At 71.7% G+C, this 55,368-nt stretch carries 58 protein-coding genes (1 of these 58 only partly in view); 20 read left to right on the top strand and 38 right to left on the bottom strand.

The window, feature by feature from the left end:
* The 3 genes from AB0F81_RS16890 to AB0F81_RS16900 form a co-directional block, all read left to right on the top strand.
* Positions 1–2,001: NB-ARC domain-containing protein (locus AB0F81_RS16890; RefSeq protein WP_360197756.1), on the top strand; the 2,001-nt coding region annotated here is incomplete at its 5' end.
* Positions 2,002–2,056: 55 nt separating this feature from the next.
* A complete protein-coding gene (locus tag AB0F81_RS16895; RefSeq protein WP_360197759.1) occupies positions 2,057–2,890 on the top strand; it encodes an alpha/beta hydrolase in 834 nt (277 codons plus the stop codon).
* Between the two features lie 187 nt (positions 2,891–3,077).
* The gene (locus AB0F81_RS16900) at positions 3,078–4,304 is read left to right on the top strand and encodes an MFS transporter (protein WP_360197762.1); all 1,227 of its coding nucleotides are present in this window, start codon (positions 3,078–3,080) and stop codon (positions 4,302–4,304) included.
* Between the two features lie 366 nt (positions 4,305–4,670).
* Here the strand turns inward: AB0F81_RS16900 and AB0F81_RS16905 are convergent, their stop codons facing one another.
* The gene (locus AB0F81_RS16905; RefSeq protein ID WP_360197765.1) at positions 4,671–5,462 is read right to left on the bottom strand and encodes an inositol monophosphatase; all 792 of its coding nucleotides are present in this window, start codon (positions 5,460–5,462) and stop codon (positions 4,671–4,673) included.
* A 102-nt stretch (positions 5,463–5,564) separates the two neighbouring features.
* Between AB0F81_RS16905 and AB0F81_RS16910 the strand changes: the two genes are divergently transcribed.
* Entirely contained in the window at positions 5,565–5,945 is a 381-nt protein-coding gene (locus tag AB0F81_RS16910; RefSeq protein WP_360197768.1) for a VOC family protein, read from the top strand.
* A gap of 61 nt (positions 5,946–6,006) precedes the next feature.
* Here AB0F81_RS16910 and AB0F81_RS16915 read toward each other — a convergent pair whose 3' ends face one another.
* The 3 genes from AB0F81_RS16915 to AB0F81_RS16925 all read right to left on the bottom strand — a co-directional run bounded on the left by AB0F81_RS16915 (position 6,007) and on the right by AB0F81_RS16925 (position 10,139).
* Positions 6,007–6,360, bottom strand: coding sequence for an STAS domain-containing protein (locus tag AB0F81_RS16915; protein WP_360197771.1), 354 nt, complete (start codon positions 6,358–6,360; stop codon positions 6,007–6,009).
* Entirely contained in the window at positions 6,357–7,187 is an 831-nt protein-coding gene (locus AB0F81_RS16920; protein ID WP_360197774.1) for an ATP-binding protein, read from the bottom strand. The genes AB0F81_RS16915 and AB0F81_RS16920 overlap by 4 nt, the downstream gene beginning before the upstream one ends.
* A gap of 195 nt (positions 7,188–7,382) precedes the next feature.
* Entirely contained in the window at positions 7,383–10,139 is a 2,757-nt protein-coding gene (locus tag AB0F81_RS16925) for a DEAD/DEAH box helicase (RefSeq protein ID WP_360197777.1), read from the bottom strand.
* A gap of 75 nt (positions 10,140–10,214) precedes the next feature.
* Here AB0F81_RS16925 and AB0F81_RS16930 point away from each other — a divergent pair, with 75 nt between their 5' ends.
* Positions 10,215–10,958, top strand: a complete 744-nt coding sequence (locus AB0F81_RS16930) for an HAD-IA family hydrolase (RefSeq protein ID WP_360197780.1) — start codon at positions 10,215–10,217, stop codon at positions 10,956–10,958.
* A gap of 65 nt (positions 10,959–11,023) precedes the next feature.
* On the opposite strand, the gene AB0F81_RS16935 is transcribed toward AB0F81_RS16930, so the two are convergent.
* The 7 genes from AB0F81_RS16935 to AB0F81_RS16965 all read right to left on the bottom strand — a co-directional run bounded on the left by AB0F81_RS16935 (position 11,024) and on the right by AB0F81_RS16965 (position 15,931).
* On the bottom strand, positions 11,024–11,212 hold the full coding sequence (locus AB0F81_RS16935) for a hypothetical protein (RefSeq protein ID WP_360197782.1): 189 nt from the start codon (positions 11,210–11,212) through the stop codon (positions 11,024–11,026).
* Between the two features lie 41 nt (positions 11,213–11,253).
* Positions 11,254–12,153: a diacylglycerol kinase family protein gene (locus AB0F81_RS16940; protein ID WP_360197784.1), complete on the bottom strand. Its 900-nt coding sequence runs from the start codon at positions 12,151–12,153 to the stop codon at positions 11,254–11,256.
* Positions 12,154–12,230: 77 nt separating this feature from the next.
* Positions 12,231–13,187: a twin-arginine translocase subunit TatC gene (tatC, locus tag AB0F81_RS16945; RefSeq protein ID WP_360197787.1), complete on the bottom strand. Its 957-nt coding sequence runs from the start codon at positions 13,185–13,187 to the stop codon at positions 12,231–12,233.
* Between the two features lie 9 nt (positions 13,188–13,196).
* Positions 13,197–13,562 (bottom strand): Sec-independent protein translocase subunit TatA, encoded by a 366-nt coding sequence (gene tatA / locus AB0F81_RS16950; protein ID WP_360197790.1) that lies wholly within the window; start codon positions 13,560–13,562, stop codon positions 13,197–13,199.
* Between the two features lie 132 nt (positions 13,563–13,694).
* Positions 13,695–13,937, bottom strand: coding sequence for a hypothetical protein (locus tag AB0F81_RS16955; protein WP_360197930.1), 243 nt, complete (start codon positions 13,935–13,937; stop codon positions 13,695–13,697).
* Between the two features lie 15 nt (positions 13,938–13,952).
* Positions 13,953–14,939, bottom strand: a complete 987-nt coding sequence (locus AB0F81_RS16960; RefSeq protein WP_360197793.1) for a YafY family protein — start codon at positions 14,937–14,939, stop codon at positions 13,953–13,955.
* Complete coding sequence (locus AB0F81_RS16965; RefSeq protein WP_360197796.1) at positions 14,936–15,931, bottom strand: WYL domain-containing protein; 996 nt, start codon at positions 15,929–15,931, stop codon at positions 14,936–14,938. The genes AB0F81_RS16960 and AB0F81_RS16965 overlap by 4 nt, the downstream gene beginning before the upstream one ends.
* A 61-nt stretch (positions 15,932–15,992) precedes the next feature.
* Here AB0F81_RS16965 and AB0F81_RS16970 point away from each other — a divergent pair, with 61 nt between their 5' ends.
* Positions 15,993–16,937 (top strand): cation diffusion facilitator family transporter, encoded by a 945-nt coding sequence (locus AB0F81_RS16970; RefSeq protein WP_360197799.1) that lies wholly within the window; start codon positions 15,993–15,995, stop codon positions 16,935–16,937.
* 9 nt (positions 16,938–16,946) lie between these two features.
* Complete coding sequence (locus tag AB0F81_RS16975; protein ID WP_360197802.1) at positions 16,947–18,029, top strand: DUF3866 family protein; 1,083 nt, start codon at positions 16,947–16,949, stop codon at positions 18,027–18,029.
* Here the strand turns inward: AB0F81_RS16975 and AB0F81_RS16980 are convergent.
* From AB0F81_RS16980 to prcB, 5 genes are all read right to left on the bottom strand, one after another.
* A complete protein-coding gene (locus tag AB0F81_RS16980) occupies positions 18,026–18,667 on the bottom strand; it encodes an O-methyltransferase (RefSeq protein WP_360197805.1) in 642 nt (213 codons plus the stop codon). The genes AB0F81_RS16975 and AB0F81_RS16980 overlap by 4 nt on opposite strands.
* 1 nt (position 18,668) lies before the next feature.
* A complete protein-coding gene (locus tag AB0F81_RS16985) occupies positions 18,669–18,866 on the bottom strand; it encodes a hypothetical protein (RefSeq protein WP_360197808.1) in 198 nt (65 codons plus the stop codon).
* Between the two features lie 72 nt (positions 18,867–18,938).
* The gene (gene pafA / locus AB0F81_RS16990; protein WP_328476776.1) at positions 18,939–20,297 is read right to left on the bottom strand and encodes a Pup--protein ligase; all 1,359 of its coding nucleotides are present in this window, start codon (positions 20,295–20,297) and stop codon (positions 18,939–18,941) included.
* 207 nt (positions 20,298–20,504) lie between these two features.
* Positions 20,505–21,329: a proteasome subunit alpha gene (gene prcA / locus AB0F81_RS16995; protein WP_360197812.1), complete on the bottom strand. Its 825-nt coding sequence runs from the start codon at positions 21,327–21,329 to the stop codon at positions 20,505–20,507.
* A gap of 38 nt (positions 21,330–21,367) precedes the next feature.
* Entirely contained in the window at positions 21,368–22,207 is an 840-nt protein-coding gene (gene prcB, locus AB0F81_RS17000; protein ID WP_360197815.1) for a proteasome subunit beta, read from the bottom strand.
* A 48-nt stretch (positions 22,208–22,255) separates the two neighbouring features.
* Here prcB and AB0F81_RS17005 point away from each other — a divergent pair, with 48 nt between their 5' ends.
* Complete coding sequence (locus AB0F81_RS17005) at positions 22,256–22,432, top strand: hypothetical protein (RefSeq protein ID WP_360197818.1); 177 nt, start codon at positions 22,256–22,258, stop codon at positions 22,430–22,432.
* Positions 22,433–22,436: 4 nt separating this feature from the next.
* Here the strand turns inward: AB0F81_RS17005 and AB0F81_RS17010 are convergent, their stop codons facing one another.
* The 4 genes from AB0F81_RS17010 to arc all read right to left on the bottom strand — a co-directional run bounded on the left by AB0F81_RS17010 (position 22,437) and on the right by arc (position 27,405).
* On the bottom strand, positions 22,437–22,652 hold the full coding sequence (locus tag AB0F81_RS17010) for a ubiquitin-like protein Pup (RefSeq protein ID WP_106320381.1): 216 nt from the start codon (positions 22,650–22,652) through the stop codon (positions 22,437–22,439).
* Positions 22,653–22,752: 100 nt separating this feature from the next.
* Positions 22,753–24,270 carry a depupylase/deamidase Dop gene (dop, locus tag AB0F81_RS17015; RefSeq protein ID WP_360197822.1) on the bottom strand — a complete coding sequence of 506 codons (1,518 nt, stop codon included), beginning with the start codon at positions 24,268–24,270 and terminating at the stop codon, positions 22,753–22,755.
* Positions 24,271–24,317: 47 nt separating this feature from the next.
* Positions 24,318–25,565, bottom strand: coding sequence for an acyltransferase (locus tag AB0F81_RS17020; RefSeq protein ID WP_360197825.1), 1,248 nt, complete (start codon positions 25,563–25,565; stop codon positions 24,318–24,320).
* 58 nt (positions 25,566–25,623) lie between these two features.
* Positions 25,624–27,405 carry a proteasome ATPase gene (arc, locus tag AB0F81_RS17025; RefSeq protein WP_360197828.1) on the bottom strand — a complete coding sequence of 594 codons (1,782 nt, stop codon included), beginning with the start codon at positions 27,403–27,405 and terminating at the stop codon, positions 25,624–25,626.
* Between the two features lie 175 nt (positions 27,406–27,580).
* Between arc and AB0F81_RS17030 the strand changes: the two genes are divergently transcribed.
* Entirely contained in the window at positions 27,581–27,859 is a 279-nt protein-coding gene (locus tag AB0F81_RS17030) for a ferredoxin (protein WP_360197831.1), read from the top strand.
* A gap of 19 nt (positions 27,860–27,878) precedes the next feature.
* Here the strand turns inward: AB0F81_RS17030 and AB0F81_RS17035 are convergent, their stop codons facing one another.
* The 3 genes from AB0F81_RS17035 to AB0F81_RS17045 form a co-directional block, all read right to left on the bottom strand.
* Entirely contained in the window at positions 27,879–28,469 is a 591-nt protein-coding gene (locus AB0F81_RS17035) for a hypothetical protein (protein WP_328476791.1), read from the bottom strand.
* A 71-nt stretch (positions 28,470–28,540) separates the two neighbouring features.
* Positions 28,541–29,479: a tRNA (adenine-N1)-methyltransferase gene (locus AB0F81_RS17040; RefSeq protein ID WP_360197834.1), complete on the bottom strand. Its 939-nt coding sequence runs from the start codon at positions 29,477–29,479 to the stop codon at positions 28,541–28,543.
* A 46-nt stretch (positions 29,480–29,525) separates the two neighbouring features.
* Positions 29,526–30,599, bottom strand: a complete 1,074-nt coding sequence (locus tag AB0F81_RS17045) for a site-2 protease family protein (RefSeq protein ID WP_360197933.1) — start codon at positions 30,597–30,599, stop codon at positions 29,526–29,528.
* 684 nt (positions 30,600–31,283) lie between these two features.
* On the opposite strand from AB0F81_RS17045, the gene AB0F81_RS17050 reads away from it, so the two are divergent.
* Together AB0F81_RS17050 and AB0F81_RS17055 are read left to right on the top strand one after the other, a co-directional pair.
* Positions 31,284–32,507, top strand: a complete 1,224-nt coding sequence (locus AB0F81_RS17050; protein ID WP_360197935.1) for a PD-(D/E)XK nuclease family protein — start codon at positions 31,284–31,286, stop codon at positions 32,505–32,507.
* Between the two features lie 561 nt (positions 32,508–33,068).
* Positions 33,069–33,788: a response regulator transcription factor gene (locus tag AB0F81_RS17055; RefSeq protein ID WP_360197837.1), complete on the top strand. Its 720-nt coding sequence runs from the start codon at positions 33,069–33,071 to the stop codon at positions 33,786–33,788.
* Between the two features lie 378 nt (positions 33,789–34,166).
* On the opposite strand, the gene AB0F81_RS17060 is transcribed toward AB0F81_RS17055, so the two are convergent.
* Complete coding sequence (locus tag AB0F81_RS17060; protein ID WP_360197938.1) at positions 34,167–34,823, bottom strand: HAD family phosphatase; 657 nt, start codon at positions 34,821–34,823, stop codon at positions 34,167–34,169.
* A gap of 52 nt (positions 34,824–34,875) precedes the next feature.
* The gene (locus AB0F81_RS17065; protein ID WP_360197840.1) at positions 34,876–35,571 is read right to left on the bottom strand and encodes a neutral zinc metallopeptidase; all 696 of its coding nucleotides are present in this window, start codon (positions 35,569–35,571) and stop codon (positions 34,876–34,878) included.
* A 228-nt stretch (positions 35,572–35,799) separates the two neighbouring features.
* Between AB0F81_RS17065 and AB0F81_RS17070 the strand changes: the two genes are divergently transcribed.
* Both AB0F81_RS17070 and AB0F81_RS17075 read left to right on the top strand, forming a co-directional pair.
* Positions 35,800–36,567 (top strand): ABC transporter ATP-binding protein, encoded by a 768-nt coding sequence (locus AB0F81_RS17070; RefSeq protein ID WP_360197842.1) that lies wholly within the window; start codon positions 35,800–35,802, stop codon positions 36,565–36,567.
* A complete protein-coding gene (locus AB0F81_RS17075; protein WP_360197845.1) occupies positions 36,567–39,101 on the top strand; it encodes an ABC transporter permease in 2,535 nt (844 codons plus the stop codon). The genes AB0F81_RS17070 and AB0F81_RS17075 overlap by 1 nt, the downstream gene beginning before the upstream one ends.
* 64 nt (positions 39,102–39,165) lie before the next feature.
* On the opposite strand, the gene AB0F81_RS17080 is transcribed toward AB0F81_RS17075, so the two are convergent.
* From AB0F81_RS17080 to AB0F81_RS17090, 3 genes are all read right to left on the bottom strand, one after another.
* A complete protein-coding gene (locus tag AB0F81_RS17080) occupies positions 39,166–39,606 on the bottom strand; it encodes an SRPBCC domain-containing protein (protein ID WP_360197848.1) in 441 nt (146 codons plus the stop codon).
* Positions 39,607–39,691: 85 nt separating this feature from the next.
* Positions 39,692–40,021 carry a metalloregulator ArsR/SmtB family transcription factor gene (locus AB0F81_RS17085; protein WP_360197851.1) on the bottom strand — a complete coding sequence of 110 codons (330 nt, stop codon included), beginning with the start codon at positions 40,019–40,021 and terminating at the stop codon, positions 39,692–39,694.
* A 57-nt stretch (positions 40,022–40,078) separates the two neighbouring features.
* Positions 40,079–40,633 (bottom strand): hypothetical protein, encoded by a 555-nt coding sequence (locus tag AB0F81_RS17090; protein ID WP_360197854.1) that lies wholly within the window; start codon positions 40,631–40,633, stop codon positions 40,079–40,081.
* Between the two features lie 116 nt (positions 40,634–40,749).
* On the opposite strand from AB0F81_RS17090, the gene AB0F81_RS17095 reads away from it, so the two are divergent.
* On the top strand, positions 40,750–41,619 hold the full coding sequence (locus AB0F81_RS17095) for a PAC2 family protein (RefSeq protein WP_360197857.1): 870 nt from the start codon (positions 40,750–40,752) through the stop codon (positions 41,617–41,619).
* Between the two features lie 43 nt (positions 41,620–41,662).
* Here AB0F81_RS17095 and AB0F81_RS17100 read toward each other — a convergent pair whose 3' ends face one another.
* From AB0F81_RS17100 to AB0F81_RS17110, 3 genes are all read right to left on the bottom strand, one after another.
* Positions 41,663–41,860, bottom strand: a complete 198-nt coding sequence (locus tag AB0F81_RS17100) for a DUF397 domain-containing protein (protein WP_360197860.1) — start codon at positions 41,858–41,860, stop codon at positions 41,663–41,665.
* Between the two features lie 27 nt (positions 41,861–41,887).
* Positions 41,888–42,787 (bottom strand): helix-turn-helix transcriptional regulator, encoded by a 900-nt coding sequence (locus AB0F81_RS17105; RefSeq protein ID WP_360197863.1) that lies wholly within the window; start codon positions 42,785–42,787, stop codon positions 41,888–41,890.
* 150 nt (positions 42,788–42,937) lie between these two features.
* Positions 42,938–43,405, bottom strand: a complete 468-nt coding sequence (locus tag AB0F81_RS17110; RefSeq protein ID WP_360197865.1) for a DUF6232 family protein — start codon at positions 43,403–43,405, stop codon at positions 42,938–42,940.
* A gap of 261 nt (positions 43,406–43,666) precedes the next feature.
* On the opposite strand from AB0F81_RS17110, the gene AB0F81_RS17115 reads away from it, so the two are divergent.
* The 3 genes from AB0F81_RS17115 (at position 43,667) to AB0F81_RS17125 (ending at position 46,392) form a co-directional block, all read left to right on the top strand.
* Positions 43,667–44,458: a GntR family transcriptional regulator gene (locus tag AB0F81_RS17115; RefSeq protein WP_360197868.1), complete on the top strand. Its 792-nt coding sequence runs from the start codon at positions 43,667–43,669 to the stop codon at positions 44,456–44,458.
* A gap of 96 nt (positions 44,459–44,554) precedes the next feature.
* Positions 44,555–45,712, top strand: coding sequence for a histidine kinase (locus tag AB0F81_RS17120; protein ID WP_360197871.1), 1,158 nt, complete (start codon positions 44,555–44,557; stop codon positions 45,710–45,712).
* On the top strand, positions 45,700–46,392 hold the full coding sequence (locus tag AB0F81_RS17125; RefSeq protein ID WP_360197874.1) for a response regulator transcription factor: 693 nt from the start codon (positions 45,700–45,702) through the stop codon (positions 46,390–46,392). The genes AB0F81_RS17120 and AB0F81_RS17125 overlap by 13 nt, the downstream gene beginning before the upstream one ends.
* A 127-nt stretch (positions 46,393–46,519) precedes the next feature.
* Here the strand turns inward: AB0F81_RS17125 and AB0F81_RS17130 are convergent, their stop codons facing one another.
* Positions 46,520–47,779: a hypothetical protein gene (locus AB0F81_RS17130; protein WP_360197876.1), complete on the bottom strand. Its 1,260-nt coding sequence runs from the start codon at positions 47,777–47,779 to the stop codon at positions 46,520–46,522.
* Positions 47,780–47,940: 161 nt separating this feature from the next.
* Here AB0F81_RS17130 and AB0F81_RS17135 point away from each other — a divergent pair, with 161 nt between their 5' ends.
* Entirely contained in the window at positions 47,941–49,113 is a 1,173-nt protein-coding gene (locus tag AB0F81_RS17135) for a histidine kinase (protein ID WP_360197878.1), read from the top strand.
* Positions 49,110–49,766, top strand: a complete 657-nt coding sequence (locus AB0F81_RS17140; protein WP_360197881.1) for a response regulator transcription factor — start codon at positions 49,110–49,112, stop codon at positions 49,764–49,766. The genes AB0F81_RS17135 and AB0F81_RS17140 overlap by 4 nt, the downstream gene beginning before the upstream one ends.
* A gap of 200 nt (positions 49,767–49,966) precedes the next feature.
* On the opposite strand, the gene AB0F81_RS17145 is transcribed toward AB0F81_RS17140, so the two are convergent.
* From AB0F81_RS17145 to AB0F81_RS17170, 6 genes are all read right to left on the bottom strand, one after another.
* Entirely contained in the window at positions 49,967–50,311 is a 345-nt protein-coding gene (locus AB0F81_RS17145) for a hypothetical protein (protein ID WP_360197884.1), read from the bottom strand.
* A gap of 226 nt (positions 50,312–50,537) precedes the next feature.
* Positions 50,538–51,782: a cysteine--1-D-myo-inosityl 2-amino-2-deoxy-alpha-D-glucopyranoside ligase gene (mshC, locus tag AB0F81_RS17150; RefSeq protein ID WP_360197887.1), complete on the bottom strand. Its 1,245-nt coding sequence runs from the start codon at positions 51,780–51,782 to the stop codon at positions 50,538–50,540.
* 72 nt (positions 51,783–51,854) lie between these two features.
* Complete coding sequence (locus AB0F81_RS17155) at positions 51,855–52,649, bottom strand: SCO1664 family protein (RefSeq protein WP_360197941.1); 795 nt, start codon at positions 52,647–52,649, stop codon at positions 51,855–51,857.
* A gap of 17 nt (positions 52,650–52,666) precedes the next feature.
* Positions 52,667–53,263 carry a DUF3090 domain-containing protein gene (locus AB0F81_RS17160; RefSeq protein ID WP_360197890.1) on the bottom strand — a complete coding sequence of 199 codons (597 nt, stop codon included), beginning with the start codon at positions 53,261–53,263 and terminating at the stop codon, positions 52,667–52,669.
* A 110-nt stretch (positions 53,264–53,373) separates the two neighbouring features.
* Entirely contained in the window at positions 53,374–54,066 is a 693-nt protein-coding gene (locus tag AB0F81_RS17165) for a histidine phosphatase family protein (protein WP_360197893.1), read from the bottom strand.
* On the bottom strand, positions 54,066–55,118 hold the full coding sequence (locus AB0F81_RS17170) for an LLM class F420-dependent oxidoreductase (protein WP_360197896.1): 1,053 nt from the start codon (positions 55,116–55,118) through the stop codon (positions 54,066–54,068). Before AB0F81_RS17170 ends, AB0F81_RS17165 begins: the two co-directional genes overlap by 1 nt.
* A gap of 117 nt (positions 55,119–55,235) precedes the next feature.
* On the opposite strand from AB0F81_RS17170, the gene AB0F81_RS17175 reads away from it, so the two are divergent.
* Positions 55,236–55,368 carry the 5' portion of an aldo/keto reductase gene (locus tag AB0F81_RS17175; protein WP_360197899.1) on the top strand. Its footprint extends 863 nt past the window's final position, so only the first 133 of its 996 coding nucleotides appear in the window; the start codon lies at positions 55,236–55,238; the stop codon falls past the right edge of the window.

The raw sequence follows: 55,368 nt of genomic DNA on the forward strand, positions 1-55,368 counted from the left end.
GCCGCCGGCCGGCCCCGGCTGTGCGAGCTGCCGCGCGCCGTCACCGACTTCGTCGGCCGCTCGGCCGAGCTCGACCTGGCCCGGCGGCACGCCGTCGGGAGCGGCCCCGGGCCGGCGCCGGTGCTGGTGGTGCACGGCCAGGCCGGGCTGGGCAAGACCGCGTTCGCGGTGCGGCTCGCCGACCGGTTGCGCACCGACTTCCCGGACGGGCAGTTCTACCTCGACCTGCGCGGCACCGACGCCGAGCCGGTGGACACCGGCGAGGCCCTGGTCCGCCTGCTGCGGGCGCTCGAGGTGAGCCCGCGGCGCATCGCCGAGTCGAACGAGGAACGCGCCAGCCAGCTGCGGGCCGTGCTGCGGTCCCGGCGCTGCCTGCTGGTGCTCGACAACGCCGGCAGCGAGGCCCAGCTGCGCCCGCTGCTGCCCGCGGACGGTCCCGGCGTCGCCGTGGTGACCAGCCGGCGTGTCCTCGGCGGGCTGGAAGGGGTGCTGCGCATCGGGCTGGAGCCGCTCAGCCCGGACGAGTCGGCCACCCTGCTGCGCTCGATCGCGGTCCAGGCCGCCGGGGTGCCGGCCGGCGAGGTCGGTGCGGTCTCCCGGCTCTGCGGGCACCTGCCGCTGGCGCTGCGGATCGCCGGGACCCGGCTCGCCACCCGGCCCGGCTGGACGGTGGCCCACCTGGTAGCCCGGCTCGCCGACGCCGACCGCCGGCTGGCCGCCCTGACCGTCGGCGACACCGGGGTGGCGGCGGCCTTCGCGCTCTCCCACGCCCAGCTCCCCGACGCGGCCCGCGCGCTGTTCCGGCGGCTGGCGCACGTACCGGACGTCTCGTTCTCGCCGGAGATCGCGGCGGTGCTCGCCGAGATCAGCCCCCTGGAGGCCATCGACGGGCTGGACGAGCTGGTCGAGCTGGGGCTGCTCGAGCACCACGGCACCGACCGCTACCGCTTCCACGACCTGATCCGCCTGTACGCCGCGGAACGCCTGCGCATCGAGGAGCCACCGGGCACCCGCGCCGCCACCGCCGAGCGGCTGACCGACTGGCTGCTGGAGACCGCGATCGTCGCCGGCCGCTGGTTCGAGCCCGGTTACGGCGCGCCGCCGCCGAGCTGGACCGGCCTGGTGCCGCTGACCAGCGCGGACGAGGCGGAGGCCTGGCTACGGGCGGAGCGGTACAACTGGCTCGCCGCCCTGCGGTCGGCCACGAACGACCAGCTCGTCGTCGACGTGGCCGAAGCCATGCACTGGTTCTCCGACAAACTGGTCTTCTGGGCCGGCTGGTACGAGGTCTACGGCCTGTCCAGCGCCGCCGCAGCCCGGCTGCCCGACCGCGGCCCGGAGGTCACCCACCTCAACTATCTCGCCTGGGCCGCCACGCACGGCGCCCGCCGCCCCGCCGAGGGCGCCGAGATCGCGATGACGGCGTACCGGCTGGCCGTGCAGATCGGCGACCGGCCGGAACAGGCCTGGGCCCTCACCTACGCCGGGACCGCCTGGCGGTTCGCCGGGCGCAACGAGGAGGCCCTCGACGCCTACCTGGGGGCGCAACGGCTCTCCGCCGAGGTCGGTGACCACAACCACTACGTGCAGCACTTCCAGGGCATCGGCCTGTTGCTGGCGAGCCTGGGGCGCCGGGAGGAGGCCCTGGCGATGTTCCGGCGGACGCTGGTGGAACTGGACCGGCGGCCGGTCGACCGGATGCCCGCGATGTCCGCCCGGGCCGGCGCGCACACCTTCGCCGCGGAGGTCCTGGCCGATCTCGAACGCTGGCCGGAGGCGTACCGGGAGGCCCAGCTGGCGCTGCCGCTCGCCCGGGAGTTCACCGACACCAGCATGCTGGGCCAGGTGCACCTGACCCTCGGCCGGGCGCGGGCCGCGCTCGGCGCGGCCGCCGAGGCCCGCTCCGACCTCACCCGGGCGCTGGAACTCCTCGAGGACAGCCTGTTCGCCAAGGGCGTCGAGCTGGCCCGGTCCGGGCTGGCCGCGCTCGACGCCCGGTAGTTCTGCGTAATTTCCTGCGTGGTCCGGGCCCGCCCGCGCTGGTTGCATGATCACCATGAGCTTCCTCAAGACCCCTGACGGCACCGACATCTACTACAAGGACTGGGGCACCGGCCGCCCGGTCGTGCTCAGCCACGGCTGGCCGCTGAACTCGGACAGCTGGGAGTCGCAGCAGCTCTTCCTCGCCGAGAACGGCTACCGGGTCATCGCGCACGACCGGCGCGGGCACGGCCGGTCCACCCAGACCTGGCACGGCAACGAGATGGACACGTACGCCGCCGACCTCGCCTTCCTGATGGACAGCCTGGACCTGCGCGACGTCACGCTGATCGGCTTCTCCACCGGTGGCGGCGAGATCACCCGCTACATCGGCACGTACGGCACCGCCCGCGTCGCCCAGGCCGTCCTGGTCTCGGCCGTGCCGCCGCTGATGCTGCAGACCGAGGACAACCCGGGCGGGCTGCCCCTGGCGGTCTTCGACGGCATCCGCGCCGGTTCGCTGAAGGACCGCTCGCAGCTGTACCGCGACTTCGCCGACGGCCCGTTCTTCGGCAACAACCGGCCCGGCGCGAACGTCTCGCAGGGCATGCGCGACGCCTTCTGGCTGCAGGGCATGGCCGCCGGGCACCGCAACACCTACGAGTGCGTCGCCGCCTTCTCGGCCACCGACTTCCGCGACGACCTGGCGAAGTTCGACATCCCGACGCTGGTGGTGCACGGCGACGACGACCAGGTGGTGCCGATCGAGGTCGGCGGCAAGGCGTCCGCGGCGCTGGTGAAGGGCGCCGAGCTGATCGTCTACCCGGGCGCCCCGCACGGCATCACCGACACCCACAAGGACCAGCTCAACGGCGACCTGCTGGCGTTCCTGAACAGCTACGCCGCCTGAGGGAAAAGGGTAGGCGGAGACCGGGGGGCTCCGTCTACCCTGTCCCCAACCTCAGCCGACGTGAGGAGTGGGACATGCGCCTCGACATGGACACGGTCGCCATCTCGCCGCGAGGGCACGCCGCCAGCTGACCTCTGGTGGTCTCTGCTCCTCGCCGACCGTTTCCGTTCTGGCTCGAGGAGCTCTTTTGCGTACCCTTCTTCACCCGCGCCTCGGCGCGGGCTTCACCCGTCTGTGGACCGCGTCGGCGGTCTCCAACCTGGGCGACGGGGTCATCATGGTGGCCGGCCCGCTCCTGCTCGTCTCGGTCACCGGCAACCCCACCCTGATCGCCGGCGGCGCCATCGCCGGCCAGCTGCCGTGGCTGCTGTTCGGCCTGATCAGCGGCGCCTACGTGGACCGCCTGGACCGCCGCCGCCTGATCACCGCGGTCAACCTGGTCCGCGCCGGCGCGCTGATCGTGCTCGCTGCCGCCACGGCCACCGGCAACGCCACCGTCTGGCTGATCTACGCCGTCCTCTTCCTGCTCGGCTGCGCCGAGACCGCCGCCGACACCGCCGCCGGCGCGCTGCTGCCCGCCGTCGTCGCCCCGCAGCACCTGGACCGCGCCAACGCCCGCCTGGGCGCCACCTTCACCGTGATCAACCAGTTCGCCGCCAAGCCGTTCGGCGCCTGGCTCTTCGGCGTGGCCGCGGCCCTCTCGTTCGGTCTGCCCGCCCTCACCTACCTCATCTCGGCGGCCCTGGTAACGGCCCTGCCACCGATCCCGCCGCCGCCCCCGGCCCCACGCCGCCGCCTGCGTACCGAGATCAGCGAAGGTCTGCGCTGGCTGTGGCGCCATCCGGTGCTGCGCACCACCGCGGTCGCCATGGGCCTGAGCAACATCGTGTTCTGCGCTGCATTCGCCGTCTTCGTCCTCTACGCCCAGCAACGTCTGGGCCTCTCCGAGATCGGCTACGGTTTCCTGCTCATCGCCTTCGCGGTGGGCGGCCTGCTGGGCTCCCTGATCGCCGTCCCGCTCACCAGGCGGGTCGGCGCCACCGCGGTCCTGCGCGCCGACCTGATCGCCGAGGCCCTGGTCCACGCCACCCTGGCCTGGACCACCACTCCCCTGGTCGCCGCCGCGGCGCTGATCCTGTTCAGCACGCACGGCATGATCTGGGGCATCACGGTGGCCACGCTGCGCCAACGGCTGGTTCCCACGCACCTGCTGGGCCGCGTGGGCAGCGTCTACGCCCTGCTCGAATCCGGCGGCGCGGCCGCCGTCGGCTCCCTCATCGGCGGCCTGCTGGCCGGCGTCTGGGGCCTCACCACGCCTTTCTGGCTGGCCGCCGCCGCCATGGCGGCGATCGCCATCCTCGCCTGGCGCCCTTTGCGGCACGCGTCAGCCGCAACCCCTTCGTCGTACGCCTGACCACAGCCCCGTTGCTCCCCCGCGACCGGCTGCGACCACCAGCACTCCACCGCGCCCGCCGGGCGTAAGCATCACCGCACGCTCAACCCGCAACCCCGCAGGGGCGGGGCGCTCCGCGCCCTGCCCCTGCGCCCAGCTCTCCAGCTCCGGAGGCAGCCAGGCGCGATCGCTAGCGAACCGCCGTCCCCAACGGCGCCCCGCAGAGCCCGATCCGCGATCGTCGGCGCCGTCCTGGCCCGCCCGCTAACCGCGCCGGTCCCTGGCGGCTCAACCGCGAGCGGGAGCGGCATGGCCGGCCCACTCACCGCACTGGTCCACGGCGCGAGCGGCATGGCCGCCCCGCTCACCGCATTGGTCCATGGCGGGTCAGCTGCGGGCGGGGGCGGCGTTGACCGCGCTCAGCGCCTCATCGCGCAGTTCCGCGTTGGCGGCGAAGAGGGACGGCCCCGCGCCCGGCCCGACGCGGCCGTAGAGGCCACGGTAGTGCCCACCCGCCTCGGTGATGATCAGCGAGGTGGCGGCGAAGTCCCAGATCTGGCCGCAGGTCTGCACGGCCAGGTCCAGCTCGCCGCGGGCGATCATCAGCGGCGGGTGCAACGGCCAGTGCTGTTCGTCGGCGAGCGCGATGAGCGGTTCGGCGACTTCCCGGTCCCAGTCCGGCACGACGCCGAGGCGGCTGCCGGCGACCTCGCGGGAGGCGCACGCGGCGACGTGGATCCGGGTCTCGTCGACGATGCGGCCGCCGCTGAGGCGGCCCTCGTAGGCGCCGGTGCCGCGCCCGGCCCACCACACGCGGTCCATCGCCGGCACGACCGCCACGCCCGCGGTGATCTCGCCCTGTTCCTCCAGGGCGACGAGCACCAGCCAGCGCTGGTCGCCGGCGACGAACAGGGCGGTCCCGTCGATCGGGTCGATGATCCAGCGCCGGCCGCCGCTGCCGCTGGTCTCGCCCTCTTCCTCGCCGAGGATCGCGTCGGCGGGCCGGGCGGCCGTCAGCACGTCCCGGATGGTGGCTTCGACGGCACGGTCCGCCAGGGTCACCACGGAGCCGTCGGCTTTCATCTCACGGGGCAGGTCGGCCAGGGCGGCGAAGTGCCGCATCGCCTCGGCCGCGCCGGCGAGGGCGGCGGACTTCGCCAGGGAGAGATCGTCGTCCATGATCCCCATCCTGCCGGGCGCGGGTTGCAGGGAGGGCCGAGTGACGGAAGAACGTCTCGGCAAGATTGCGGTAACAGCGGACTCGCCCCGTAGAGTCCGATCATGCATCGCAGCCGCGTTTTCGGTCTGTTCATCGACACTCCACTCGCCGAGGCCGACGCCGCGGCGACGTTCTGGTCGGCGGCGCTGGGTGCGCCGGCCCGGCCGGTGCCCGGCGAGGAGGAGTTCATCCAGCTCCACGGCGCGGTGCCCGGTTTCAGCGTGGACGTACAGGCGATCGACGGGCCGGCCCGCCACCACCTGGACATCGAGACCGACGACGTGCCGGCCGAGCGGGCCCGCCTGATCGGCCTGGGCGCCGAGGTGGTCGCCGACAAGGACGGCTTCACGACGCTGCGCGCGCCGGGCGGCCACCTGGTCTGTGTGGTCCCGGTGCAGAGCGACCGGGCCCTGTTCGACGCCGATCACCGCACCTGGCCCTGACCCGGCACCCCGGAGCGTCAAGCCTCCAGGTGGAGCCGATCACCGCGCTTGGCGATGACCGTCAAGCTTCCAGGTGGAACAGGTCCGCTGCCCGGGTGGCCCGCAGCAGCCACCGCAGGTGCGGCTGCGGCCCGTGCAGATGGCAGGTCGCCTGCCGTGCCTCCGCCACCCGCCGCGCCGCCAGCAGCATGCGCAGCCCGGCGGCGTCGCAGAAGTCCACTCCGGCCAGGTCGATGTGGATCTGCCGGACCGGCACCCCGAGCCCGATCAGGTCGTGCACCTGGGTCAGGTCGTAGAGCTGCGACTGCAGCGCGCTGACCGACATCGCGTCGAGGCTGCCCTGCAGCGTGATCAGCAGCCGGTCGCCGTCGCGCGAGCCGGCGATCCGGGTGCTGGTGGGGCGGACACCGCTCATGCGGGAACCTCCGGACGGCTGCGAATGATCGCCCAGACCAGTTTGCCACTGCGAGCCGGAAGCGCGCCCCAGTCGGAGGCGGCGGCTCCCACGATGCGCAGCCCGAGCCCGCGGTCGGTGAGGGACGGGCCGAGCGGGCCGGCGATCGGGTCGCGCAGCCGGGGCAGGATCACATCGCCGTCGTAGACGGCCAGGTGCAGCGAGGCCCCGGCGCCGGAGCCGCGCAGCGACACGATCACTTCGATGTCGGTGCCGGCGTGCTCGGCCGCGTTGACCACCAGCTCGGAGACGACCAGCTGGGCACGCCGGCGCAGGTCGGGCAGGTGCCAGCAGCGGCAGGCGTCCTCGACGAGGGCGCGGGCCTGGATCGCGGCGGCCGGGTCGGGCGGCAGCGCGAGGTGCATCCGGTCGTGCACGACGCGGCGGCCGGTGAGAGCGGCCCGGGCCTGCGCGATGGTCGCGTAGAGGACGAGCCAGTCGCGGGCGCCGAGCCGGCTGAGCCGCCGGGCCAGCGGCGTGTTCGCCCGGGCGCAGAGCGCGATCGCCACCGGCGGCTGCATCGCGGCGGCCTGCGCGCAGGCGGTCAGCCACAGTGGGGCGCTGACCGCGTGCGGGTCCCCGAGCTCGTGCAGGTCGATGAGCAGACCGGTGGGATGCTCGGCCAGGCACTTGTCCAGCACGATGCGCGCCTGGGTGGACAGTGAGCGGTCCCACTGCCCCCAGACGGAGAACTCGATGACCGCAGTGTCGGCGTCGATGACGGCCAGGACGGAGTCGGCCACTGCGTCACCGGACCACCCGATCAGATGCGGCGAGCCCGCGCTCATGATCCCCTTCTCCCGGCAAGCGCATTCAGCGGTGCCGATGGGACACATTCGCGACTATGGAGATCATTTTGGTCTCTTACGTCGCGAACAACCCTCAATGGTGCCGCCGCAATTCTTGATTTATCCGGAAGATCTCGTCAACGGAGATTCACCATCCGCGATGCGGAAGCCCGCCATCACGGACAAAAAGGCCCCTTACAGACCACTCTGCAGAGCCAGCACTCCCCGGTTGACCGCCTTGACCGCCTTGCGCGCGGTCTCCTTCACGCTCGGCGAGGCGGCCGCCGCCTCCCGGATCTGCCCGAGCAGGTCGAGCACCTGCCGCGCCCACCGCACGAAGTCACCGGCCGGCATGTCCGCGTCGTACTGATGGCCGCTGGCCAGCACCCGGGCGAGCGGCTCGCCGCGGGCCCAGCGGTACATCGGCCAGACGAAGCCCGGGTCGGGCTCGCGGGTCAGCGTCAGCCCGTGCTCGCTCTCGTCGGCGGCGATCTCGCCCCACAGCTTGGCGCAGGCGTCCACCGCGGCGGTGATCGGTCCCTTCGGCACCGACGCCCGGTCCTCGCCCTCGCGACGCGACTCGTAGAGCACCATGGAGACCGCCGCGGCCAGCTCCTCGGGGGCCAGCCCGTCCCAGACGCCCTGGCGCAGGCACTCGGCGACCAGCAGATCGGCTTCCGACCAGATCCGGCCGAGCATCCGGCCGGCCTCGGTCACCTCGCCGTCGGCGGAGAGATAGCCCCGGGCCGAGAGCACCGCGCAGACCTCGTCGAAGGTGCGGGCCAGCGATCCGGTCCGCCCGGCCACCTTGTCGCGCAGCGCCTGGGTGTCGCGCTGCAGGCGGTGCCGGCGCTCGGCCCAGCGGGCGTGGTCCTCCCGCTCCGGGCAGGCGTGGCACGGGTGCTGGCGCAGCCGCACCTTGAGCAGGGCGACCTCGGCGTCCTCCCCCGGGTTGCCCTTGCTGCGGCCGGCGCGCCGCCGGTCGGGGTGCCGGTCCAGGCCGGTCGAGGCGATCTGGGCGGCCAGGTCACGGCGGGCGCCCGGCGAACGGTGGTTGAAGTTGCGCGGCACCCGCAACCGGGCGAGCACCTCGACCGCACCACCGAAGTCGCCGGGGCTGACCCGCCCGGCCCACCGGTCCTGGGTGAGCACCAGCGGCCGCGGCTCACCGAACCCGCTGGCCGACGGCTCGAGCACCACGGCCAGCCCGGCCCGGCGCCCCTGCGGCACCCGGATCACGTCACCGACGCGCAGTTTCTCCAGCGAGTCGACGGCGGCCGAGCGGCGCTGCGCCACACCCTGCCGGGCGAGGGCTTTCTCCCGGTCGGCGATCGCCACCCGGATCCCGAAGTACTCGTCGAAGTCGCCGTGGTGGCAGGCGGCGTCCTCACCGTACGTCTGCATGGTCTCGACGTTGCGCTGCACCTGCCGGGCCAGCCCGACCACCGACCGGTCGGCCTGGAACTGGGCGAACGACGACTCGAGCAGTTCGCGCGATTTCTCCGCCCCGACGCTGCCGACCAGGTTGACGGCCATGTTGTACGACGGCCGGAACGACGACCGCAGCGGATAGGTCCGGGTGGACGCGAGCCCCGCCACGTGCCGCGGGTCCACGTCGGGGCTCCACAGCACCACCGCGTGCCCCTCGACGTCGATGCCACGCCGCCCGGCCCGGCCGGTTAGCTGCGTGTACTCCCCCGGGGTGAGGTCGACGTGCGCCTCACCGTTGTATTTGACCAGGCGCTCCAGCACCACGCAGCGGGCCGGCATGTTGATGCCCAGCGCCAGCGTCTCGGTGGCGAAGACCGCCTTGACCAGCCCCTGGACGAAGCACTCCTCGACCGCCTCCTTGAAGGCGGGCAGCATGCCGGCGTGGTGCGCGGCGACCCCGCGCTCCAGCCCGTCGAGCCACTCCCAGTAACCCAGCACCGACAGGTCCTCGGCGGGGATGCTGGCCACCTTGGCCGACACGATGCGGCGGATCTCGGCGCGCTCGTCGGGGTCGGTGAGCCGCAGCCCGGCGGCGAGGCACTGCTGCACGGCGGCGTCGCAGCCGGCCCGGCTGAAGATGAACAGGATGGCCGGCAACAGCCCGGCCCGCTCCAGCCGGTCGACCACCTCGGCGCGCGGCGGCGGGGTCCAGCGCCGGCCGCGGCCACCGCCGCCACGCCCGACGGCCCGGTCGGTGAACTCGAGCCGGCGCTCCATCTCCCGCGTGTAACGCAGCAGCTCGGGGTGCACGTCGTGTTTCTTGGCCGCGTCGGCGTCGTGGAACAGGTCGAACATCCGCCGGCCGACGAGCATGTGCTGCCAGAGCGGCACCGGCCGGTGCTCGCTGACCACCACCTGGGTCTCGCCGCGGACGGTGACCAGCCAGTCGGCGAACTCCTCGTAGTTGCTGACCGTGGCCGACAGCGACACCAGGGTCACCGACGACGGGAGGTGGATGATCACCTCTTCCCAGACCGCGCCACGGAACCGGTCGGCGAGGTAGTGCACCTCGTCCATCACCACATAGGCCAGGCCGCGCAGCTGGTCGGAGCCGGAGTAGAGCATGTTGCGCAGCACCTCGGTGGTCATCACCACCACCGGGGCGTCGCCGTTGATCGCGTTGTCGCCGGTGAGCAGGCCGACCTTGTCGGCGCCGTGGCGCTGCACGAGATCGTGGTATTTCTGGTTGGAGAGCGCCTTGATCGGCGTGGTGTAGAAGCACTTGCGCTCCCCCGAGCGCAGCGCCAGGTGCACCGCGAACTCGCCGACCACGGTCTTGCCGGCGCCGGTCGGCGCGCAGACCAGCACCCCGCTGCCGCGCTCCACGACCTCGCACGCCTCGCGCTGGAAGTCATCGAGGTCGAAGCCGACGTCGAGCATGAAATCCTCGAGGGCCGGGAACTGCGCGGCCCGCGCCGCCCGCCGCTTGGATTCCGCATACCTTTCGGCGGGACTCGTCATGACCACCAGGCTAGTTCGTGGATGTGACACTTTGCGACACGGTGGTGGCCGTCGGGCGGGTCGGGCCGGATAGGTATGGTGCAACGCGTGCCGGATGCCTTCGAACACCCTCCCCACACCGTACGTCCGGTCGAGGCCGTGCTGTTCGACTTCCACGGCACACTGGCCCAGGTGGAAGACCCGCTGACCTGGGTCGTCGCGGCTGCGGCGGCCTGCGGCGCGGAGCTCGACCGGGGCCGGGCGACCATCCTGGCGGACCGGCTGCTGACCGCCGGCCGGGCCGGCGGGCCCCTGCCGCACCGGGTTCCCCCGCATCTGGCCGAGCACTGGGCCGACCGCGACCTGTACGCACACAGTCACCGCGCCGCCTACACCGGGCTGGCCTCGACCGTGCACACCGACGTGGAGGGCCTCGCCGACGCCCTGTACGACCGGCTGCTCAGCGCGGACGGCTGGCTGCCCTACCCGGACACCGAACCGACCCTGCGCAAGCTGCACGACGCCGGGATCAAGGTCGCCGTGGTCAGCAACATCGGCTTCGACATCCGCCCGCACTTCGCCGCGTGGGGCCTGGACGAGCTGATCGACGCGTACGCACTGAGTTTCGAGATCGGCCGCACCAAGCCGGACCCGGCCATCTTCCTGCGGGCCTGCGGCATGCTGGGCGTTGATCCGGAACGGACCCTGATGGTGGGCGACACCCCGGCCGACGCGGGGGCGGTCCGGGCGGGTTGCGCCGCCCTGGTCCTGCCGGCCGCCGAGCCGGGCCGGGCCAACGGCCTCGGCGCCACTCTCGCCCTGGCCGGCTGCGCGCCCTGAGAGCCGGCGCCGGCTGCGCGCCCTGAGAGGCGGCGCCGGCTGCGCGCCCTGAAGGCGCGGAAGGTTCAGGCGTAGCAGTCGAGCACGGTGCCGCGCCGGCCCCGCTTCGCGGCCGCCTCAGCGGCCACCTGCTTGTCACCGGCATCGGGGGCGGAGGCCGCGTCGGCCACCGCCTTGAACACCTGCCGGGCGCTGCCGAAGACCGAAGACGCCATCGAAGCCATCGAGGAGTTGCTACCGATCGTGTTGGTCATGCCAGTCAGTTCGGCCCGCCGGCGGAAATCTGACCCCCAACTCAGCGCAGCAACCGGACCGCACCCGGAACGCAGGTGACCTCCAGCGGCAGCGCTCCGAGGCGCTCACCGTCCGCGTACCCGATGATGCCCTCGGCCTCGATCCGCACCTGGCGCGCCCGCAGCACGGTGACCCGCGGGTCGGTGACGTGGGTGCCGTGCCGCAGCCGCGGCTTGAGCCGGGTCAGGTGCACCCGCCCCAGCGGCGCCGCGAAGATCACGTCGAGCAGCCCGTCCGCCGGGTCCGCGTCCGGCAGGATCCGCATCCCCCCGCCGTAACTGGGACAGTTGCCCACCGCGACGATCTCCGCCGGGAAGCTGTGCCGCACGCCGTCGGCGTGCACCACGTAACCGCGCGCCCGCAGCCGGGCCAGTTCCAGCATGATCGCCAGGTCGTAGCGGCGCGGGCCCTTCGGGCGCCGCATCCGGTTGGCGCGCTCGTTGACGAGCGCGTCGAAACCCGCCGCCAGCACGGCGCAGAACCAGCGCCGCTCACCCTGGTCGTTCTCGGTGCGGGCCAGATCGAAGCGGTGGTCGCGCCCGGCACGCAACGCCGCGCTGATCATCTCCGCGGCCTTGATCGGATCGAGGGGTACGCCGACCGCACTCGCGAAGTCGTTGCCCGTCCCCGCCGCCACCACGCCGAACCCCACCGGCCGCCCGGCAATCGCCTGCAACGCCCGGTGCACCGTCCCGTCCCCGCCGACCGCCACCACCGCCGCCGCGCCCTCATCGACCGCCCGGTGGCAGGCCACCTCGGCCTGCGCCCCGGTGTCCGCCTCCAGGATCCGCACGGTCCGCCCGCCGGCGCCCAGCGCCTGCACCACCCCGGGCAGCAGGCCACGATGCCGCCCGCGCCCCGCCGAGGGGTTGGCCAGCACCGCGATGAAGTCGCTCGTCACAGCCGCGAACGGTACAGCGTGCGACGACCGCCGTGCGCAGGCACACGGCGGTCGTCAGGGCGGTGCGGAGAAGCTTCTTATGTCATGTCGTCGAAGCGGCGTTCCAAGGGGGCGGGCCGCTCGACTGGGGTGGGCGCGCCGATCGCGGTGGGCGCCTCGACCGGGTCGGACGCCCCGACCGGCACCCGTTCCTCCGCGAGCGGCGAGATCTCGTCGTCGTTGAGGTCGGCGTAGATCTCCTTGCCCCGGCCCTTGCGCTTGTCGTTGATGAACGCCACGCCGACGGCCACGAAGTACAGCGCGGAGAGCGAGGCGGCCAGCAGCGTCATGCCGAACGGGCCCGGGTCGGGGGTGGCGATCGCGGCGAACGCGAACGACAGGAACACCACGATCCGCCACCAGCTGAGCAGCCGCTTGGCGGTCGCCACACCGGTGAAGTTCAGCATCAGCAGGATCAGCGGGAACTCGAACGCGACCCCGAACAGCAGGATCATGTTCGTCACGAAGTCGACGTAGGCCGAGGCCTCGAGCGTCGTGTCGGTCCCGGTCACACCGGCTTCGAGCAGGAAGTACAGGCCCTTGTCGACGACCGCGTAGGCCAGCACGGCGCCGCCGGCGAACAGCGGGGCGGCCAGGGCGACGAAAACATACGCCCACTTGCGCTCGTGCCGGTGCAGACCCGGGGCGATGAACGCCCACAGCTGGTACAGCCAGACCGGGGCGCTGACCACCAGTCCGACCCACAGCGCGATCTTCAGCTTGATGATGAAGCCGGTCGCCGGGGAGAGCTGCACGAACGACTTGCAGTTGCCGGCCGCGTCGATCGCGTTGGGCAGGCTGCAGTAGGGCTCTTTGAGCAGCTCGAACGTGGCGTCGGCCAGGATGAAGCCGACGATCAGGCCGCCGACCAGACCGAGCGACGCGAGGAAGAGGCGGTTACGCAACTCCCGGACGTGCTCGATCAGCGTCATCGAGCCGTCTGCCGCCTGCTGGAACTTGGTGGGTCCCTTCTTGAAGCGCAGGCTCAGTGCCATCGGCCCGGGTCAGCGGTCGTTGGTGCGCTGCACCGGGTCAACATACGGCTGGGCCGGCGGCTGCTGCTGCTGGTAACCGGGCGGCGGCGCCTGCTGGTAACCCTGCGGCTGCTGGTAGCCCTGCTGCTGCGGCTGCTGGTAGCCCGGCTGCGGCTGGTAGGGCTGCTGGACCTCGCCCTGCAACGGCGTGCGGCTGTGCTGCGGCTCGGCCTTCTCCGCCACGTCGTTGTCGTCGACCAGACCCTTGGTCTCCGCCTTGATGATCCGCAGCGAGCGACCCAGCGAGCGGGCGGCGTCAGGAAGCCGCTTCGCGCCGAAGAGCAGCACGAGGACCACGACGAGAACGATGATGTGCCATGGCTTGAGCATGCCCATGGGATGACTCCAGTCGGTCGGATCAGGTTGCGGGGTCCATCGTACGTGTGGTTTCCCGGTAAGTTGCCCGCCGGATGCCCTGGGATTCTTATGATCTTGAGAAGTCCAGGACAACGGGGCGCGAACAACGCCTCAGCGGCCGCGCCCTGCCTGGATCTGTGCGATCTTGCCCTGGGCCAGCTCAGCCTTCTGCTGGAGCGCCTGAACCGTCTCCTGGAGCGTCTCCGCTCCGGCCTGCAGCCGCATGGCCTCCTCCTGCCGGTGCTGCAGGCGCATCGCCGCACGGCGCAGCTCGGAGAGCCGCCCGAGCAGCCGCACGGCGATCGAGATCAGGACGAACAGCGCGATCGCCGCGACGGCGATCCAAACCCACATGACCACCCGGCCACCTTACTGGCTGGGGGCGGGCGGCGCGGCGTACTGGTCCAGCGCGTTGGTCGCCTGTGCCCGGATCCGCTCGACCAGCTCCGGCGGGCCGATCACGGTGACGTCGCGGCCCAGCCCGGCCAGGAACCGCTGGGCCCAGCCCAGGTCGGTGACCCGCAGCGTGACCAGCCACTCGGCGGCCTCCCGCCGGACCTCCTCGACCGGGTAGTACTCGGTGATCCACCGGCCGCCCCGGCCCACCCGCAGGGTGACCAGCGGCAGCTCCGGCCCGGGCCGGAAGACGCCCTCGCTGACGTCGTGCGGCACCGCGCCGACCGGCGGGGCGGACGGCTCGGGCAGCTCGGTGAAGGCGTCGATGCGGTCCACCCGGAACATCCGGGTGCCCTCGGCCCGGCGGCACCAGGCCTCCAGGTACGCCATCCCGCCGACCATCAGCATCCGCATCGGGTCGACGACCCGCTCGGTCGTCTCGTCGCGGGCCGCCGTGTAGTAGGTCAGCCGCAGCGCGTGCCCGGAGTCGACCGCCGCCCGCACGGCGGCGAGTTTCTCCTGGTTGGCCGGGAGCCGCACGGCCACCGGGGCGTCGGCCAGATCCCCGGCCGCGCTCTCGATCTTGGCGAGGGCCCGCTCGATCGCGTCGCGGGTGCCGATGCCGGGCGTCTCGGCGAGCATCCGCAGCGCCACCACCAGGGCCAGCGCCTCGTCCGGGTTCAGACGCAGCGGCTTGTCGATGCCGGCGTCGTGGCTGATCGTCACCCGGTCGCCGTCGAACGCCATGTCGATCAGGTCGCCCGGGCCGTACCCGGGCAGCCCGCACACCCAGAGCAGCTCCAGGTCCTCGCGCAGCTGCTTGCCGGTGACGCCCAGGTCGGCGGCCGCCTCGTCGATCAGGATCCCGGGCCGGGCCAGCAGGTACGGCACCAGGTTGAGCAGCCGGCCCAGCCGGTCGGCCGAGGCACGCGGGCCGCCGCCGCGCGGCTGGGGCGTCACGGCGCCACCGCCGGGTGCACCCGCTCGTGCCGGGACACCAGCTCCTTGAGGTGCTGGATCACCGCCTCGCGCAGCTCCGGTGGGCCGTCCGCGCGCACGTCCGGCCCGTACGCCGCGATCCGGGACGCCAGCCACTCCACGTCCCCGTACGCGATGGTGAGCCGGTCCCCCTCCGCGCCCGGAACCGTTTCGATCGCCATCCGCCGCAGCCCGGCGGCACGGCCGGGCCGGACCGTCACGATGGCCCGCCCGGTGCGCGCGATCGGCCCGGACGAGCGGGCCACGTGGCTGATCAGGTCGGCGTCCCCGGGCGGGGTGAAGGCGTCCTGCCGACCGGTCGCGCGCACGTCACCGACGATGCGGGAGAGCCGGAAGCAGCGGGTGGCGCCGCGGTCGCGGTCGTGGCCCACCACATACCACCGGCCGCGCCAGCAGACCACGCCCCACGGCTCCAGCCGGCGGGTGTTGGCCTCGTCGCCCTCCGGCACCCGGTACTTGAAGGTCACCGCGCGGCGCTGCCGGGCCGCCGCGGTGAGCGGGCCGAACGCCGGGTCGACGGTCACCACCGGCTCCACGCCGAGGGTGGCCTGCGGGTCCACCTCCAGCCCGGCGGCACGCAGCTTGGCCAGCCCGGACGAGGCGGCGGCGGCCAGCCCGGCGTGCTGCCAGAGGCGGGCCGCGATGCCCACCGCGGCGGCCTCGTCCGGCGCCAGGTGGATGTCGGGCAGCGCGTACTCCCGGGCGGCGATCCGGTAGCCGGGCTCGGAGTCGAAGATGCTGTCGGTGCCGGTCTCCAGGGGCACGCCGAGCTCGCGCAGCTCGGCCTTGTCCCGCTCGAACTTGCGCTGGAACGCCTCATGATCCCGGGGATCGGTGGCGTCGTGCTCGTAACCGGGCACGGTCGCGGCGATCTGGGCGGCGGTGAGGAACCGGCGCGTGGACAGGAGGCAGATCACCAGATTGACCAGGCGCTCGGTACGAGTGCGCGACACGAGAGGCAACGCTAGCAGCTCACACGTTCGACACGGTTATCCGTGCACACCGGCGGGGAAGATGGCAGCCGTGACAGCGCCCGCAGAGTCCGAGAGCCTCGGCACCGTCGTCGTGGCCGGCGTCGCCAACCTGGTGATCGCCGGCGCCAAACTGGTCGCCGGGCTGGTCTCCGGTTCCGCCGCGATGCTCTCCGAGGCGGCCCACTCGTTCGCCGACACGGTGACCGAGGTCTTCCTCTTCGTGGCGCTGCGGCGCGGCACCCGGCCGGCCGACGAAGAACACCCTTTCGGGTACGGCAAGGAGAGCTGGATCTGGGCGTTCATCGCGGCGCTGTTCACCTTCGTCGGCGGCGCCGGATTCTCGATCTACCACGGGGTCCAGACCATCGTCGAGGGCGAGGAGGCCGGCGAGTACCTGGTGTCGTACATCGTGCTGGCCGTCGCCTTCGTGGCCGAGAGCGTCTCGTTCCGCAAGGCGCGCCGCCAGGTCAGCGCCGAGTCGCGCCGGTGGCAGGTCACCCGGAGCCGGTTCCTGCGCAACACCCCGGACACCGCGGTGAAGGCGGTCTACTTCGAGGACGCGGCCGCGCTGATCGGCCTGGTCATCGCCGCCGCCGGCCTCGCCCTGACCGAGGTCACCGGCTCGGTGGTCTTCGACGGCGCCGGCTCGATCCTGATCGGCCTGCTGCTGGTGGTCGCCGCCGTCCTGGCCAGGAGCAACCTGTCGCTGCTGGTCGGCCGGGCGGTGCCGGCCCGCATCCGCGATCAGATCGCCGCCGACCTGCGCGCGATCCCGGTGGTCACCGCGGTGCCGACGCTGCTCACCATGCAGGTCGGCCCCGGCGACATCCTGGTCGCGGCGAAGGTCGACTTCGCCGACGACGTCACCGGCGCCCAGATCGAGGCGGCCTCCGACCTGGCCGAGCGGCGACTACGCGAGCGGTACCCGAACATCAGCTACGTCTTCCTCGACCCGACCCGGGGAGCACCGGAAACACCCTTGTAGGGTCCCGGCATGGTGCGATGGCGGGCCGGGACGGTCCTCTCGGTGCGGCGGGAATGGCGCGGCGCGATCGAACTGGACGTGGAGACCGCCGACGGGCCGCTGCGGGCGCTCGCCTACCCCGGCCTGGTCGGCTCGCCCGACCCCGGCGACCGGGTGCTGCTCAACGTGGGCGCGCTGGTCATGGGCCTGGGCACCGGCGGGTACGCGCTGGTGGTCGCCCTGCCCGACCGGCTGCCGGCCGACCCGCCCGCCGAGGGCACCACCCGCGACCACGGCCACCTGGTGAAAGCCCGCTACACCCCGCTGCAGCCGATCCTGCTCGGTGTCGACGAGGAGGCGTCCCCGCACCGTACGGTGATGGCCGAGGCCACGTCGATCGACGGCATGCCGGTGGTGACCGCCGACCTGCACTCGGCGCTGCCGGCGATCCTGGCCGGCGTGCACGCCGACCGCCCGGGCGCCCGGGTCGCCTACCTGATGACCGACGGCGGCGCGCTGCCCGCCTGGTTCTCCCGCACCCTCGACGGCCTGCGCGAGCACCTGGCCGGCACGATCACGACCGGCCAGGCGTTCGGCGGTGACCTGGAGGCGAGCACCGTGCACACCGGCCTGCTCGCCGCCCGGCACGTGCTCGGCGCCGACATTGCCGTCGTCGCCCAGGGCCCCGGCAACCTGGGCACCGGCACCACCTGGGGCTTCTCCGGGGTGGCGCTCGGCGAGGCGGTCAACGCGATCGCCGTGCTGGGCGGGCGCCCGATCGGCTCGCTGCGGATCTCCGACGGTGACGGGCGGGAGCGGCACCGCGGCGTGTCACATCACAGCCTCACCGCGTACGGAAAAGTCGCCCTGGCGCCCGCTGACCTGCCGGTGCCGGACGGCCTGGAGCCCGCCCTGGCCGCGGCCGTCGACGCCGCGCTCGCGCCGCTGAGCGCACGCCACCGCCTGGTCCGCGTGCCCACCGGCGGCCTGGACGCGGCGTTGCGGGCGTGCCCGGTGCCGCTCTCCACGATGGGCCGCAAGCTGGACCAGGACCACGGCTACTTCCTGGCCGCCGCGGCCGCCGGCCGGCACGCCGCGGCGCTGCTCGACTAGCGTTTGCGGACCAGCGTCACGCCGTCGCGCACCGGCAGCATCACCGAGTCGACGCTCTCGTCGGTGACGATCCGGTCGTTGAGCGCGGCCACCACGCGGTCCGACTCGTGGTCCGGGTTCAGGACGCGGCCGCCGCGCAGCACGTTGTCGAAGACAAGCAGGCCACCGGGCCGCAGCCGCGGCACCAGCTCGTCGTAGTAGTCCGGGTAGCCGGTCTTGTCGGCGTCCACGAACCCGAAGTCGATCACCGGGTCCGGGTCGAGCGCCCGCAGCGTCTCGATCGCCGGGGCCAGCCGCAGCTCGATCCGGTCGGTCAGCCCGGCCCGCTCCCAGTAACCGCGGGCGATGCCGGTCCAGTCGGGCGAGACGTCGCAGGCCAGCAGCCGGCCGCCGGGCTGCAGGCCACGGGCGATGCAGATCGACGAATAACCGGTGAAGGTGCCGACCTCCACCGCGAACCGCACGCCGGTGAGCCGGACCAGCATGGTGAGCAGCTCACCCTCGTCGTGCGAGATCTGCATCTCGGACTCCGCCGGGAACTTCGCGTGCGTCTCCTCGGCGAGGTCACGCAGCACCTCGTCGGCGGGCGTGCAGTGGCTGAGCAGGTAGTCGCTGACCGCGGGATCGATGATGTCCATGTCAGGACGTTATGAGCAGGTAGACCCATCCCGCCAGCAGCAGACCGAGCACGGTCGCCAGCAGCCAGGTGGGCACCAGGTGCCGGCCGTGCCGTGCCTGGTGCACCTGCTTACGGATCCGCTCGCGGCGGCGCTCGACCCGGTTGAAACGGCGGTCCGGGTCGTCATGTTCCGGCTGGCCGGGGTGTGGCAATGTCATAACCCGGCCAGCCTAGCTGAACCTATTGGCTCCGCTTCGCTCCGCGGCGCTCGCCTGGTGACCCGCTCGTCATCACATGCTGGCGATCAGCCGCTCCACCCGCTCGTCGTAGGCGCGGAACGGGTCCTTGCAGAGCACGGTCCGCTGCGCCTGGTCGTTGAGCTTCAGATGCACCCAGTCGACCGTGAAGTCGCGCCGCTTCTCCTGGGCGTGCTTGATGAACTCGCCGCGCAGCCGCGCCCGGGTGGTCTGCGGCGGCGTCTCCTTCGCCTCGAAGATCTGCAGGTCGTTGGCGATCCGGTCGACCTGGTTGCGCTTCTCCATCAGCGCGTAGAGCCCGCGGCCGCGGCGCACGTCGTGATAGGCCAGGTCGAGCTGCGCGATCCGCGGATGCGACATCGGGATCTCGTGCTTGGCCTGGTAACGCTCGATCAGCTTGTACTTCGACACCCAGTCGATCTCGCGCGACACCGGATCGAGGTCGCCGCTCTCGATCGCGGAGAGCACCCGGCCCCAGAGCTCGACCACCCGCTTGGCGACCGGGTCGCCACCGCGGCGCTCGACGAACTCGGTCGCCTTCGCCAGGTACTCCTGCTGGATCTCCAGCGCGGAGACCTCCTTGTTGTTCGCCAGCCGGATCTTGCGGCGGCCGGTGATGTCGTGGCTGACCTCGCGGATCGCCCGGATCGGGTTCTCCAGGGTCAGGTCACGCATCACCACACCGGCCTCGATCATGCGCAGCACGATGTCCGCGCTGCCGACCTTCAGCAGCGTGGTCACCTCGTTCATGTTCGAGTCGCCGACGATGACGTGCAGCCGCCGGTAACGCTCGGCGTCGGCGTGCGGCTCGTCGCGGGTGTTGATGATCGGGCGGGAGCGGGTCGTCGCGCTGGAGACGCCCTCCCAGATGTGCTCGGCGCGCTGCGACAGGCAGAACACCGCGCCGCGCGGCGTCTGCAGCACCTTGCCCGCGCCGCAGATCAGCTGGCGGGTCACCAGGAACGGGATGAGCACGTCAGCGAGCCGGCCGAACTCGCCGTGCCTGCTCACCAGGTAGTTCTCGTGGCAGCCGTAGGAGTTGCCGGCGGAGTCGGTGTTGTTCTTGAACAGGTAGATCTCGCCTGCGATCCCCTCGTCGTGCAGACGCTTCTCCGCGTCGACGAGCAGGCCTTCCAGGATCCGCTCGCCGGCCCGGTCGTGCGCGACCAGGTCGGTGACGGAATCGCACTCAGGGGTGGCGTACTCCGGGTGGGAACCGACATCGAGGTAGAGACGGGCGCCGTTACGAAGGAACACGTTGCTGCTGCGTCCCCACGACACCACTCGGCGGAACAGGTAGCGGGCCACCTCGTCCGGCGACAGCCGCCGCTGTCCCCGATAGGTGCACGTGACTCCGTACTCGGTCTCGAGGCCGAAAATTCGCCGTTCCATGACGAAACACTAGCCGTAAGAAACGGTTCAGCGGCAGTCACAACTCGCGCTTTCCGCGATACCAGCGGTGAGCATCATTTTTTGGTACGGGCTACCGAACGCCCCCGTGGCCAAGCGCGAGGCAGGCACAACGCCAGGCCGCCCGGCGACCGCCGGGCTTAAGCACGTGGTCACCGGGCGCGACCCGCAGGTCGCGCCCGGCGTCACTCAGGACTTGTCGCCCTCTTCGCCCTCTGGGCCCTCGGTGTCGGCCGAAGCCGCGGACACCGTCGGCTTCGCCTCGGCCGGCGCCGGCGGCGCCGAGTCGACGTCGCCGAGATCAGCCTCCGGCACCGACTCGTGCCCGAGCAGGGTCAGCAGCGCCGCACCGGCGATCCGGCGGAACGCCCGGCCCTGCCGGCGCCGGTCCAGGACCGCCACCTCGAGCTGCTTGGCCTCCAGGGTGCGGGTCTGCCCGTTCTCCCCGCCGACGCTGCCCAGCGCCTCGGCAGCCAGCGCCAGGGCCACCTCCAGGGCAGCCCCCGAGTCGTGCCGCTCACGCAGCACGTTGGCGATCGCCTCGGACTGCCCGCCCATCGCCATGAAGCCGGGCTCGTCCATCACCGAACCGTCGTAGGTGATCCGGTACAGCTCGTCCTGCTCCGGCGAGGCGCCGACCTGCGCGACGCAGATCTCCACCTCGTAGGGCTTCTGCGTCTCGGAGAAGATCGCACCGAGCGTCTGCGTGTAGGTGTTGGCCAGCGCCCGGGCGGTCACGTCCCGCCGGTCGTAGCTCAGGCCGATCATGTCCGCCATCCGGACACCACCGCGGCGCAGCGCCTCGAACTCGTTGTACCGCCCGACGGCGGCAAACGCGATCTTGTCGTAGATCTCGCTGATCTTGCGCAGGGTGGTGATGTTCTCGGCGACCAGCAGGATGCCGCCCTCGTACGTGAGCACCACGGCCGAGCGGCCGCGGGCGATGCCCTTGCGGGCGTACTCCGAGCGGTCCCGCTGGACCTGCTCGGGTGATGCGTAGAACTGCATGGCCACGGGTGGCTACTCCTTCTCTCCGGCGATGCGAGTGCGGATCAACCGCCCGGGTTCTCCATGCGGCCCTGGACGACCTGCTCGGCCACCGTGGTGATCTCTTCATCACTCAGCCGGTTGGTGCCGGATGCCGTCGCCGTCATCACCACCGGGTAGATCTTGCGGGTCACGTCCGGCCCGCCGGTCGCGGTGTCGTCGTCGGCGGCGTCGTAGAGCGCCTCCACCGCCAGCCGGATCGCGTCCTCGGTGCTCACGCCCGCCCGGTACCGCTTCTTCAGCGCCGCCTTGGCGAACAGCGAACCGGACCCGATCGCCTCGTAGCCGGTCTCCTCGTAGAGCCCGCCGGCCACGTCGAAGCTGAAGATCCGTCCCGCCCGGGACGGATCGGCCGGCGACAGGTCGTACCCCGCGAAGAGCGGGACCACCGCCAGACCCTGCATCGCGGCGCCCAGGTTGCCGCGCACCATGGCCGCGAGGCGGTTCGCCTTACCGTCGAGGGAGAGCATCGCTCCCTCGATCTTCTCGTAGTGCTCCAGCTCCACCTGGAACAGGCGGATCAGCTCGATGCCGATACCCGCCGTGCCGGCGATGCCGATCAGCGAGTACGCGTCCGCGGGGTGCACCTTCTTGATGTCACGGCTGGCGATCAGGTTGCCCATGGTCGCGCGCCGGTCACCCGCCATCACCACACCGTCGGCCGTCGCGATCGCGACGATCGTGGTGCCGTGCGGCGCGACGTCCGCGGACAGGCCCGGGGGCAGCGGCCGCCGGCCAGGCAGCAGCTCTGGCGCCGACTGACTCAGGAACTGCGTGAAGGAAGACGTCCCCGTGCTGGTGAAGAAATCCGGTAGCCGCCCGGATGGATCAAAGCCCGTCGCCACGTGGTTCCTTTCAGGTACGTGATCGCAGCGGCGCAATGGAGGCCGCCGATGCAGTTGAAGCACAATATCCCGCACTCGGCCGGTGCGACGAACATCATCTACGTGTTGCGGGTCGCCCTCGCCACAAACCGGCGCGATCCGGCCCCGGGACGCGGTCACCGGACGCTGCGCACGGCAACGCCCGGCGACATCGACAGCCGTCCATTAGACCAATTCGGGCACTAAGCCCTCATTGGCCGCCTTTCTGGACATAGCCCCTCACGAACTCTTCGGCGTTCTCCTCGAGGACGGAGTCGATCTCGTCCAGCAGGTCGTCCACGTCCTCGGTGATCTCCGCATGCCGCTCGGCGACCTCGGGATTGGCCTCGACGGTGACGTCCTCGATCTCCTGGTCGCTGCGGCCCTTGCCGCTCTGCGACTGACCACCTGTGTCTCGGGTTGCCATGGATGTCCCCCTTCTCAGCCACCCGAAGTCCTGCAACATCGGGTTGGGAAAAACCTACCTCGCGCCTGTGACAAAACAGTCCGCCGGTCCGGCTGTTTTCTCACCGGCTCGTGATGACCTCCAGCAGGTCCTTCGCACTCTCGCAGGTGTCGAAGAGCGCGCCCACGTGCTTCTTCGTGCCGCGCTCGGGTTCCATCATCGGCACCCGCACGAGCGACTCGCGGCCCACGTCGAAGATGACCGAGTCCCAGCTGGCGGCGACCACTTCGGACGCGTACTGGGCGAGGCAGCGGCCGCGGAAGTAGGCCCGGGTGTCCTCCGGCGGCTCGTACATCGCGCGTTCGGTGGAGTCGGGGTCGAGCAGGGTCTGCATCGACCCGCGCGCGACCAGGCGGTGGTAGAGGCCCTTCTCCGGGCGCACATCGGAGTACTGCAGGTCGACCAGCTGGAGTTTCGGCGACGACCAGCCGAGGTTCTCCCGCTCCCGGTAACCCTCCAGCAGCCGCAGCTTGGCGACCCAGTCGAGGGTGTCGGAGCAGAGCATCGGGTCGCGCCCGAGCTTGTCGAGCGCGTCCTCCCAGCGGGCCAGCACGTCGGCGGTCTGCTCGTCGACGTCGGTGCCGTAGCGTTCGTCGACGAACTGCTTGGCCCGCTCGTAGTAGGCCCACTGCAGGTCCAGCGCGGTGAGCCGGCGGCCGTCGCGCAGCCGCATCAGGTGCTTGAGCGTGGGGTCGTGGCTGACCGCCTTGAGCTCGGAGACCGGGTCGGCGATGCCGAGCTCGCCGGTGAAGACCTTCTCCTCGATCATGTTCAGCACCAGGGCGGTGGTGCCCATCTTCAGGTACGACGCGATCTCCGAGAGGTTCGCGTCGCCGATGATGACGTGCAGCCGCCGGTACTTGTCGGCGTCGGCGTGCGGCTCGTCACGGGTGTTGATGATCGGCCGCTTGAGGGTGGTCTCCAGACCGACCTCGACCTCGAAGAAGTCGGCGCGCGAGGAGATCTGGAAGCCGGCGCCCGTGCCGTCCTGCCCGATGCCGACGCGGCCGACACCGCAGAAGATCTGCCGGGTGACGAAGAACGGGGTGAGGTGGGCGACGATGTCGGCGAAGGCGGTCTGCCGGCGCATCAGGTAGTTCTCGTGCGACCCGTACGACGCGCCCTTGTTGTCGGTGTTGTTCTTGTAGAGCTGAATGCGGTGAGCGCCCGGGATGGTGGCGGCCCGGCGCGACGCCTCGGCCATCACCCGCTCACCGGCCTTGTCCCACTTGACGACGTCGAGCGGGTTCGTGCACTCGGGCGTGCTGTACTCCGGGTGGGCGTGGTCGACGTAGAGCCGGGCACCGTTGGTCAGTATCACGTTGGCCAGGCCGAGGTCCTCGTCGGCGAGCGCCTCCGCCGGGTCGTAGGCCGCGCCGGAGTAGGTGAAGCCGCGGGCGTCGCGCAGCGGCGACTCCTCCTCGTAGTCCCAGCGTGCGCGCCCGCCCCGGTTCAGCTCGGGGCGGGCTCCGTAGGCGTTGACCACCTGCGAGGAGGTGACCATCGGGTTGGCGCCGGGCTGGCCGGGCACCGAAATGCCGTACTCGACCTCGGTACCCATAATCCGTCGAACGCTCATGCGACCACCCTGTCCGCCACGAAGCCAAGCGTGCTCATGCATCGAGCCTAGACGCTCTCACGTTGCTTTCCGAAGCTGCCTGTGCGCGGCGTGCCACCTTCCGTGGGGATCTCGATCACCGGGAAGCGCTCCCCGATCCGGCGGCCGAGGGCCTGCCCGGGCAGTTCCACCCAGCGGTGGGTGACCCACGCGACCGAAAGCGTTCCGACGGTGAAGCCGAGCGTGATCAGCAGCGGGTCGCCGGTGAGCCGCACCACCAGGCCGAGGACCAGCAGGTGCAGCAGGTAGAGCGGGTAGCTGAGCGCGCCGAGCCAGGTGAGCACGGCCGGGACGGCACGGTGGCGCGCGGCGAAAGCGATCGCGAAGCTGGCGGCCACCGCGGCCGTGACCACGGTCCACCGCAGCAGCCCGGTTCCGGTGCTCAGCCATTGATGCAGCGCCAGCCCGGCGAAGACCACACTCAGGGTCGCGGCGGCGCCGCGCCGCCCGATCTGCCGGTGCTGGGCCCGGTAGACGACGGTGCCGGCGAACATCACCGCGAGCATCAGGGCGGCCTGCGCGGACGATGCGCTGGTCACCCAGCGCGACGCGTGCCCGTTCACCAGCGGCAGCAGGACCAGGCCGAGACCGGCCGCGCCGGCCGGCAGGGCGAGACGTGGGCGACCGCAGAGGTACGCCGAACAGGCGCCCGCCACGACCACCGCGACCGCGACAGCGGTGTTCCTGCGGTCCGCGGCCGTGGCGCCGAGCAGGCCGTCCGGGAGCCGGGTGCCGCCGGCCAGCGCGAGCAGCGTGAGCCCGGCCGCCCACCAGGCGCTGCTCCGGTGCCACCGCCAGGCGAACAGCCCGGCCACCACCAGATAGAAGATCATCTCGAAGGAGAGGGTCCAGAACGGCCGGACCACCCCGCGGACGCCGAGCAGGTCCTGCAGCATGGTGGCGTGTCCGAGAACGCTCGCCACGGTCTCACTGGTGAGCTGGTCGGGCAGCCGATACATCCCGGCCACGGCGAGACCGGACGCGATCGCGATGGTCAGCAGGTAGGCGGGGTAGATCCGCAGGAGCCGGCCGATCCAGAACCGGCGCAGCGAGCCGTGCCGCTCCAGCGACATCGGGATGACGTAACCGCTGACCAGGAAGAAGAGCAGCACGCCGTACTTGCCGAGGTCGAAATGGCGGTAGATCTGCAGGTGCCGGTCGGCGCCGAGCAGGACCGGGCTGAGGTGGAAGGCGGCGACGACGACCGCCGCGTATCCGCGGAGAGCGTCGAGCCACGCCAGGCGGGGAGCGGTCACACGGGTTCAACGAAACGGGAGCGGAGGGGGAAACCCTCCGCTCCCGTTCTACCGCCTCTTACAGGTACTGACCGGTGTTGGTCGCGGTCTCGATGGACCGGCCGGCCTCCGCGCCCTTGCCGCCGGAGACGAGCGTGCGGATGTAGACGATCCGCTCGCCCTTCTTGCCGGAGATGCGGGCCCAGTCGTCGGGGTTGGTGGTGTTCGGCAGGTCCTCGTTCTCCCGGAACTCGTCGACGCAGCTGTCGAGCAGGTGCTGCAGCCGGAGGCCCTTCTTGCCGGAGGTGAGGAACTCCTTGATCGCCATCTTCTTGCCGCGGTCCACGATGTTCTGGATCATCGCGCCGGAGTTGAAGTCCTTGAAGTACAGGACTTCCTTGTCACCGTTGGCGTAGGTGACCTCGAGGAAGCGGTTCTCCTCGGTCTCCGTGTACATCCGCAGCACGACCGCCTCGATCATCGCGGCTACCGTGGCGTCCCGGTTGCCACCGTGCTCGGTCAGGTCGTCCGCGCTGAGCGGCAGGTCCGAGAGGATGTACTTGGCGAAGATGTCCTTCGCCGCCTCGGCGTCCGGACGCTCGATCTTGATCTTCACGTCGAGACGGCCGGGGCGCAGGATCGCCGGGTCGATCATGTCTTCCCGGTTCGACGCGCCGATGACGATCACGTTCTCCAGGCCCTCGACGCCGTCGATCTCGCTGAGGAGCTGGGGAACGATGGTGTTCTCCACGTCACTGGAGACACCGGAGCCACGGGTGCGGAAGATCGAGTCCATCTCGTCGAAGAACACGATGACCGGCGTGCCCTCGCCGGCCTTCTCCCGGGCCCGCTGGAAGACCAGGCGGATGTGCCGCTCGGTCTCACCCACGTACTTGTTCAGCAGCTCCGGACCCTTGATGTTGAGGAAGTAGCTGGTGTGCTTCTCCTCGCCGCGGCGCTCGGCGATCTTCTTCGCCAGCGAGTTGGCGACCGCCTTGGCGATCAGGGTCTTGCCACAGCCGGGCGGGCCGTAGAGCAGGATGCCCTTCGGCGGGCGCAGCTGGTGCTCCCGGAACAGGTCGGCGTGCAGGAAGGGCAGCTCCACCGCGTCGCGGATCTGCTCGATCTGCGAGTGCAGGCCACCGATGTCGCCGTAGTCGACGTCGGGGACCTCCTCCAGGACGAGCTCCTCGACCTCGCTCTTCGGGATCCGCTCGTACGCGTACGCCGAGCGGGGCTCGATCATGAGCGAGTCGCCGGCCCGCAGCTTGCTGATCTCGAGGGAGTCGGCGAGGAAGACGATGCGCTCCTCGTCGGCGTGCGAGACCACCAGAGCCCGGTCGGACGGACCGCCGGCGGGGTTGTCCAGGACCTCTTTGAGCAGGACGACCTCACCGGTGCGCTCGAAGCCGAACGCGTCGACCACGTTGAGCGCGTCGTTCAGCAGGACCTCCTGGCCCCGCTGAAGCTCGTCGACGGCGAGCGACGGCGAGACCGCCACCCGGAGCTTGCGCCCGCCGGTGAACACGTCCACCGTGCCGTCCTCGTGTGCTGACAGGAAAACGCCGTAGCCGCTGGGCGGCTGGGCGAGCCGGTCAATCTCTTCCTTGAGAGTGACGATCTGGGCTCGGGCTTCCTTGAGGGTCGCCACGAGCCGCTCGTTGTTCTCGGTCACTCGGGCCAGCTGCGCCTGCGTTGCCGCGAGCCGTTCCTCGAGCTGCCGGACGTGTCGGGGGCTTTCGGTCAACTTCCGCCTGACCAGGGCGAGTTCCTCCTGAAGGAACGCAACCTGGCTGGAGAGATCGTTGGCCTCTTTCTCCCATCGTGCGGCGCGGGAGTCCGCTTCGTCGCTACGTGCCACGTCCCACCTCCCCGGGGGGCTCGAACGTCTTGGGTTAACACTAGCTGTTGCGAAGCGGTTTTCGACCCTTGCAACACCCCTGTCACCGAGTCTTGATCGATTGATCAACCCGCGGCCGATGGGTCCATCGGCGGTTCGGGTACCGTCGGGGCGGACCAGTTGTGGGAGGTAGGACGTGTCGGAAGAGCTTCAGGTCTGGATCGATCAGGACTTGTGCACCGGTGACGGCCTCTGCGCCCAGTACGCCCCGGATGTCTTCGAGCTGGACATCGACGGCCTGGCGTACGTGAAGGACGATTCGGGCGATCTGCTCCAGGCCGTGGGGGTCCGGACCAGCGTGCCGGCGCACCTCCGTCTCGAGGTCATCGACTCGGCGAAGGAGTGCCCGGGCGACTGCATCCACGTGGTGCGCACCGCCGACGAGGTCGAGATCGCCGGGCCGGACGCCGCGTGAATGAGTGAACCGGAGTGAGTCAGAGGGTGGGGCGCCCGACGAGTGAGGCGACCACCCGGGAGAACTCCTCCAATCGGGCGATCTGCCCCGGTCCGCCGTCGTCGAGGGTCTTGCCGAACCGCAGCGCGTCGTGGCGCAGCGGGGCCCGGCCCTCCTCCTCGCCCACCCCCGGCGGGGGCACCGCGTCGTCGACCGAGCTGAGCAGCAGATAGACGTCGATGCTGTCGACCCGGGCCTGCCCGTTCGGCGTGCGTGTCAGCCGGCGCCGGCAGCCCACCTCGGTGACCGTGGACAGCGGGACCACCCGCAAGGAGGACGTCATCGCGCCGACCGGGCCGTCGCCGGGCGCCACGTCCTCACCGTGCCAGAGCACCAGCCGGCTGCCGTCGCAGACGACGACCTCCTGCCAGACGCCGTTCACCTCGTTGACGAACCGCTCCAGGGTGAAACAGAGCACCGACGCGCCGCGCAGAACCCCGAACAGCGCCTCCAGGGCGACGTCGGGGTCCCGCAGGTAGGCACGGGCGGCCGAGTCCAGGTCCGGATAGGGCGACCAGTCGGGGAAGACCGCCGGCATCTCGTTGCCACCGCCGAACGGCGGAGAACTCATCGCGCCCACCCCTGCCCTCCATTCCCGCCGTACCTTTCCGCCCGGAACCTACCGGACTCCAGCGGCGGCGGTCACTCCCCCGCGGTGTCCTCCCGCTGAGCGGCCAGCGCTGCCTGGGTCGCCTTGCGTAGCGCGTACGCCTCGGCGCCCTTGCTCGGCTTGCGCCGCCGTGGCGGCGCGGTGACGCCCGGCGCCAGCTTGCGCGCCGAGACCAGGAACGCGGTGTGCGCGATCATCCGGTGGTCCGGCCGGACCGCCAGGCCCTCGGCGTGCCAGTCGCGCACCAGCGACTCCCAGGCGCGCGGCTCGGTCCAGCCGCCGCGCTCGCGCAGCGCCTCGACCAGCTCGGACAGCTGCGGGGTGGTCGCCACGTAACCGATGAAGACGCCGCCCGGGATGAGCGAGCGCTCGACCATGTCGAGCGCCTCCCACGGGGTCAGCATGTCCAGGATGATCCGGTCGAAGCCGCCGATCTCGTTGCCCGCGACGTCGCCGTTGTGCAGGTGCCAGGCCGGGTGCGGGCCGCCGAAGAAGGCCTCCACGTTCTTGCGCGCGATCGCCGCGAAGTCGTCGCGCAGCTCGTAGCTGTGCACCTCACCGGTGTGCCCCACGGCCCGCAGCAGCGAGCAGGTCAGCGCGCCGGAGCCGGCGCCGGCCTCGAGGACCTTCGCCCCCGGGAAGACGTCGCCCATGGCGACGATCTGCGCGGCGTCCTTCGGGTAGATCACCTGGGCGCCGCGCGGCATGGACAGCACGTAGTCGGCCAGCAGCGGACGCAGAGCGAGGTACGCCGTGCCGCTCGACGCGGTGATGACGCTGCCGTCCGGCAACCCGATCAGCGCGTCGTGCTCCAGGGCGCCGCGGTGGGTGTGGAAGGCCTTGCCGGGCTCCAGCACGATCGTGTGCATCCGCCCTTTCGGGTCGGTGAGCTGGACACGGTCGCCCGGCCGGAACGGCCCCCGGTGGGCGGGCACGGGCTGGTCGACGGCGGGGACTGGAGTTGTGGTCACTACTCTTCTCTCAGGTGTCTCTCTCGGGCGTCATCACGCGCTTTTCTCAGGTGTCTCGCTGGGGACCCGGCGCGGCACGCCGCGGTTCCAGCACGGCGGCCACGTCGGCGACCCGCAGGACGCCCACGACATCCTCGCCTGCGGTCACCAGGTAGTGCGCACCCGGGTGGGCCTGCAACGCCCGGACCACCTGCTCGCCGGTCAGCCCGAGCGGCAGGGTGGTCAGCGCGTCACGCGACCGGGCCACGCTCTCCACGCTCACCCAGGGCCGCCGGTCGACCGGCACCCGCTCCGCGGCGACCGGGTCGACCAGTGCGGTGAGGCTACCCGCCGAGTCGGTGACGGCGAGCACCACGTCCGGCCGCGGGTCCTCGGCACGCCGCCGCTGCGCCTCACCCAGCGGGGTGCCGGCCGGCACGGCCAGCACCGGCCTGGCCAGCCGGCCCAGATCGATCAGCGGGAACCGGCGCGTCATCCGGCCCAGCCGGATCGACTGCCCGGCGCCCTGCCACAGGGTGAGCACGACCAGCAGCACGAAGACCAGACCGAAAACGGTCAGCAGGCCGATCTGTTGGAGGAACAGCACCACCGCCGCGGTCAGCAGGGCCAGCACCCGGCCCGCCCAGCCGGCCACCACGGTCGCCCGGTTGCGGTCCTTCAGCACCGCCCAGAGCGCCGCGCGCAACGCCCGGCCACCGTCCAGCGGCAGGCCCGGCAGCACGTTGAAGACCGCCACCAGCACATTGCTGACCGCCAGCTGGAACGCGATCTGCCCCGGCACGGTGCGCTCCGGCAGCAGCAGCGCGGCCCCGATCGCCAGCCCGCCGAGCACCAGTGACACCACCGGCCCGGCGAGCGAGACCATCGCGTCCACCCGCGGCGTCGGCGCGTCCCGGTCCATCTCGGTCCAGCCGCTCAACAGCTCCAGAGTGATCCGGCGCACGCCGATGCCGTGCCGCCGGGCGACCAGCGCGTGACCCAGCTCATGCAGCAGGACCGAGCCCAGCAGGCACACCACAAAACCCAGACCCACCAGGTACGCCCAGATGCCCGCCAGTCCCAGGGTGGTGCGGGCATAGTTGCCGTAGACGACCGTGACCAGCACCGCGAGCAGCAGCATCGAGGCGTTCGCGAACACCGGGATGCCCAGCACGTGCCCCACCGGCCGCCCCCGGCCGCGCTCAGGCGCCCGGTCCCGCGGTGCACCGCCCTGCGGCGCCCGGCTGTCCTCCACGGGCTTGATGCTACGGACACCCGCGCCACGGGACCCACCCCAGCGTTTTCGTCGTACCCCTGGCCTAGCCTTTCTGACATGACGGCCCCCACTCCCATGACCGCGCAACCGGCCCCCACGCCCCCATCCGGCGGCGCGCAGGCTCCCGAGGCCCCGGTCACCGCACCGCCGTCCAGCGCCGTGTCCCCCACGCCGCCACCCACCCCGGCCGGCCTCTCACCCGCCGCCGACACCACTTCCCGGCAGGCCGCGAGCGACTCGGCCGCCGACACCGCTTCCCGGCAAGCCGCAGGCGACCCGGCCGCCGACACCACTTCCCGGCAAGCCGCAGGCGACCCAGCCGCCGACACCACTTCCCGGCAAGCCGCAGGCGACCCAGCCGCCGACACCACTTCCCGGCAGCCCGCACGCCACTCGGCCGCCGACACCATTTCCCGGCAAGCCGCTGACCACCCGGCCGCCGACGGCACCTCCCCGCCAGCCATGGGCGATCCGGCCGCGGGCGATCCGGCCGCCGACACAGCGGCTGTCGCGCTGACGCCTGACCTCGCCGTCGCGGCAGCCGATGCGGTGATTCCGGCTGCGCGCCGCCGTCCGGAGACCCCGGCCGGCCCGTCTCTCTCGCCCTCGCGGGCCGCCGACTTCAAGACCTGCCCGCTGCTGTTCCGCTTCCGCACCATCGACAAGCTGCCCGAGACCCCGTCGGCCGACCAGGTCCGCGGCACGCTGGTGCACGCCGTGCTGGAGCGTCTGTTCGACCTGCCGGCCGCCGAGCGCACCCCCGAGGCCGCCGTCGCCCTGGTCGCCCCGGAGTGGGAGCGGCTGCTCGAGCAGGAGCCCGCCTTGGCCGACCTGTTCGCCGATCCACCCGCCGGCGCCCCATCCCGCTCCGTCGGCGCCCCATCCCGCTCCACCGACGACCCATCCCGCTCCGCCGTCGATCCGTCGCGGCCCACCAGCGACCCATCGCTGCCGGCCGGCGACCCATCGCTCCTGGTAGGTGACCCATCGCTCCTGGTAGGTGACCTGTCGCTTCCGGCCGGCGATCCGTCGCGCACCACCGGCGACCCGTCGCGCCTCACCGGTGATTCGCCACGCCGAGCCGTCGTGACGCGTGACCCGGCCGCGGTGGCCGCCGAGGCCGACGCGACCGGCCAGGCCACCCTCGTCGACATCCCCGGCGGCGCGGAGGCCGCCCGCATCGCCGCGTTCCTGTCCGGCGCCGGCAACCTGCTCACCGGCTATTTCGCGGTGGAGGACCCGCAGCGCCTGCAGCCCGCCGAGCGGGAAGCCCTGATCTCCACGGTGATCGGCGACGAGCTGCTGCTGCGCGGCTACATCGACCGCCTCGACGTCTCCCCCGCCGGCGACCTGCGGGTCGTCGACTACAAGACCGGCGGCGCCCCTCGCGAGGCCTTCGAGGGCCGCGCCCTGTTCCAGCTGAAGTTCTACGCGCTGGTCCTCTGGCGCACCCGCGGCGTGGTCCCGCGCGTGCTGCGCCTGCTCTACCTGAAGGACGCCGAGGTCTGCGACTACAGCCCCGAGGCCGGCGAGCTGGAGCGTTTCGAGCGCACCCTGGTCGCCCTCTCCGAGGCCATCGAGCGCGCCAAGCGCGACCGCGACTTCCGTCCCAAGCCCAGCCGGCTCTGCGGCTGGTGCAACCACCAGGCCCTGTGCCCCGAGTTCGGTGGCACCCCACCCCCGTTCCCCGAGCCCGCCACCTCCGGCGCGGTCTCCGCCGAACCCGAGCCCGACCGTCTGGCCACCATGCTCCGAGACGGCCCTCTCGGCTGATCCCACGCCGCCGCTGCGGCCGACCTTCGTCCCTCCCGGCTGGCCCACGCCGCTCCGGGCGCCTCCGTCCCTCCCCGCGACCCACGCCGCTCCGGACGACTTCCGTCCCTCCCCGCACCCACGCCACCCCGGCCGACTTCCGTCCCTCCGCACTAACCTCCGCGGCCGTCGAGCGGGTGGTCGCCGAGCTCGGCCCACGCCCCCGGCCGACTTCCGTCCCTCCCGGCTAACCCAGGCCCGCTCCGGGCGAGTTTCGTCCCTCCTGGCCGGCTGACCGCCGCCTGTCCCTGGCCGAAGGTTGCGCTGCTCGCGCGCCCCCGGGCCGAGCGATCCACGCCTGCCCGTTGACCGCCGCCGGCCGAATGGCGAGCTGCGCACGTGCCAGCGGTGCTCGGCACGCGGAGCGGGAACGCGCCCCCGTCAGCCGGGCCGATGATGCGGGGATGCCTGGCGGCGGATGTGGGGATGCCTGGCGGCGGGCTGGGGGCTCGGCGCGGGCTGGGACTCTCATCACCCGGATGCGGGCCGCGCGCAGCTGCCGGTACATCGGACAATGCGGGGATGAGACCGCTGCGTGTCCTGGTCGTGGATGCGGCACCACTGCAACGTGCCGGCCTGCGCGCGATCCTGACGACCCCGCACCCGAATGGCGTGCACACCCCACCGGACTGGGCAGTCAGCGAAACGGCACCGCCGGAGATCGTGGTCGCGGGCGAGGCAGGCGACGGGGTCGAGGCGATCGAACTGGCCCGGCGACTGCTGCCGGACGTGGTGATCACGGACTTGACCCTCCCCCGGGCCGACGGTTTCACGGTGGCCAGAGCGATCTCCGAAGCCAACCTGCCGGTGCGCGTCCTGGTCCTGACCACCCGCGACAGCGACGACGAGATCCTCGCTGCGGTGACCGCCGGCGCGACCGGCTACCTGTGCAAGGACGCTCCCCACGGCGATCTGGTGGCCGCCGTCCGAGCCGTGGCCGCCGGCGGCGCGGTCATCGCCCCACCGCTGCTGGCCCGCGTCCTCACACGGGTGGCCGACGCTGTCCCGATCGCCACCGACAACGGCGCCACCCGCCTGGACCCGCTGACCGGCCGGGAACGCGAAGTCCTCGTGCACGTCGCCCGCGGCCGCAGCAACGCCGAGATCGCCGACCTTCTGCAGGTGAGCGAGACCACCGTGAAGACCCATGTCGGCCACGTCCTCACCAAGCTGCGCCTACGCGACCGCACCCAGGCGGTGGTCCTCGCCTACGAAACCGGTTTGGTGAAGCCAGGCGCCTGACCTTCCAGGCTCCACTCCTCGCTCCCCTCCACCGCGCGGCCGGCTGGCACTCACGCGGCGAATCCGAGCCCCACAACGTAGATGGGCGCCAGCCAAGCAACCCCAGCTGCCCGCCAAGCACCGAACCCGGGCCCCATAACGTAGACGAGCGCCAGCCAAGCAACCCCAGCCGTCCGCCATGCGCCCCAACCGCGCCGGACACCCGCATGAGCTACGGCCTGGCCACCCCAGCCATGCGCCATGTGCCTCAACTCAAGCCGGACACCCGCACGAGCTACGGCCGACAACCGGAGCCGTCGTCCATGCGCCTCGAGCCGCGCGGGACACCCGCGTGGGCTACGGCCGGGCGGCGCCGGCCGTAGCGAGCTCGGGCGGGGGCTACGAGCGGATCGGGTTCAGCAAGTCAGCGAGGAACGCCGCGTCCACGCCGACGAGCGACGACCGCAGATGCACCCCATCGGTAGGCGGCAGTTCCAGCTCCGCCGGCACCGCCAGCACCGCCGCCCCGGAGGCGAGCGCACTCGCCATCCCGCTGGGCGAGTCCTCGATCGCCACGCACCGTTCGATGCGCACGCCGAGCAGTTCGGCCGCGCGCCGGTACGGCTCCGGGTCGGGTTTCGGCTTCTCCACCTCGTCGCCGCAGACCACCGCGTCGAAGTTCTCCGCGCCGATCGTCTTCAGGGCGACCTCGACGAGCCGCCGCCCGGTCGAGGTGACCAGCGCCGTCGGGATGCCCGCCGCGCGCACCGCCAGCAGCAGTTCCGCCGCCCCGGGCCGCCAGACGAGTCCGTCGGCGAACAGCTCGTACACCCGGTCGATCAGCCACGTGACGTCCGGCGCCTCGGGGCGGTCGGGCTGCCCCAGGTCGTCGCGGAAGATCTGCATGCTGCGGGCCATGCTGCTGCCGACCATCGCCAGCCGGGCGCTGTCGGAGAGGGTGCCGCCGGCCCGGACCGCGAGTTCGGCGAGGGCGATGCCCCACACCCGCTCGCTGTCGACCAGCGTGCCGTCCATGTCGAAAAGTACGGCGTCCAGAACAACTCCCCGGGTCGCGATCGGCCGGGGCCCATTCTGCCCGGCACCGGCGTCAGAGCCCGCAGTTCGTGAGCGAGTTCTCATAGCCGTTGGCGAAGGCGTCCATCCGCTGTTCGGCGGTGCCGTGCGCGCCTTCGGCGAACCACGGCTGGCCGGGGTCGTCGCCGACGGCGGCGAGCCCGTCGGCGAGTTCGCTGGTGTCGTTCTCCTGCATCGTCAGCCGCCCGCCGCGGGCCTTGTCGCCGATGAACGCCCCGGCCATGCAGTCGGCCTGCAGCTCCTGTTCGATGGTGAACCGTTTCTGGATGCCGAGCCGGGCCTGGATCCCGTGCGCGTACTCGTGCCCGAGCAGGTAGTAGACGAACGCGTCCCCGAGCTGCCGGAACGCGGCGAACGCCCAGTTCACGTCGTATGCGATGAAGTCACCGGCGGAGCAGTAGACGGCGTTGTTGCGCGGCAGCGGTTCCCCGGCGCAGTCGAGTTCGCCCTCCCGCTCGTACGGCACGATCTGCCGGACCGGCTCGAAGGCCGTGCCGGAGCGCTGGAAGACCTGACCCCAGTACTCCTCGGCGAGGGTGGCGGAGGCGCGGATGTCCCCGGCGAACTCCTCCGGCGTGTCGGTGCCGTCCGGGTCGAGGGTGCCGTCGGCGGCGGGCCGGTCCGCCGGCGGGCTGGACGCCGGTGGCAGGCAACCAGCGACGAAGAGGGTCGACATCAGAGCCAGCAGCACTGCCGGGCGAGCACGCATCCGGTCCTCCAGGGCGGGGGTTCCACGGTAGTCGTGGATACCAATCCGGGCTGTCCGCGAAACGTCGCCTCCGGGGTGTCCCTGAGCCCGCGTGGGTGGTGACCCCCACCGAAATCTCCGCGCGGGCTCCCCCGCCGGGCGGACGCCCGGGCCCCGGGCCGCCACGAAACTGAGTTGGCCGGCCGGGACGAGCACGTCCCGGCCGGACCACGACGACGAGGGGGAGACGTGACAGCGACGGATACCGGCGGACCGGTGGCGGCGCGGGCGGACGAGATCTGGAAGGTCTACGGCTCGGGCGAGGCCCGGGTCGTGGCGCTGCGGGGGGTCAGTGCCGAGTTCGGACGGGGCCGGTTCACCGCGATCATGGGTCCGTCCGGCAGCGGCAAGTCGACGCTCATGCACTGCCTGGCGGGCCTGGACACGGTCGACCGCGGCACCGTGCACGTGGGCGGCACCGAGATCAGCAAACTGAACGACAAGTCACTGACCCGGCTGCGCCGGGACCGGATCGGCTTCATCTTCCAGCAGTTCAACCTGTTGCCGACGCTGAGCGCGGCGGAGAACATCCGCCTGCCGCTGGACATCGCCGGCCGCAAGCCCGATCCGCAGTGGTGGGACATCGTGATCGACACGGTCGGCCTGCGGGACCGGCTCGGGCACCGGCCCAGCCAGCTCTCCGGCGGCCAGCAGCAGCGGGTGGCGTGCGCGCGGGCGCTGATGGGCCGCCCCGACGTCATCTTCGCCGACGAGCCGACCGGCAACCTGGACTCGCGTTCGGGCGCCGAGGTGCTGTCGTTCTTGAAGATGAGCGTGCGCGAGCACGGGCAGACCATCGTGATGGTCACGCACGATCCGGTGGCGGCCAGCTACGCCGACCGGGTGGTGTTCCTGGCCGACGGCGCGATCGTCGACGAGCTGGCCGACCCGACCGCCGAGTCGGTGCTGGACACCATGAAGCGGCTGGACACGCACGCCGACCCGGTGATGCTCTGATGCTGCGCGCCACGCTGAAGAGCCTGCTCGCGCGCAAGCTCCGGCTGATCCTTTCCGGACTTGCCGTCGTGCTCGGGGTGATGTTCGTGTCGGGTGCGCTGGTGCTCACCGACACGCTGAACCGCACCTTCGACTCGATCTTCGCGGACGCCTACTCGACCACCGACGTCGCGGTCACCGCGAAACCCAAGGTCGAGGTCTCGGAGTTCGAGGGGGAAGAGGTCGCGACGCCGCTTCCGGCGGCGATCATCGACAAGATCAAAACCCAGGACGGCGTACGTACGGCGACCGGCGTCGTCGGCATCGACGGGGCCCGGGTGATCGGCAGCGACGGCAAGGTGCTCACCTCGTTCGGCCCGCCGCGGATCGGCCAGAACTGGGTCGGTACCGACGAGTTCACCCAGCTGCGGGACGGCCGTGGCCCCACCGCCGCCGACGAGATCGCGATGAACGCCGCCACCGCCGAGCTGGCCGGGTTCAAGGTCGGCGACCGCGTCGGTGTGCTCACCCAGCAGCCGAAGCGGGAGTTCACGCTGGTCGGCATCTGGGGTTACGCCGGTGACCGGGACAGCCTCAGCGGCGTCCAGGAGGTCGCCTTCACCACCCCGGTCGCCCAGGAGCTGATGCTCGGCGAGAAGGACGTCTTCACCTCGGTGGTGGTGCGCACCGCCGACGGCGTGACCCCGGACCAGCTGCGTGACCGGCTCGCCCCGGTGCTCGGCGCGGACTACGAGGTGAAGACCGGCGAGCAGCTCGCCGACGAGAGCGCCGCCAGCATCAAGGAGGGGCTGGGCTTCTTCAACCAGATCCTGCTCGGCTTCGCCGGCGTCGCGCTGTTCGTCGGGATCTTCCTGATCCTCAACACCTTCTCGATCGTGGTGGCGCAGCGCACCCGGGAACTGGCCCTGCTGCGCGCGATCGGCGCCAGCCGCCGCCAGATGATCAACTCGGTGCTGGTGGAGGCGGTGATCGTCGGCCTGATCGCCGCGGTCCTCGGCCTGGCCGCCGGGGTCGGCGCGGGCGCCGGCCTGGGCGCCCTGTTCAGCAGCATGGGCGGCGGCATGGATCTCGCCCCGATCGGGGTGCCGGCCTCCGCGGTGATCAGCGCGTTCGTCGTGGGGATCGTGGTGACCGTGCTGGCGGCGGTGCTGCCGGCGGTGCGCGCCTCGCGGATCGCCCCGGTCGCGGCGATGCAGGACGTCGCCACCCCGGACCGGCCGCTCACCAAGCTCACCGTCGCCGGCACCCTGGTCACCGCGGCGGGCGCGGCCGCGCTCGGGGTCGGCCTGTTCGCCGACGCCGGCGACAGCACCCTCTACCTGATCCTGGGTGGCGTGCTGGTGACGTTCATCGGCATCGCGCTGCTCACCCCGCTGATCAGCCGCCCGGTGGTGTCGCTGCTCGGCCGGATCTTCTCCTGGTCGGTGCCGGGCCGGCTGGGCCGGCTCAACTCGGGCCGCAACCCGCGGCGCACGGCGATCACCGCCGCCGCGCTGATGGTGGGCATCGCGCTGGTCACCGGCGTCACGGTGGTCATGGACTCGGCCAAGAGCAGCCTCAAGACCGAGGCCGCGCGCATCCTCAAGGCCCAGATCATGATCAGCGGCGATCAGGGCGGTCCCCGGCCGCCGACGTACGACCCGGCGGTGCTGGACAAGACCGAGCAGATCCCCGGCGTACGGGCGGCAGCCGGCCTCTACAACGACCTGGTGACGATCGGCGGCGACCAGACCTACGTGGCCGCCACCGAGGACCTGGCCGTGATGGGCCAGGCGTACGGGACGACGGCCCCCACCCTGCGCGACGACCAGATCGCGGTCAGCGCGCCGGAGGCGGCCGAGCGGGGCTGGCAGGTCGGCTCGACCGTGCCGATCCAGACGTCGCGCGGTGACGAGCGCACCTACACCGTGGCCATGCTCTTCGCCGAGAACGAACTGCCCGGCAGCATCCTGATGCCGGCCGCCGCGATCAAGGACTTCGGGATCACCCAACCGGTGCTCGGTTTCGTCCGGCTCGACGACGGCGTACCGGTCTCGGCCGTGCTGCCGCAGGTGAAAGCCCTGCTGGCGGACAGCCCCGAGGTCTCCGCGACCGACCAGCAGACCTTCGTCGACGCGCAGGCGGCCCAGTTCGACCAGGTCATCACGATGATCCAGATCCTGCTCGGGCTGGCCATCCTGATCGCCGTGCTGGGTGTGGTGAACACGCTCGCCCTGTCGGTCCTGGAACGCACCCGCGAACTGGGCCTGCTCCGGGCGGTCGGCCTCGGCCGCGCCCAGACCATGCGGATGGTCACCGTCGAGGCGGTGGTGATCTCGGTGTTCGGCGCGCTGCTCGGCGTGACCGTCGGTGCCGGCATGGGCAGCGCGGTGGCTCGCGCCCTGGAGAACGACGGCATCACCGAGATCGTGCTGCCGTGGGCCCGGATGGGCACCTACCTCGGCCTGGCCGCCCTGGTCGGTGTGATCGCCGCGGTGGCGCCGGCGATCCGCGCCGCACGCCTCAACGTCCTGGGCGCCATCGCCCACGACTGACCACCCGCACCACGACACGCGCGGCCGCCGGCATCCCCGGCGGCCGCGCGTCGTCGCGTACGGGTCAGGCGAGCAGCTTGTCGAGCTTGGTGAAGCTGGAGCCCCAGCCTTCGCGCGCGTCGCCGGCCATCGCCTCCGGGAACGGGCTCTGGGTGAGCACCAGCCGGGTCCGCCCGCCCTCCTCGTCGTGGAACTCGATGCGCAGGCGCAGCACGTCGGCGCCGAACTCGGGGATGTGGGCGACATTCTCCTCGCCGACCAGCAGCTCGTTCTCGATGACCTCGACGAACGTGGCGTTGGCCGGTGACGTCATGGCCGGGTCGGCGTCGTTGACCATGGTGAAGCGCTGGTGGCCGCCGACCCGCACGTCCATGTCGACGCTGTCGCGCGGCACCGACCAGCCGACCGGGCCGAACCAGGCGGAGAGCTGGTCGGGGTCGGTGAACGCCCGGTACACCATCTCGCGGGGGGCGTCGAAGATGCGGGTGATGACGAGGTCGGTCATGCTGTGCCTCCTTTGTCGTGCCCTTCTGGCCCTCGCCTGCGAGGCCGTCCGGGAAGTGCGGCTGGGTGACGCTCGGTGCAGGCAGTCACGACCCCTCCTCCTGCATGCGCTTGAGATGGGCGTCGAGACGCGCGAAGTTGTCGTCCCAGAACCGCCGGTATCGCTCCATCCACGCGGTGGCCTCGCGCAGCGGCTCCGCCTCGAGGCGGCTGGAGCGCCACTGCGCGGAGCGGCTGCGGGAGATCAGGCCGGCGTTCTCCAGGACTTTCAGGTGCCGGGAGATCGCGGGGAGGCTGATGTCGAACGGCTCGGCGAGCTCCGTCACGGTCGCCTCGCCCTCGGCGAGGCGCGCCAGGATCGCACGCCGCGTCGGGTCGGCGAGCGCCGCGAAGATCACGCTGAGCCGGTCAGTCATTTAACCTCTCCGTTAATTAACGAACAGGTTAAAAGCTAGCGGCCGCAGCGACGCCTGTCAAACCTTGCTGGGCACCCGCCGGTGCAACTCGGCGAGCAGGACCTCCGGACCCGGGGACATCACACCCACGTCGATCACGTACGCCATCTCCACCCCGCGCCGGCGCACCCGCGGCGGGCCGCCCCGCCCGGGCAGCACGGTCGCGTAGTCCTCGGCCACCGGCGTGATCACCAGCTCGGTGAACGGCCCCCACCCGTGCAGCGCCACCGAACCGATCCCCGACCAGGGCAGATGCACCGGCCGGCGCCCGGTCGCGGCGAAGTCGATGCCGTGCACCGAGGTGTGCAACCAGCCGAGTCGCCGCCAGAACAGCAGCAGGGCGAGACCGGCGACGACCGCCGGCACGATCAGCGTGGCCTCCAGATAGAGCACGATGTCACCGGCGCCCGGCCGGTACCCCGCGGCCATCTTGATCAGCAGGGTGAGACCGAGCATCGGCACCCAGCAGGCGGCCAGCACCCAGAGAGCGGTCACGTAGAACATGCCACGCGCCTGCATGAAGCTCACGGTGTCGTCGGTGGGCCCGAGAACCTGGTCGACGTGGTCGGTCATAGGCGAATTATGCGCGGATACCGGGGCGGCCATCCGGGCATTCCTCGATGTGGCCGGAACGGCACGCCGAGTACCGCCGACGGGTGCGTCCCGACGCCCGCACGTAGGCTGTCTGCATGACTGAGTTCGACGGCCTCCCGCTGCTCCGCTCCCCCGTGGCGATCGCTGCCTTCGAGGGCTGGAACGACGCTGCGGACGCTTCGACCGCGGCCGTGGAACACCTCGAGCAGGTCTGGCAGGCCCGTGAGGTCACCAGCATCGACCCCGAGGACTTCTACGACTTCCAGGTCAGCCGGCCCACCATCACCATGGCCGAGGGCGAGACCCGAAAGATCGAGTGGCCGACCACCCGGTTCACCGTGGCCAGCCCGCCCGGCGCCGAGCGTGACGTGGTGCTGATCCGCGGCATCGAGCCGAGCATGCGGTGGCGCACCTTCTGCGAATCGGTGCTGGAGATCTGCCACAGCCTGGAGGTGAACCGCATCGTGCTGCTCGGTGCGCTGCTCGCCGACGTGCCCTACACCCGGCCCCTGCCGATCAGCGGCAGTGCGTCGGACCGCGAGATCGCCGAGAAGTACAAGGTGGTGCCGACCCGCTACGACGGGCCCACCGGCATCGTCGGGGTGCTGCAGGAGGCGGCCACCCGAGCCGAGCTGGACGCCCTGTCGTTCTGGGTGCACGTCCCGCACTACGCGAACAACCCGCCCTGCCCGAAGGCGACGCTCGCCCTGCTGAGCCGCATCGAGGACGTCCTCGACCTGCCGGTGCCGATGGCCGACCTGGCCGAGCAGGCCGACGACTGGGAGAAGAAGGTCCGCGCCGCCGCCGAGCAGGACTCCGAGCTCGGTGAGTACGTGCGGGAGCTGGAGGAGCGGGTCGGCGACGCCGGTATCCAGCCGCTGACCGGCGACGAGATCGCCAGTGAGTTCGAGAAGTACCTGCGCCGCCGGGGCGGCTCGGCCGGCCCCACCGCCGGCTCCTGGTGAGACGAGTGATCCCCGCTGGGCCGGGCCCAGCGGGGATCAGCGATCAGGCGCGGGTGAGCTTGCCACCAGCGATGTCGTCGAGGAAGTCGTTCCAGTCCGCACGAGTGAACACCAGAGCGGGTAGAGCCGGGTTCTTGCCGTCCCGAAGCGCGATGACATCGTCGTCGATCATCGCGACCTCGACGCAGGAACCAGTCGCGCAGTAGGAACTGCGCGTCCACCTCGTTGTGGTGTCACCCATTTTATCTCTTCCTCGACTTTCATCTCGTTATGTTGGCGTTCCATCAACGCCACAGGCTGCTCTGGCGATTCTCGCGCGCAGGTCGTACACGCGGGCGAGAATCAGCGCCCTGCTGGCGTCCTCATCGAGCGCCCTATACCAGAAACGCTCGAAGACATCACGGTGATAACCGACCTCGGCCGGGTCCTGGACCAGTTCATCCCGAAGGTAGGTCTCGCGGTAGAGCACCGCGTCGTCGGGCTCGTCACTCAGGTCGAGCACCACGAAGGCGCCCGAGGAGCCCATCAGGGCGCCGGCATCCATCGGCAGCACCCGAACGTGCACATTGGGGAGTGCGGCCTCCTCGGCCAGGCTTTCGAACTGGTCAGCGGCCACCTGCAGACCACCGACCGAGCGCCACAGCGCGGACTCGTCGAGCAGCAGCAGGTAGTGCGGCGCACCCTCGCGCTCGAAGACGTCCCGCTTGCGCGACAGCCGGACGTCGCGGCGAACGCGGCGCTCGTCGTCGGTGAGGCTCTTGTCGAACCACCCGATCGTGGCGTCCGCGGCGGCCGCCGTCTGCAGGTGCCCCGGCACCATGGCGGTCTGGTACTCACGGATCGAGGTGGCGGCGAGCTCGAACTGCAGCAACTGGAGCAGACCGGGCGGCAGGTGCTCGCGATATTCCGGATTCGTCCAGTACCGCTCGCGGCGGGCGGCCCAGGCGTCCTCCATCAGCGAGGCGATGTAGTTCTCGTCGGTGACGCCGTATTTCTCGAGGGCGGCGCGCAGATCGGTCGGCGAGATGGTCACCTCGCCGAGCTCGATCCGCTGCAGTTTGGAGAGCGACCAGCCGATCGCGCCGGCCACGTCCTGCTGGCTCAGGCCGGTGGCCTCCCGGGCGGACCGGAGCGCCAACCGCACCCGCCGCCGGGCGACGGCGGGCAACAGGTCGTCGTGCGCTGACGCCATCCGCCCTTCCCACCCACTCCAAAAACGCGAATCGGACATGTCTGCGACCAGGCAGACTGCTGCGTCGCTAGTGAACCCGCGCAGAATATCCTAGAGGACAAATCGGACACACGGTGGGGCGGAGGATCATAGGTCGCGATATTCCAGCGACCTGACGAGGCCCCGGCAGAACTCGGCGAACTCCCGATCACTGCGGGACGAGAAGATCTCCACATTGGCGCCCTGGTAGACCGCCCGGACCTGCCACCACCGGCCGGGCCGGGGGCGCAGGTAGAACAGGGCGCTGACCAGCAGGAGGCCGGACAGGATGGAGGTCAGGACGACCGAGGCGGGACCCACCACGGGGACCGCGACCAGGGCGGCGACCAGGGCGGAGACCCCGAAGGCCTGGCGGCCCGTCGCGTCCGGCTCGGGGTCGTGCCGGACGATGTGGACATCGGCCAGCTGGGCGACCAGAAAACGGCGCCGGGCCGGCTCGGGCACCTCCACGACGGCGTGGGTGATGACGGCCCGCGGACCTCGATAGAAAACCGGCAACTGAACCCCCTCCTCCCGGAACTTGCACGCCGGTGGAGGCTGGACCAAGATGGGCACCGGCAAGGGGGCCCTCCTCCCCGCGCGCGGACCGGAGGCCCGAGGGCGGTGACCAGCGGCTACTGGCGACCGCCCCCTTTCTCGACCTCGTCGCCTTAACGTCCACTCAGTATGGGGTCAATAAGCTTCTATCCGCCAGGCTCCTGACAGCCTTGTAGCTGATAGGTCCCAATTCACTCACGATTCACGCGTGTCGCTGCGCTGCCCGGCACCATCCCTGGCGCATCCTAGGAACCTAGCTGGTATGTCGGGAGGTCAGGGATGACGATCAATCCGGGCGCCGCCGAGTTCCCCCATCGGCAGATCGCGGCCCAGTTGCGCGAGCGGATCCGGCGCGGCGACTGGCAGCCCGGCGAGCGGCTGCCCTCCATCCCGGCCATGGCCGAGATGTTCGGCGTCGCCAAGCAGACGGTCCAGCGCACCGTGGACCAGCTGCGCGTGGAGGGTCTGCTGATCACCAAGCCCGGCTCCGGAACCTATGTCCGGGGCACCCGCCGCCGGCTCAACCGGCTCTCCCGTGGCCGCTACGGCGCGCACCGCGGCTACCACGCCGACCTGGCCGCCCGCTATCGCCAGCAGCTGGTCGCCGTCGGCCGGGAGCCCGCGCCGCCGGAGGTGGCGGACGCGTTCGGGGTGCGCGACGGCACCGAGCTGCTGGTCCGCCGGCATCTGGTGCGCACCGACGACGCCACGGTCGAGGTGGGCGCCTCCTGGTTCCGGGTGACCGACACGAGCGGGACCTCGCTGGAGCGGATGGAGGCGTTCGGCCGGCCCCTCTACCAGGAGGCGGAGGAGGTGCTGGGCCGCCGCTACACCTCGGCGACGGACACCATCAGCGCCCGCCAGCCCAGCCGGGAGGAGGCGGAGATCCTGCAGATCCGCCCGGACACCCCGGTGCTGCACCTGCTGCACGTGGCCTTCGACGAGACCCGCAAGCCGATCGAGGTGGCGCAGGCGACCTGGCCGGGCCCGATGACCACACTGACCGAGGAGTACCGGATCCCCGCGCCGGCCGCGGAGCCCGGCCCGGACCCGGGCCTGGCGCTGGCCTAGCGCGGGGCGGCGGCGAACGGCTCCTCACCATGGCCCGGCGGCCGGCCCCTACTTTGGTAGGTGCCGCGCCGTCCGCGCACGTCCTAGGCTGCGATCATGCTCTTCGCCTTGCTGGTACCCGATCCCGGCAGCCGGCGGGCCACGGCGCGCAACCGGCTGGCCGACGCGATCGCGGTCGCGCTCGCGCTGGCCTACGGGTCGCTGATGCTGCTGCTCGGCGACGCGACCCGGCCCGGCGCGTTCCTGCCCTGGCAGGTGGACGTCGCGATCGGCCTGGCCTGCGCCGCGGCGCTGCTGCTGCGACGCCGGCACCCGCTGGGCGTGACGGTCGCGCTGCTGCCGTTCGGCGCGGTGTCCATCATGGCGACCGGGGCGATCACGATGGCGCTGTTCACGGCCGCGGTGCGGTTCCGGCCGCCACTGCTGCTCCTGCTCGGTGCGGTCAACGTGGTGACCGGCGGGATCTACTTCATGCTGCACGCGCGCCCCGCGTACGAGATCTGGGTCGATCTTTTGATCCGCACGGTGGTGACCGCGGCCGCGCTCGGCTGGGGCCTGTTCATGCAGGCCTACCGGCGGCTCACCGCGTCGCTGCGGGAACAGGCCGCCCGCCTGCGGGCCGAGCAGGAGCTGCGGGAGGACCGCGCCCGGCTCACCGAGCGGGCCCGGATCGCCCGCGAGATGCACGACGTGCTGGCCCACCGGATGTCGCTGATCAGCCTGCATGCCGGCGCCCTGGAGGTGCGCGAGCGGGTCTCCGCCGACGAGCTCAGCGTCGCCGCCGGCGCGATCCGGACCAGCGCGCACGAGGCCCTGGAGGAGTTGCGCGCGGTGGTCGGGGTGCCGAGCGGGCGGCCGGAGCCGCCGCAGCCCGGCCTCGCCGACATGGCCGGGCTGGTGGCGAGCGTGCGGGCGGCGGGGATGGCGGTGGACTACGCCAACGCGGTGCCACCGGACGGGCCGCCGGTGGTGCTCGGCCGCACCGCGTACCGGATCGTCCAGGAGGGTCTGACCAACGCCCGCAAGCACGGCTCGCGGCCGGCCGCCGCCGTGCGCGTGGCCGGCAGCGCCGGTCGCGGTCTGCGCATCACGATCACCAACCCCCTTTCCGGTACGGCGACAGCGCACGCCCCCACCTCCGGACTGGGGCTGGTCGGGATCGGCGAACGGGTCGCGCTCGCCGGCGGCCAGGTGCGCTTCGGCCCCGAGCGGGGCGAGTTCCGGCTGGAGGCCGAGCTGCCGTGGCCGACCTGACCAGCACCGGCGAGACCGTCGCCGCCCGGCCGATCCGGCTGGCCATCGTGGACGACGACCCGCTGGTCCGGGCCGGCCTGCGCATCCTGGTCGGCGGCTCGCCGGACATCGAGGTGGTGGCCGAGGCCGGCGACGGCGCGCAGGCCGTCACGGTGGCCGGCGCGCACTGGCCGGACGTGATGCTGATGGACATCCGGATGCCGGGCGTGGACGGGCTGGTCGCCACCCGCCGGATCCGCTGCCGGGCCGGGGCACCGCAGGTGATCGTGCTGACCACGTTCGACGCGGACGAGTACGTGCTGGAGGCGCTGCGCGGCGGGGCCAGCGGATTCCTGCTCAAGGACACCCCGCCGCGGGACATCCTGGCGGCGGTGCGCACCGTGGCGTCCGGGGCGGCGAGCCTGTCCCCCACGGTGATCCGCCGGCTGATCGACCACGTCGCCGATCCGGCGGCGGGCAGCCGCCGGGCCGGCGCCCGCGCGCGGCTGGAGGTGCTCACCGACCGGGAACGCGAGGTGGCGGTGCTGGTCGGGCACGGCCGGTCGAACGCCGAGATCGCCGCGGACCTGAGGATGGGCGTGCCGACCGTGAAGGGGCACGTCTCCCGGCTGCTGACGAAGCTGGATCTGAACAACCGGGTGCAGATCGCCCTGCTGGTCCACGACGCCGAGTGGATCTGACGTCCGGCCCGGCTGCCGGTCGCCGCCTCGCCCCCCGAGCGCGGCGCCGGCAGCCGGCCCGCCATCGCGGCTGACGCTCAGTGTCGTTCCCGGGCCCGCGGGCGAGCACTGGGCGTCAGCCGGGGGGTCAGGCGGGCACGGGGGTCGGAGTGGGCTGCTCGGCGACCGGCAGGCGGCGCAGGTCGCGGGCGATCAGCCCGAAACCGGCGAGCAGCAGCAGCGGACCGGTCACCCCGATCGGGCCGAGCCCGAGGCCGAGGAACGCGGCGATGCCGGCGACCACGAGCGCCGCCGTCCACCAGCGGGTCACCCGGCTCACCGCGGCGCCCACCGCCACCGCGATCAGGCCGAGCAGACTGAACACCATGCTGGGCAGCGCCCAGCCGAAGGTGAACGCCGGCAGCCCGCCGAGAGCCTCCGCCACCCTGTCGGCGGTGGCCGCGTCGAGCACCTGCCGGGCCGCCAGGTCCGCGCTGTCACCCACCATCAGGCCGCTGAAGTTGATCAGCGCGAGGACCGCGACACCGGCCGCGACCTGGGTGAACCGGTTGGCACGGGCCGCCACGGCGAGCACCGCGGGCACGAACAGCACCCACGCCAGGTGCAGGAAGAGCGCGCTGACCTGGGTCTGCACCGGCTTCGCCACGCTGTCCGCGAGGTCGCCGGACCAGTCCGGAACCGTCGCCATGCCGATCGCGAACGAGAGCGGAGCGGCGTACAGGCAGATCTGTCCGAACGCGCGCCGGAAGGCGCCGAAGGTGTCCGGCTCGGCGCCGGCCGGCCGCGGCCGGACCAGGCGCCAGGCCGCCGCGCCGTAGGCGCCGATCATGACGATCGGGCCGAGCAGGCAGAGCGGCACCGGCGAGATCGCGAACGCGAAGTAGAGCGCCATGCCGAGCAGGGCCGCCCCGGCGGTCCACCAGTCGATCACCCGGCCGCGGGCGGCGGCGATCGGGGTCAGGATCAGCGACAGACCCCATCCGATCAGGCCCGGCCACTGCCAGCCGGCGACCGTCACGCTCATCGCCAGGAACTTCTCGTCGACCGCCCGCACCTGGTCATCGGGCAGGGTCTGCTCCAGTGCGAGCAGCACGAAGTCGTTGGCCATCAGCGCCGAGAACGTGGTCAGGCCGATGATCACCGCGATCCAGGCGATGCGCGCCAGCACGGCGCCGCGCTGCCGGATCGGCGCGAGCAGGCCCAACAGGCCGGGTACGAACAGCACCCACGCCCAGTGCAGCAGAATCGAGTGCGCCTGGACCGCGCCCGGGTGCTGCCGGTAGATCCCGTACTGCTCCGGGATGCCGAGCGCCGGGTCGACCCCGGTCGCCACGGTCAGTGCGATCGGCGCGGCCACCAGGCTCGCGGCCGCTGCTTTACGCCACATCGTGTTCCTCCCCCTAGTCTGTGGACGTCGGCGGGGAACGTTACGAACGGTTCGCCGGGGCGTCGCCCGTACCGGGAGTGATCCGTTCTCCCCCGCGCGGCGGACGCCCGGTCATCCTCGGGGTGGGTTCGCCCGCCCGGCGCGACCCGTACCGTCGACGCGTGTTACGGCAACAGCTGGGGCGGATCCGCCGTACGGACGTGGCGGTCGCCGCCGGGTTCGCGGTCTTCGCCCTCCTCGAAGAGCTCCTGATCAAGTGGCCGGGCGACTGGTGGCCGTTCGCGCTCACCGGCGCCACGCTGCTCATCCTGGTCCGGCGGCTGATCCCGGTGCTCGCCATGATCCCCAACGCGCTGGCGGTGATGGAGACCTTCTACGAGGAGGCGACCATCGGCGGCGAGGAGACCGTCAACTTCCGCCTCTGGCAGGTGGTCGCGATGATCATCTGCGCCTACACGGTCGGCCGTTGGGTGCCGCCGTTCGACGCCCGCCGGCGGATCGTCCGGCGCGGGCTGCTGGGCGCGGCCACGATCGTGCTCACCGTCGCGACGTACTGGTACTTCAACCCGGAAGATCCGATGATCGACATCTTCATTCCGGTCGCGCCGTACGTGCTGGGCATCGTGATCTCGGTGCAGGCCCGCAAGCTGACCGAGGCGGCGGGTGTGCGGGCCGAGTTCCGGGAGCGGCAGGCCCGCGAGGCGGTCATGGAGGAGCGGGTGCGGATCGCCCGCGAGCTGCACGACATGGTCGCGCACAGCGTCACCGTGATGGTCATCCAGGCCGGGGTGGTGCGCCGCCGGCTGGACGCGGGGCTGCCGGTGGACGCGCAACTGTTGCAGGGCATCGAGTCGGCCGGGCGGGACGCGGTGACCGAGCTGCGCCGTACGCTCGGGCTGCTGCGCGGTGACGGTGCCGAGACCGCGCAGCCGCCGGTCGGCATGGACCGCCTGGATGATCTCGTCGGCCAGGTCCGCGAAGCGGGCCTGCCGGTGACCGTGCGGCGCTGCGGCGACCCGGTGCCGCTGCTGCCCGCGGTGGACGTCTCGGCCTACCGGATCGTCCAGGAGGCCCTGACCAACGTGCTGAAACACGCGCACGCCACCTCGGCCGGGCTGACCGTGGACTACCGCGCGGACGGCCTGCACCTGGAGGTGGTGAACGACGGTCCGCCCGCTCCCCCGGCGCCGGGCGGCGGCCAGGGGCTGATCGGGATGCGCGAGCGGGCCAGCCTGTTCGGCGGGGAACTGCACGCGGGGCCCCGGCCGCAGGGCGGGTTCGAGGTCCGGGCGCGGCTGCCCGTGCCGGCGGTCGTGGAGGGGGCGGCCCGGTGACGATCAGTGTGGTGATCGCCGACGACCAGCGGATGCTGCGGGCCGGCCTGCGGATGGTGATCGAGACCGAGCCGGACATGAACGTGGTCGGCGAGGCGAGCGACGGCGTCGAGGCAGTCTCGGTGGCCCGGCGGCTGCGCCCGGACGTGGTGCTGATGGACATCGCGATGCCCCGCCAGGACGGGCTGACCGCCACCCGGACCCTGCTCGGCGCCCCGGATCCGCCGCGGGTCATCGTGCTGACCACGTTCGACTCGGACGAGAACCTGTACCGGGCGCTGCAGGCCGGGGCCAGCGGATTCCTGCTGAAGGTCTCCTCGCCGGAACATCTGATCACCGCGATCCGGGTGGTGGCGGCCGGTGAGGCGCTGCTCGATCCGGCGGTCACGACGCGGGTGATCTCGGCGTTCGCCGGGCGGCCCGGGCCGGTGCCGCCGCCGGAGGTGGGCGAACTGACGCCGCGTGAGGTCGACGTGCTGCGGCTGATGGCGCGTGGGATGTCGAATTCCGAGATCGCGGCGGCGCTCACCGTCGGCGAGGCGACGGTGAAGACGCATGTGGCGCGGGTGCTGATGAAACTCGGGTTGCGGGACCGGGTGCAGGCGGTGGTTTACGCGTACGAGTCCGGGCTGGTCCGCGCCGGCGGCGGTTGACCGCATTCCGGCCGGGCCGGGGAGCGCAAATGTCCGGCATTCCGTGGACCGTTGTGCAGCGAGAACAGCCGGGCCCGGAACGCCTGCTGGCGTCCCGGGCCCGGGCTGTCTTACTGGTCGAGCGGAAGGTCCGGAGATCCGGGCTTTCACCCCGACGGTGACTTACAGGAAACGCTCGCGCATCCTGACGTCAGCGGTGCTCAGGCAGAAGCTCCGCCGATACCGAGGATGCCGATCCCGGACAGGATGTTCGAGCCGTTGAGCAGGCCGACATTGGTGTCGCCGCCGCCGTAGCCGCCGCTCAGGCCGTGGACGTAGCCGCCACCGTTGCTGTAGCTGCTCAGGTAGCCGCTCGGGTAGTAGCAGTCGTCGTCCTCGACGTCGAGGATGATCGGCCGCGGCGCGCTGTGAACCACCGCGAGGCCACCGCCCGAGTTGCAGGGCTTACGGCAGCCGGTGTCCGCGGCGGAGGCGGGACCGGCCAGGGCCAGGCTCGCGCCGGTGGCCAGGAAGAGACCGCCGAGGAACAGAGCCGTACGACGCATGATGTTTCCTTTCGGGACGTTGTTTCGACTAAGGAGAGTCTGTCCCAATGGCTGGCTAAATTCTCCGATTTTGACCCGATATTCGACGTTCGGTCAGGATTTAGTGGAATCTGCTCCGGGCCCGGAGAATGCGGGTTATGGTCGCGCGGGGCATTGCTTTCCCCGGCCGTCCCGCAAACGCCGAAAGGCCCCCGTCCGCAGTGCGGTCGGGGGCCTTTCCACATTCCTACAAACGCACTCCGAGCAGGGCATTCACCGTCTCGGACATCAGCGCCGGCGCATCCGTGTCGTCGCCGGCGCCGGCCAGTGCGGCCTCCGCCCAGGCGTCCACCAGAGCCAACACGCCCGGCGTGTCGAGATCGTCGGCCAGAGCCTCCCGGACCGCGCCGAGCAACCCGGCGCCGGACGGGCCGGCCGCAGCAGCCGCCGCCTCGCGCCAGCGCGCCAGCCGGCCCAGGCCCGCCTTCAGCACGTCGTCGGTCCAGTCCCGGTCGCTGCGGTAATGGCCGGAGAGCAGGCCCAGGCGAACCGCCATCGGGTCCACGCCGTCGCCGCGCAGCCGGGACACGAAGACCAGGTTGCCCCGCGACTTCGACATCTTCTCGCCGTCCAGGCCGATCATGCCGGCGTGCGCGTAGTGCGCGGCGAACGGCTCCGCACCGGTGAGCACCTCGGCGTGCGCCGCCGAGCACTCGTGGTGCGGGTAGAGCAGGTCGTTGCCGCCGCCCTGCACGTCGATCGTGTCGCCGAGCAGGTCCAGCGCGATGGTGGCGCACTCGATGTGCCAGCCGGGACGGCCCGGGCCGAGCTCGCCACCGTCCCAGACCGGCTCGCCGTCGCGGGCGCCGCGCCACAGCAGCGGGTCGAGCGGGTCACGCTTGCCGGCCCGCTCCGGGTCGCCGCCCCGCTCCGCGGAGAGCGAGATCATCTCGTCGCGCGACAGGTGCGACTCGTAACCGAAGCGGGGTGCGGCGCTGATGTCGAAATAGACGTCGCCGGTGCCGTCGTCCAACCGGTACGCCGCGCCGCGGCCGACCAGCTCGGTCACGTGCCCGACGATCTTCGGGATCGACTCGACCGCCCCGACGTAGTGGGCCGGCGGAATGATCCGCAGCGCCTCCATGTCCTCACGGAACAGCGCGGTCTCGCGCATCGCCAGCACGATCCAGTCCTCGCCGTCGCGCTGCGCACGCTCCAGCAGCGGATCGTCGATGTCGGTCACGTTCTGCACGTAACGCACGTCGTGGCCGGCGTCGCGCCACATCCGGTTCACCAGGTCGAAGGTGATCATCGTGGCGGCGTGCCCGAGGTGGGTCGCGTCATACGGCGTGATGCCGCAGACATACATCGTCGCCGTCGAGCCCGGCGTGCTGGGTTGCACCGACCCACGCGCCGTGTCGTAGAGCCGCAGCGGTGCGCGCCCCGGCGTTTCCGGCAGGCGAGGTACGTCGTGCCCGGTCCAAGCGTCCATGGTCGGAGCCTATCCAGCGGCACCCGCGCGCACCCTGGGCGCGTGACCTAAACCTCTACGGCGCCGGCGCCGTCAGATCGGCGGCCACGGGATGGCCGGCCAGTCCTGCGGCGGTTTCGGGAACTTGCAGGCCCGCAGCAGCCGCTTGAGCCGCAGCGCGGTGTGCTGCACCTCGGAGATCGTCAGGTGCTCCTCCAGCAGCGCGCCGAGCGGCCCGGAGAGCTGCTCGCCGAGCTTGGTGAGCACCTCCACCGCCTCGTCCGGCAGCGGGCGGCCGGTCCAGCCCCACAGCACCGTGCGCAGCTTGTTCTCCACGTGGAAGCTGACGCCGTGGTCCACCCCGTGCACCCCACCGGTGGACGGGTAGAGCACGTGCCCGCCCTTGCGGTCGGCGTTGTTGATCACCGCGTCGAAGATCGCGAGCCGGGCCAGCCGCGGATCGTCGGCGTGCGCCAGCGCATAGGCGTCGCCGTCGTCGTCCCGGGCGGCGGCCACCGCGAACCAGCCGGGCGGCACGTCGTAGGCCGGGACGAAACCGATCAGGCCGGGCGCCTCCTCCGGCTCGTCGATCCACAGCTGCAGCGCGCCCGGCCCCAGCGGGCCGTCCCGCAGGATCGTCGGCGGCACCAGATCCCAGCCGGTGGCCCGGGACACCAGATATGCCGAGACCTCACGCCCGGCCAGCGTGCCGTCCGGAAAGTCCCAGAGCGGGCGCTCACCGCGGACCGGCTTGTAGACGCAGCGCCGGGTCAGCCCGTCCAGGCTGATCTCGGCACGCAGTGTGGTGTTGGAGGCGTCCACCAGACGCCCCTCGATCTCGATCCGGCCGCGGCCGAGCAGTTCGAGCGCGTCCGACTCGGCGAGCACGGCCGTCGGCTCAGCCGTCACCGGTGGTAACCGTTGTGCCGGGGACAGAGGTGACCGGCCGGGTCGAGCGGCTGGCCGCAGAGCGGGCACGGCGGCCGGCCGGCCGCCACCACCCGGCGGGCCCGGTCGATGAACGCCCGGGTCGCCTCCGGAGTCAGCCGGACCCGCAACCGGTCCAGATCGTCGTCCGGCTCGTCGTCCTCGGCATCCTCGTCGTCGTCGACGTCGTCGCCACCCAGCTCGGCGCCGGACAGGCCGGCCTCGGGCTCACCGGCCTCGATCGCCTCGATCACCACGGTGCTGGTGTCCACGTCGAAGGCCAGGCCCAGCGTGCCGACCCGGAACTCCTCGTCGACCGGCGTGTCGAGCGGCTCGTTGTCGTGCACCGCCGGCAGCGAGCCCTCGGGCAGGGAGACACCGAACCGCTTGTTCGCCTCGACCAGCAGCTCCTCGAGCTTCTCGGCGAGCAGCGACACCTGAACCTTCTCCAGGGCGACGCTGATCACCCGGCCACCACCGCGGGCCTGGAGGTAGAAAGTGCGGTCCCCCGGCTCGCCCACCGTCCCGGCGACGAACCGCTCGGGCGGCTCGAAGGCATGCACTTGGTGGGTCATGGGGACAACCCTAACCATCGTCGCTGCCGACCGCGCGGGTCACTGTGCCGGGTTCGCCGAGGGCGCAAAGGGGCACACGCTGCGGCGACAGTGCAGTCACAGAGCGTGAATTACACGCCGCCTCCGGCGCCGCCACCCACCGCCGCGTCACTCTCGGCGGCCTTCTCCCGGTCCTGAGTTTTCGGGGGTACGAGCGAGCCCAGCTCACCGGTCTCGTTGAGCCGGACCAGGAACGGCCGGGTCGGCGTGTAACGGATCACCGTGATCGACGCCGGGTCCGCCACGATCCGCTGGAACTGGTCCAGGTGCAGGCCCAGCGCGTCCGCCGCGATGGCCTTGATCACATCGCCGTGGCTGCACGCCAGCCAGACCGCCTCCGGGCCGTGCTCCGCGGTCACCTTCGCGTCCCACGCCCGCACCGCCGCGACCGCCCGAGCCGACATGTCGGCCATCGCCTCCCCGTTCGGGAAGACCGCGGCGCTCGGGTGCTGCTGGACCACCGGCCAGAGCGGCTCCTTCGCCAGCTCCTTCAGCGGGCGGCCCTCCCAGTCGCCGTAACCGCACTCGATCAGGCCGTCGTCGGCGACCGGCTCGGCCTGCGGCAGCGCCACCTGAAGGGTCTGCCGGCAGCGGATCAGCGGACTGGTGACCACCGCGGCGAGCGGCAGCTCCCGCAACCGCTCACCGACCCGGGCGGCCTGCGCGCGGCCGGTGTCGTCGAGCTCCACCGGTTGCCGGCCGGCCAGGCCGCCGGACGCGTTCGCCGTGGTCCGGCCGTGCCGCAGCAGCAGAACGGTCGCCATCAGCCCGCCACACCCGCCTCGTCGAACGCCTCGGCGACCGTGCGCAGCGTGGCGATCCCGCCGTCCAGGTCGCCCACGTACGGGCTGATCGACAGCGTGCCGACGCCCGCCGCCGCGTACTCGCGGAGCCGCTCGCGGATCCGGTCCTTGGTCCCGATCAGCGAGGTGCGCTCGATGAACTCCTGCGGCACCGCCTCGGCCGCCTCGGCCACCTGCTTGCTCAGGTAGAGATCCTGGACCCGCTTCGCCTCCTCGGCGTAGCCCATCCGCACCGCGAGCTTGTTGTAGAAGTTCTGCTCCCGGCTGCCCATCCCGCCGATGTAGAGCGCCGCGTACCACCGGATCACGTCGGCGCAGGCGGCCAGGTCGTCGCCGAGCACCACCGGCACGGTCGGCGCCACGTCGAAACCGGTCATGTCCAGCCCACGCTTCTCCCGGCCGCGGGCGATGTGGCCCAGATGGTCGGCGGCCGCGTCCGGGGCGAAGAAGATGGCCAGCCAGCCGTCGGCGATCTCACCGGCCAGCTCCAGGTTCTTCGGCCCGACGGCGGCCAGATAGACCGGAATCTCGGTGCGCGGCGGGTGGAAACCCAGCTTGATCGCCTTGCCGGCGCCACCGGGAAGCGGCAGCGTGTAATGCTCGCCGGCGTAGGACACCGGCTGCCGGGCGACGGCCATCCGCACGATGTCCACGTACTCCCGGGTGCGGGCCAGCGGCTTGGCGAACCGCACCCCGTGCCAGCCCTCGGAGACCTGCGGGCCGGAGACGCCGAGCCCGAGCCGGAACCGGCCGCCCGAGATCGCGTCGATGGTCGCGGCGGTCATCGCGGTCATCGCCGGGGTCCGCGCCGGGATCTGCATCACCGCGGCGCCCAGGTCGATCCGCTCGGTCTGCCCGGCGAACCAGGCCAGCATGCTCACCGTGTCCGAGCCGTACGCCTCCGCCGCCCACACCACGGAGTAACCGAGCCGGTCGGCCTCCCGTGCCATGGCCAGATGGTCGGCGGGCGTGCTCCACGCCGTCTGATAGCCGAGGCTGAGTCCGAGCCGCACGTACGCCTCCCGAGATCTTGTGTTCCGCCGCCGCAAAGCATATTTCCGTCCGGTAACCGACGCGCCGCGTGGGGCCGGGCCATTTCGCTATGCAACCAGTCTGAATAAGGTTCACTCATGCATCAGCGACCGCTCGGCCGAAGCGGGCTAGCGGTTTCGCGGCTCGCGCTCGGCACCATGACCTGGGGACGCGACACCGACCCCGACGACGCGGCCGACCAGTTGAAGATCTTCCTGGAGGCCGGCGGCA

The organism is Actinoplanes sp. NPDC024001 (assembly GCF_040638955.1).
Lineage (GTDB): Bacteria > Actinomycetota > Actinomycetes > Mycobacteriales > Micromonosporaceae > Actinoplanes.

Bases quoted from the DNA above. Each gene is read 5' to 3' on its own strand.
- mshC (WP_360197887.1), bottom strand. From the start codon at position 51,782: ATGGACGCTTGGACCGGGCACGACGTACCTCGCCTGCCGGAAACGCCG.
- AB0F81_RS16930 (WP_360197780.1), top strand. From the start codon at position 10,215: ATGGTGCAACGCGTGCCGGATGCCTTCGAACACCCTCCCCACACCGTA.
- AB0F81_RS16910 (WP_360197768.1), top strand. From the start codon at position 5,565: ATGCATCGCAGCCGCGTTTTCGGTCTGTTCATCGACACTCCACTCGCC.
- AB0F81_RS16985 (WP_360197808.1), bottom strand. From the start codon at position 18,866: ATGACATTGCCACACCCCGGCCAGCCGGAACATGACGACCCGGACCGC.
- AB0F81_RS16955 (WP_360197930.1), bottom strand. From the start codon at position 13,937: ATGTGGGTTTGGATCGCCGTCGCGGCGATCGCGCTGTTCGTCCTGATC.
- pafA (WP_328476776.1), bottom strand. From the start codon at position 20,297: ATGGAACGGCGAATTTTCGGCCTCGAGACCGAGTACGGAGTCACGTGC.
- AB0F81_RS17085 (WP_360197851.1), bottom strand. From the start codon at position 40,021: ATGACTGACCGGCTCAGCGTGATCTTCGCGGCGCTCGCCGACCCGACG.
- AB0F81_RS17045 (WP_360197933.1), bottom strand. From the start codon at position 30,599: ATGCTGCTGCTCGCGGTGCTGGTCACGGTCGTCTACGGCAACTATGCC.
- AB0F81_RS17080 (WP_360197848.1), bottom strand. From the start codon at position 39,606: ATGACCGACCTCGTCATCACCCGCATCTTCGACGCCCCCCGCGAGATG.
- AB0F81_RS16970 (WP_360197799.1), top strand. From the start codon at position 15,993: ATGGCAGCCGTGACAGCGCCCGCAGAGTCCGAGAGCCTCGGCACCGTC.
- AB0F81_RS17010 (WP_106320381.1), bottom strand. From the start codon at position 22,652: ATGGCAACCCGAGACACAGGTGGTCAGTCGCAGAGCGGCAAGGGCCGC.
- AB0F81_RS17065 (WP_360197840.1), bottom strand. From the start codon at position 35,571: ATGCGTGCTCGCCCGGCAGTGCTGCTGGCTCTGATGTCGACCCTCTTC.
- AB0F81_RS17075 (WP_360197845.1), top strand. From the start codon at position 36,567: ATGCTGCGCGCCACGCTGAAGAGCCTGCTCGCGCGCAAGCTCCGGCTG.
- AB0F81_RS17120 (WP_360197871.1), top strand. From the start codon at position 44,555: ATGCTCTTCGCCTTGCTGGTACCCGATCCCGGCAGCCGGCGGGCCACG.
- AB0F81_RS17005 (WP_360197818.1), top strand. From the start codon at position 22,256: ATGCAGTTGAAGCACAATATCCCGCACTCGGCCGGTGCGACGAACATC.
- AB0F81_RS17100 (WP_360197860.1), bottom strand. From the start codon at position 41,860: ATGGGTGACACCACAACGAGGTGGACGCGCAGTTCCTACTGCGCGACT.
- AB0F81_RS17090 (WP_360197854.1), bottom strand. From the start codon at position 40,633: ATGACCGACCACGTCGACCAGGTTCTCGGGCCCACCGACGACACCGTG.
- tatA (WP_360197790.1), bottom strand. From the start codon at position 13,562: ATGGGCATGCTCAAGCCATGGCACATCATCGTTCTCGTCGTGGTCCTC.
- AB0F81_RS17115 (WP_360197868.1), top strand. From the start codon at position 43,667: ATGACGATCAATCCGGGCGCCGCCGAGTTCCCCCATCGGCAGATCGCG.
- AB0F81_RS16905 (WP_360197765.1), bottom strand. From the start codon at position 5,462: ATGGACGACGATCTCTCCCTGGCGAAGTCCGCCGCCCTCGCCGGCGCG.
- AB0F81_RS17165 (WP_360197893.1), bottom strand. From the start codon at position 54,066: ATGGCGACCGTTCTGCTGCTGCGGCACGGCCGGACCACGGCGAACGCG.
- AB0F81_RS17055 (WP_360197837.1), top strand. From the start codon at position 33,069: ATGAGACCGCTGCGTGTCCTGGTCGTGGATGCGGCACCACTGCAACGT.
- tatC (WP_360197787.1), bottom strand. From the start codon at position 13,187: ATGGCACTGAGCCTGCGCTTCAAGAAGGGACCCACCAAGTTCCAGCAG.
- dop (WP_360197822.1), bottom strand. From the start codon at position 24,270: ATGAGCGTTCGACGGATTATGGGTACCGAGGTCGAGTACGGCATTTCG.
- AB0F81_RS16935 (WP_360197782.1), bottom strand. From the start codon at position 11,212: ATGACCAACACGATCGGTAGCAACTCCTCGATGGCTTCGATGGCGTCT.
- AB0F81_RS16975 (WP_360197802.1), top strand. From the start codon at position 16,947: ATGGTGCGATGGCGGGCCGGGACGGTCCTCTCGGTGCGGCGGGAATGG.
- AB0F81_RS16980 (WP_360197805.1), bottom strand. From the start codon at position 18,667: ATGGACATCATCGATCCCGCGGTCAGCGACTACCTGCTCAGCCACTGC.
- AB0F81_RS17035 (WP_328476791.1), bottom strand. From the start codon at position 28,469: ATGAGTTCTCCGCCGTTCGGCGGTGGCAACGAGATGCCGGCGGTCTTC.
- AB0F81_RS16895 (WP_360197759.1), top strand. From the start codon at position 2,057: ATGAGCTTCCTCAAGACCCCTGACGGCACCGACATCTACTACAAGGAC.
- AB0F81_RS17130 (WP_360197876.1), bottom strand. From the start codon at position 47,779: ATGTGGCGTAAAGCAGCGGCCGCGAGCCTGGTGGCCGCGCCGATCGCA.
- AB0F81_RS17145 (WP_360197884.1), bottom strand. From the start codon at position 50,311: ATGCGTCGTACGGCTCTGTTCCTCGGCGGTCTCTTCCTGGCCACCGGC.
- AB0F81_RS16925 (WP_360197777.1), bottom strand. From the start codon at position 10,139: ATGACGAGTCCCGCCGAAAGGTATGCGGAATCCAAGCGGCGGGCGGCG.
- AB0F81_RS16915 (WP_360197771.1), bottom strand. From the start codon at position 6,360: ATGAGCGGTGTCCGCCCCACCAGCACCCGGATCGCCGGCTCGCGCGAC.
- AB0F81_RS17095 (WP_360197857.1), top strand. From the start codon at position 40,750: ATGACTGAGTTCGACGGCCTCCCGCTGCTCCGCTCCCCCGTGGCGATC.
- AB0F81_RS16920 (WP_360197774.1), bottom strand. From the start codon at position 7,187: ATGAGCGCGGGCTCGCCGCATCTGATCGGGTGGTCCGGTGACGCAGTG.
- AB0F81_RS17160 (WP_360197890.1), bottom strand. From the start codon at position 53,263: ATGACCCACCAAGTGCATGCCTTCGAGCCGCCCGAGCGGTTCGTCGCC.